Origin of the sequence: Moraxella catarrhalis, from assembly GCF_001632285.1 — a bacterium.
GTDB lineage: Bacteria > Pseudomonadota > Gammaproteobacteria > Pseudomonadales > Moraxellaceae > Moraxella > Moraxella catarrhalis.
Genome location: NZ_LWAH01000017.1, coordinates 1 through 50900, shown reverse-complemented (window position 1 = coordinate 50900; position 50900 = coordinate 1). Strand labels below are relative to the sequence as shown.

Here is a 50900-nt window from a genome sequence, read left to right as displayed (position 1 = left end):
AGGGTTTGGTTTTTTGTTGGGTATTGCTTGAATTTTTTAGATAAAATACTTGCAAAAAATAAAAAGTTTGCTATAATAGCAATCCTTAATACCCTAGGCGATTGGCTCAATTGGTAGAGCATCGGACTCCAAATCCGAGGGTTGGGGGTTCGAGTCCCTCATCGCCTGCCATCTTATTATTCATACCATTCTTTTAACTTCATAAAAATTGGTCATTCCAAGGCAAGTCCCTGCATGAGCGATAATAAAGACAATTTGGATATCCAATCTGGAACTTCAGCATCTGGCTCACAACATACAAAAGACCCTATCACGGTTGCAAAAGAGAGTGTGGTAGAGGTTGCTAAAAAACATTCAGCAAAAGATTTTTTGTTGTGGTTAATTGCCATCATTGCTATGATCTCAGCAACTTTGGTATCCCAATATTTGCCAAGGTATTGGGCACCTGCCAATAATGTTTGGACACAGATTGCTATTACGGTAAGCTTGGTTGTATTTGGTTTTATATGTTTGGCGTTTACCAATCAAGGATCAGCTTTCAAAACATTGTTAAAAGATGCAGGTATTGAGCTGCGTCGTGTGACATGGCCAACCAAAGATGAGACTGCTCGTTATACTTGGCAAGTAATTTTGATAATGATTATTTTTGGAATTATCATTTGGTTGCTAGATATGTTTTTTAGCTACATTGTTGGCTTGATTATTTAAATAACTAAAAAGGGTTGATAAATGCGTTGGTATATCATTCAAGCGTTCTCTGGTTACGAAAATCAAGTACAGCGTTCTTTGGTTGAACGCATTAAACGTAGTGAATTTGCTGATAAATTTGGTGAAGTGCTTGTACCGACTGAAGAAGTTGTTGAAATGCGTGAAGGTAAAAAATACACCATGCAGCAAAAACTTTTCCCAGGCTATGTCCTGATTAATATGGAAATGAATGAAGATACTTGGCATATTGTCAGATCTTGCCCAAATATCACAGGATTTATCGGTGGCACGCCAGAGAATCCTGCACCAATTACTCAGATTGAAGCAGATCGTATCCTAAATCGTATTAATAAAACTGGTGATGCACCGCGTCCAAAAACCATGTTCGAGCCTGGTGAAGAAGTGTTGGTTATTGATGGTCCGTTTACGGACTTTAAAGGCCTTGTCAAAAAAGTGGATTATGATAAGTCAAAATTACATTTGACTGTTAGCGTATTTAATCGCCCAACTGAAGTTGAGCTTGAATTTAATAAAGTTGAAAAGATTAATTAATTGCCGTATAATATACGGTTTTGGCTCTGGTCAATAGCTAGAGTTTGTTATTAACTTGGGGAGCTGTTTAGCGTTATTACCCATTATTGGAGAGATTCTCATGGCAAAGAAGATTGATGGCTACATCAAGCTACAAGTGCCTGCCGGAAAGGCAAATCCATCGCCACCAATTGGTCCAGCGTTGGGTCAAAAAGGCGTAAATATCATGGCATTTTGTAAAGAGTTCAATGCTGCTTCTGCAAATATTGAGCCAGGCTTGCCTATTCCTGTTGTAATTACCGTTTTTAATGACAAGTCATTCACTTTTGTGATGAAATCACCTCCTGCAGCAGTTTTATTGCGTAAAGCAGCAGGTATTTCAAAAGGTTCAAGTACGCCTAACACTTCAAAAGTTGGTACTGTAAACCGTGATCAGCTTGAAGAAATCGTAAAAACCAAGCAAGCGGATTTAACCGCTGCTGAACTTGAAGCGGCAATTCGTACCATTGCAGGTACTGCTCGTTCAATGGGTATCACTGTGGAGGGTGTGTAATGGCTAAGCTAACTAAGCGTCAACAATTAATCAAAGATCGTGTCGATAGCAACAAGCTATACACGATCGAAGAAGCCGTTGCAATTTTGAATGATTTGCCAGCAGTAAAATTCAAAGAGTCAATTGATATTGCGATTAATTTGGGTGTAGATCCACGCAAATCTGATCAAGTTGTTCGTGGTGCAACCAATCTACCTGCAGGTACTGGTAAAACTAAGCGTGTTGCAGTATTTGCACAAGGTGCTGTTGCTGATGCTGCCAAAGAAGCGGGTGCAGATGTCGTTGGTTTTGAAGACTTAGCAGAAAGCATCAAAGCTGGTAATATGGATTTTGATGTTGTTATCGCATCACCTGATGCTATGCGTGTTGTCGGTCAGCTTGGTACCATTCTTGGTCCACGCGGCTTGATGCCAAACCCAAAAGTTGGCACAGTAACTGCTGATGTCGCTACTGCCGTAAAAAATACTAAAGCAGGTCAGGCACAGTATCGTGTTGATAAAGCAGGTATTATCCATGCTTCTATCGGTCAAGTGGGCTTCACTGCTGATCAAATTGAGCAAAATGCAACAGCTTTATTAAATGATCTTAAACGTGCTAAACCAGCAACTTCTAAAGGTATTTATATTAAGAAGATTACATTATCTAGTACTATGGGTCCTGGCATCACAATTGATCCAGTGCCACACCGTGTTAATAAGTAATCAATACATTGAGTTAAATTCTTATAATTTAACTTGATTTAAAAATTTTATTGATTATAATAATACAATTTTGATGGCTAAAGTTTACTTTGGTCATCAACAGAATTTTGACAAATTAATATTTATTAGTTCAGCACAACGGGTTGTGCTGTCTAAGACCGTAGGTATTGCTAAGCAATCTAATAGGAGAAACCTGCCTACGCAGACGGTGAGACTATATTGTCGCCGTAATGGTGCAAACATCCTTTGGTGTTTGTGAATTTGACTTATTGCTTTTGTGGTATTTTAAGCAATAATTTTGGAGACAACCCATGGCACTAAATCTTCAAGACAAACAAGCAATTGTTGCTGAAGTAAATGAAACTGCCAAAGGTGCGCTCTCTGCTGTAGTTGCCGACTCGCGCGGAGTTACAGTAGCAAAGATGACCGAACTTCGTAAAGCTGCTCGTGAGGCAGGTGTTGATATGCGCATTGTACGTAACACTTTGTTGCGCCGTGCCTTAGCTGATACCTCTTTTGAGTGCATGAACGATGTATTCGTTGGTCCTACATTAATCGCATTTTCAAATGAGCATCCTGGTGCAGCAGCCCGTTTGTTCAAAGAATTTGCAAAGGCCAACGATAAGTTCGAAATCAAAGGCGCAGCTTTTGAAGGTGAATTTATTGACGCAAAATCTATCGATCGCCTAGCTACCCTACCAACTTACGACGAAGCTATTGCGCGTCTAATGGGTACGATGAAAGAAGCAGCAGCAGGCAAACTTGCACGCACTTTGGCTGCACTTCGTGATAAGATGGAATCAGAAGCGGCTTAATTTACTGTCATATTTTAAATTTATTTACTCTCATACCTTTATTTAGGAATAATTGCTATGTCACTAACTAATGAACAAATCTTAGACGCAATCGCAGAAAAATCAGTTATGGAAATCGTTGAACTTATCTCTGCGATGGAAGAAAAATTCGGTGTATCTGCAGCAGCTCTAGCAGCAGCACCAGCAGCTGGCGGTGATGCTGGCGGTGCAGCTGAAGAAAAAGATGAGTTTGATGTTGTTCTAACCAGCGCAGGCGATAAAAAAGTTGCTGTAATTAAAGTTGTGCGTGAAGTTACCGGTCTAGGTCTAAAAGAAGCTAAAGACCTAGTTGAAGGTGCGCCACAAACTGTTAAAGAAGCTGCATCTAAAGCTGAAGCTGAAGAGCTTAAGAAGAAGCTTGAAGAAGCTGGCGCAAGCGTCGAACTTAAATAATTTTTCTAAATTGCTGTTCATTAATCAACCAGCAATTTAAAAATTATTTTTTAAAAAGCCAATAATATATTGCATTATTGGCTTTTTTTTATTATAATTAAGTATTTGACCTTTTGTGTATCTATTTTTATGGTGGGATAGAAACACATCCCAAAAGGACAAACGCACCCATGCAAGCTGAACGACTTACCTATTATTAACAGTGATTTGCTAGATACTGGATGGTATTTGGTGATTTTTTGTGTCTATCTGTCTTTATTTCGTGTAATTTTCCTTTGTCGAGTTCAAAAAATGGGTGCTTATTCTCAAGAATCGCAATGATTCTTTCATATTTTGATTTTAGCTATTAAAATAGACAAAATCTTTGGCAGTGTTTGCCTCTTTGGCAACATATTTTTAAGTTAATCTAAGGAATCTTAATGGCATATTCTTATACCGAAAAGAAACGTATTCGCAAAAGTTTTTCAAAGCTTCCAGATGTCATGGATGTGCCTTATCTGCTTGCCATCCAAGTGGATTCTTATGAGCAATTCTTACAAGAGCATAAAAAACCAAAAGCTCGTGCCAACATTGGTTTACAAGCGGCTTTTTCATCAATTTTTCCGATCGAAAGCCACTCTGGTAATGCTCAATTGCAATTCGTTGAGTATTACTTGGGTGAGCCTGAATTTGATGAGCGTGAATGTATTATGCGCGGTTCAACTTTTGCGGCACCTTTGCGTGTAAAAATTCGCCTTATTATTAAGGATAAAGAAAATAAAACTGCCATTAAAGATGTTCGTGAACAAAGCGTTTATATGGGCGAAATTCCATTGATGACAGATAATGGTACTTTTATTATTAATGGTACTGAGCGCGTCATCGTTTCTCAATTGCATCGCTCACCTGGTGTTTTCTTTGACCATGATAAAGGTAAGTCGCATTCAAGCGGTAAAGTGCTTTATAACGCACGCATTATCCCTTACCGTGGTTCTTGGCTTGATTTTGAATTTGATGCTAAAGATTTGGTGTACGCGCGTATTGACCGCCGTCGTAAGTTGTTGGCAACGATTATTTTGCGTGCCATTGGTATGGATACCGCTCAAATTTTAGATCAATTTTTTGAAAAAGTTGAAGTATTTAAAGGTGATGAATCCTTTGAAATTGAACTGGTTGCTGATCGTTTAAAAGGTGAGATGGCTCAGTTTGATATTGTCGGTCCTGATGGTAATGTGATTGTTGAACAAGGTCAACGCATTAACGCACTTCGTGTAAAACGAATTTTAAACTCAGGTATGACCAAGCTTGCGGTACCTGATGAATATTTGTATGAGCGTATCATTGGCGAGGATATTGTGGTTGGGGATGAGGTTTTGGTTCGTGCCAATACCTTGATCGACCATGAGATTCTGGTAAAACTTGCTGAAAAAAATGTTCAATCATTTAAGATTTTATTCACGAATGATATCGATCATGGTGCATATATTGCTGACACGCTACGCGCCGATACAATTGTGACTCGTGAAGAGGCATTGATTGAGATTTATAAAGTGATGCGTCCAGGTGAACCACCAACACTTGAGACTGCTGAAAAACTTTTTGAATCAATGTTCTTTAGCCAAGAGCGTTACGACTTGTCTAATGTGGGTCGTATGAAGTTTAACCGTCGATTGGGTCGTGAGTTCATTGATACCGATGATATGGATGTGCAACGCGAACAAGGTGTTTTATCCAATCAAGATATCGTTGATGTCTTAAAAGAGTTGATCGAGATCCGTAATGGTCGTGGCGAGGTGGATGATATTGACCACTTGGGTAATCGCCGTATTCGCTCTGTGGGTGAAATGACTGAAAACCAGTTCCGTATCGGTTTGGCACGCGTTGAGCGTGCTGTTAAAGAACGCTTAACCACAGCCGATTCTGATAATTTGTCTCCTCAGGACTTGATTAACTCAAAACCTGTGGCAGCATCTATTAAAGAATTTTTTGGCTCAAGTCAGCTATCGCAGTTTATGGATCAAAATAACCCATTATCTGAGATTACCCATAAACGCCGTGTATCAGCATTGGGTCCAGGTGGTTTGACGCGTGAGCGTGCAGGCTTTGAGGTTCGTGATGTCCATACGACCCACTATGGCCGTGTGTGTCCAATTGAAACCCCTGAAGGTCCAAACATTGGTTTGATTAACTCTTTAGCGACTTTTGCCAAAACAAATAATTTTGGCTTCTTGGAGACACCGTACAGACGCGTCGTTGATGGGCGTGTGACTGACGAAATTGAATATGTTTCTGCCATCGAAGAAGTAGGCATGGTAATCGCACAAGCCGACTCACCAATGAATGACAAGGGTGAGCTGACCGAAGAGATGGTTAGTGTTCGTCACGATGGTGAATTTGTGCGTATGAGCGCCGATAAAGTTACTCATATGGATGTTTCACCGCGTCAGGTGGTATCGGTAGCAGCAGGTCTAATTCCATTCTTGGAGCATGATGATGCAAACCGTGCCTTGATGGGTTCAAACATGCAGCGTCAGGCAGTTCCAACACTGCGTAGTGATAAGCCACTTGTAGGTACGGGTATGGAACGCCATGTGGCGCGTGACTCGGGCGTGTGTGTGGTCGCTAAGCGTGGTGGTGTGATTGAAGAGGTTGATGCCAGTCGTATCATTGTGCGTGTCAATGAGGATGAAATGACTGCAGGTGAAGCGGGTATTGATATTTATAATTTGATTAAATACACCCGTTCCAACCAGAATACCTGTATTAACCAGCGTGTTATCGTCAATGAAGGCGATGAAATTGAGCGTGGCGATATCTTGGCAGATGGCCCATCGACTGATCTTGGCGAGCTTGCACTTGGTCAAAATATGCGCGTGGCATTCATGCCTTGGAATGGCTATAACTTTGAAGACTCAATTTTACTTTCTGAGCGAGTGGTTCAAGAAGACCGTTTCACCACGATTCACATTCAAGAGTTAACTTGTGTGGCTCGTGATACCAAGCTTGGACCAGAAGAAATTACAGGCGATATTCCAAATGTCGGTGAGGCTGCATTGGCAAATCTTGATGAAGCGGGTATTGTGTATATCGGTGCTGAGGTCGATGCTGGTGATATTTTGGTTGGTAAAGTAACACCAAAAGGTGAAAGTCAGCTGACCCCAGAAGAAAAACTACTTCGTGCGATTTTTGGCGAAAAAGCGGCGGATGTTAAAGATACCTCTTTGCGTGTACCATCATCAACCAAAGGCACGGTCATTGATGTGCAAGTCTTTACCCGTGATGGTCTTGAAAAAGACAGCCGTGCCAAATCTATTGAAAAAGCCATGCTTGATGATTACCGTAAAGATTTAAAAGAAGAACTGGTGATTTTTGAAGCAGCTGCAAAAGGTCGTATTTTAAGCTTACTTGATGGTAAAAAAGTCAGCGGTGGTGCAGGCTTTAAAGCAGGTACGATTCTAAGCACTAAAGACATCGAAAATTTGCCACTAGAAAGCTTGCTAGATATCCAGCCTGCTGAAGAGGAAGTTTCAGAGCGTTTGGGTCAGATTGCTGAATTCTTAAGTGATAAGCAAAAAGATATCGATAATAAATTTACCGAGAAAAAACGCAAATTAACTCAAGGTGATGACTTAGCACATGGCGTTCAGAAGATTGTTAAGGTGTATTTGGCGGTTAAGCGTCGTATCCAGCCAGGTGACAAGATGGCAGGTCGTCATGGTAACAAAGGGGTTGTATCACGCATCATGCCAGTTGAGGATATGCCATATGATGAAAATGGTAATCCTGTAGATATCGTACTAAACCCATTGGGCGTACCATCTCGTATGAATATCGGTCAGGTGCTAGAGACCCATTTGGGTATGGCAGCCAAAGGTTTGGGTGATAAGATTAATGCCATGTTGCGTTCGCAAGTTGCTGTGAGTGAGCTTCGTGAATTCTTAGATAAGATTTATAACCAAGTCGGTGGTGAGCAAGTAGATTTAGACAGCTTGTCTGATGAAGATTTATTGGCACTGTGTCAGAACCTAAAAGATGGTGTCCCAATGGGTACGGCCGTTTTTGATGGTGCCAAAGAAACTCAAATCAAAGAGCTGTTAAGTTTGGCCGACCTATCAACCACAGGTCAGCAAACACTTTATGATGGCAGAACAGGTAAGAAATTTGATCGTCCTGTTACGGTTGGCTACATGTATATGCTTAAGCTAAACCACTTAGTCGATGATAAAATGCACGCCCGTTCAACTGGCTCTTATTCACTGGTAACACAGCAACCTCTTGGCGGTAAAGCACAATTTGGTGGTCAGCGTTTTGGTGAGATGGAGGTTTGGGCGCTAGAAGCTTATGGTGCAACTTACACTCTACAAGAGATGCTGACGGTGAAGTCGGACGATGTTGAGGGTCGTACACGCATGTATAAGAATATTGTCGATGGCGAGCAGTATATGAATCCTGGCATGCCAGAGTCGTTCAATGTCTTAACCAAAGAGATTCGCTCGCTGGGTATTAATATTGACTTAAAAGAAAAGAAGTAACTTAGCCTAAGACCAACATACCCAGTGATGAAATCGTCGCTGGGCGTAAAGATTACGACGAATACAACGGAGAAACCTTTTGAAAGATTTATTAGATATCATGAAAGGCCCTGCTGACAATGGCGTCAAAGAATTTGATAGCATTCAAATTTCTTTAGCGTCACCTGAGGCAATCAAATCTTGGTCGCATGGTGAGGTCAAAAAGCCAGAAACCATTAACTACCGCACCTTTAAACCTGAGCGTGATGGTCTATTCTGTGCCAAAATTTTTGGTCCTGTCAAAGACTTTGAGTGTTTGTGCGGCAAATATAAACGCCGTAAATTTCAAGGCATCATTTGTGAGCGTTGCGGTGTTGAAGTGACTGCGGCTAAGGTTCGCCGTGAGCGTATGGGTCATATTGAGCTTGCCTCTCCAGTTGCGCATATTTGGTTTTTAAAATCGCTACCTAGCCGTATCGGTCTTCTTTTGGATATCACTTTGCGTGATATTGAGCGTGTGCTTTATTTTGAAAGCTATATCGTGACCGATCCTGGTATGACCAGTCTTGAAAAATATCAGCTGTTGGATGATGAAGAGTATTTTAATGCACTTGAACAATATGGCGATGAGTTCATTGCCAAGATGGGTGCTGAAGCTGTTCAAGATTTACTGCGTGATATTGATGTGGATGGCGAAATTGATGAGCTTCGTACTGCAATTCCACAAACTGGCTCTGAAACCAAACTGAAAAAAATGTCCAAGCGCTTGCAGTTACTTGAGTCTTTCCGTGACTCAAATAACAAGCCTGAGTGGATGGTGATGACTGTGTTGCCTGTGTTGCCACCAGATTTACGCCCTTTGGTACCGCTTGAAGGTGGTCGTTTTGCCACATCAGACTTGAACGATTTGTATCGCCGTGTGATTAACCGTAATAATCGTTTAAAACGCCTGCTTGAGCTGAATGCACCTGATATCATTGTGCGTAACGAAAAGCGTATGCTACAAGAAGCAGTTGATGCACTACTGGATAATGGTCGCCGTGGCCGTGCTATTACAGGGTCTAACAAGCGTCCATTAAAATCGCTTGCTGATATGATTAAAGGCAAGCAAGGTCGTTTCCGTCAAAACCTACTTGGTAAGCGTGTGGACTATTCTGGACGCTCGGTGATTGTGGTTGGTCCTACTTTGCGTCTGCATCAGTGTGGTTTACCAAAGAAAATGGCACTTGAGCTGTTCAAGCCGTTTACCTATGCCAAATTGCTGCAAAATGGCATTGCAAGTACCATTAAAGCCGCCAAAAAAATGGTTGAGCGTGAAGAGCCAGCCGTTTGGGATATGCTTGCGATGGTCATTCGTGAACATCCTGTCCTACTAAACCGTGCACCAACACTTCACCGCTTGGGTCTGCAAGCGTTTGAGCCTGTGTTAATTGAGGGTAAAGCAATTCAGTTGCACCCACTGGTGTGTGCTGCGTTTAACGCCGACTTTGACGGTGACCAAATGGCAGTTCATGTACCGCTGACTTTAGAAGCTCAGCTTGAGGCTCGTGCTTTGATGATGTCAACCAACAACATCTTGTCGCCTGCAAATGGTGAGCCGATCATCGTGCCTTCTCAAGATGTTGTGCTTGGTTTGTATTATATTAGCCGTGGCGGTGTGAATGCCAAAGGCGAAGGCATGGTATTTAGTACGGTGAATGAAGCTCTAAGAGCAATTGGTTCAGATGATTTATCTGTGAATGCCAAGATTAAAGTTCGTGTCGCTGAGACAATTTTGGATGAAAAAACAGGTGAAAAAATCAGTCATACCAGTATCCAAGATACCGTAGCTGGTCGTTTGCTAATTTGGAATATCATGCCAGAAGGCATGGCGTTTAGTGAGTGTAACACGGAGATGACCAAGAAAAATATCTCTAAGCTGTTAAACTCATGCTATCGTAAGCTGGGTGTTAAAGAATCGGTAATGTTTGCTGACCATCTGATGTATTTGGGTTTTGCACAAGCGACTTTATCGGGCATTTCGATTGGTATGGAAGATATGGTTATTCCACCAACCAAAAAGCAGATCGTGGATACAGCTGATGCTGAAGTGCGAGATATTGAACAACAATTTGAGCAAGGCTTTGTCACTGCAGGTGAGCGTTATAACAAAGTTGTTGATATTTGGGCGCGTACTTCAGATAAAATTGCAAATGCGATGATGGATAACTTGTCTAAAGACGATGTGATCAACGCAGACGGTGAGACCGAAACGCAAAAGTCATTCAACTCAATTTATATGATGGCCGACTCAGGTGCTCGTGGTAGTGCCACGCAGATTCGTCAGCTTGCAGGTATGCGTGGTCTGATGGCTAAGCCAGATGGCTCAATTATTGAAACACCAATTAAAGCCAATTTCCGTGAAGGCTTGACGGTACTTCAATACTTTATCTCAACGCACGGTGCCCGTAAAGGCTTGGCAGATACCGCCTTAAAAACAGCAAACTCAGGTTATCTAACACGCCGTTTGGTTGATGTCGCACAAGACTTGGTCATCACCCAAGATGATTGTGGTACAGATGCAGGTCAGCGAATGACACCTGTGATTGTTGGTGGTGAAATTGTTGAACGCTTGGGTGATCGTGTGCTTGGTCGTGTTGCTGCCAAAGATGTCGTGAATGCAGATGGCGATGTGGTTGTACCATCGGGCGCTTTGATTGATGAAAGATTGGTTGAAAAGTTAGATGCCAATGCGATTGATGAAGTGTATGTACGCTCAGTCATTACTTGTGAAGCCACCCAAGGCGTCTGTGCTAAGTGTTATGGTCGTGATTTGGCTCGTGGCCATTTGGTCAATATTGGCGAATCTGTTGGGGTGATGGCGGCACAGTCGATTGGTGAGCCAGGTACTCAGCTGACCATGCGTACTTTCCATGTCGGTGGTGCTGCTTCTGCTGCTTCTGTTGATAACAGTGTCTCAGTTGGTAATGCAGGTTCGGTTCGTTTTCACAATATGAAAACTGTTCAGCATGCCGATGGTCATTTGGTTGTTGTCTCTCGTTCGGCAGAGATTGGCGTGGCTGATGATCAAGGTCGTGAGCGTGAGCGTTATAAAGTGCCTTATGGCTCAAGCGTCTTGGTGCGTGATGCAGATGCTGTTGAAGCAGGGCAGGTAATCGCCAAATGGGATCCACATACCCATCCAATTATTACAGAATTCTCAGGTACCGCACGCTTTAGTGACATTACCGATGGCATGACAGCAACGGTTAAGGTAGATGAGATGACGGGGGTGAGATCATTTGAAATCTTGACCAGCAAAGACCGTCCAAGTATTGCTAAGGATTTGCGTCCTGCGATTATTCTTGATACCGATGAAGGTAAAGAAGTGGTTTATTTCCTACCGAACGAAACCATCATTCGTGTATCTGAAGGCGAGCATGTCACGGCAGGTTCGGTGCTTGGTCGTGTACCACAAGCAACCTCAGGTACTAAAGATATTACCGGTGGTCTGCCACGAGTTGCCGACTTGTTTGAGGCACGCCGTCCAAAAGATCATGCCATTATGGCTGAGATGAGCGGTGTGGTCAGTTTTGGTAAAGAAACCAAAGGCAAAAACCGCTTTATCATCACCAATGAAGATGGTGATGTGCATGAAGAGCTGATTCCGAAATGGCGTCAAATCAATGTCTTTGAAGGAGAGACCGTTGAGCGTGGTGAGGTGGTTTCTGATGGACCTCAAAATCCGCATGATATTTTACGCCTAAAAGGTGAGACCGCATTGGCAAATTATATTGTCAATGAAGTGCAAGAAGTTTATCGCCTACAAGGGGTAAAAATCAACGACAAGCACATTGAAGTCATCGTTCGTCAGATGTTGCGTAAAGTTGAGGTTGTCGATGGTGGTGATTCAAGCTACTTTAAAGGCGACCAAGCAGAATACTCAAAAATTCGTACGCTCAATGCTGAATTGATCGCTAATAATAAGTTTCCTGTTCAATACGAGCGTCAGCTTTTGGGTATTACTAAAGCAAGTTTGGCAACCGAAAGCTTTATTTCAGCAGCGTCCTTCCAAGAAACGACCCGTGTCTTGACCGCCGCTGCAGTGATGGGTAAGGTGGATGATTTGTCTGGCTTGAAAGAAAATGTGGTTGTGGGTCGCTTAATTCCAGCAGGTACGGGTTTGGCATATCATCAATCTCGCCAAAGAAAAGCTCAAAATGCTGGTAACCAAACTGCCCAAGTGGATGAGTTATTATCAGTCATAACAGCTGAACCGCCTACAACTTCAGAAGATAATTTGAGTATTGAAGACAACTTTGCCAAAGCATTCGCTGATGAGCTGGGTTCTCAAGAGTAAGTGTGTATTTTCAAAGGCTCGTTTCTAGGAACGGGCTTTTGTTTTTAGGCTAAAATAAGAGGTCTACTCCAACCAAAGCTCTGATTATTATTTTAAGTCATGACAGTTTAAAATTTGCCTGATAAGTTACATTCACACATTCGTGAATATATTGCAAATTTACATCAATGCGTGTATAACTATAGTTTTGATTGTCACCTAAAAGGATATTCTTATGACTTTATCATTAAATAAAGAAAAAATCCGCTTTTTGTTACTTGAGGGTGTTCATGAAAATGCACTAAAAGTACTCAATGAAGCAGGCTATACCAATATTGAATACATCAGTTCAGCACTTGATGAGGCTGAGTTGATAGAAAAAATTAAAGATGCACATTTTATTGGCATCCGCTCACGCACTCAGCTGACACGCAAGGTGCTTGAAGCCGCCGAAAAGCTGATCTGTATCGGCTGTTATTGTATTGGAACCAATCAAGTGGATTTAGATGCAGCGCTTGAATTGGGTGTTCCTGTTTTTAATGCACCTTATTCAAATACGCGTTCTGTGGCAGAACTTGTACTTGCTGAGACGATTATGCTCATGCGTGGTATTCCTGAAAAAAATGCAGTGGTTCATCGTGGTGGCTGGAATAAGTCTGCCAAAGACAGCTATGAGGTACGAGGCAAAACCATGGGCATTGTTGGCTATGGCTCCATCGGTTCGCAGTTATCTGTACTGGCTGAAAGTTTGGGTATGAAAGTAATCTATCATGATGCGATGACCAAGCTTCCCTTGGGCAATGCCACACAAGTAGGTAGTTTGGAGGAATTGTTGTCAAAAGCGGATGTTGTTACCTTGCATGTACCCGATTCAAGCAGTACACGCAATATCATGACTGCCAAAGCATTTGAACAGATGAAAGATGGGTCTTTTTTCATCAACGCTTCTCGTGGCAGCTGTGTGGACATTGATGCATTGGCGGCAGCACTTGAGAGCAAAAAAATTCTTGGTGCAGCAATTGATGTTTTTCCAAAAGAGCCAAAATCAGCAGATGAAGAGTTTGAATCACCATTGCGTGCCTTTGATAATGTGATTTTGACACCACATGTTGGCGGTTCAACGCAAGAAGCTCAAGCGAATATCGGCTTGGAAGTGGCTGAAAAATTTGTACGCTATTCTGATCAAGGCGATACAACCAGTGCTGTCAACTTTCCAAATGTCTCTATTCCGTTTACTGATGGCACGCATCGCTTATTGCACATTCACCGCAATGTCCCAGGCGTATTGTCACAAATCAATGCATCATTTGCCGATGCAGGCATCAATATTATTGCACAGTCTTTAATGACCAAGGGCGATGTTGGTTATTTGGTTATGGATGTGGATGATAATGATTCTGACCGAGCATTAAAGCGTTTGCGTGCTGTACCAGAAACCATCCGAGTCAGAGTATTGTTTTAATTGATTTTATCAAATTCAATCATGATGATAAAACCGCTTTTAATCAGGCGGTTTTTGTGATTTTATGGTACAATAGATTAATAATAACATAATAATTTTGTGCAAGTCGTACTTGACTGTTTGACTGTTTGACTGTTTGACTGTTTGACTGTTTGACTGTTTGACTGTTTGACTGTTTGACTGTTTGACTGTTTGACTGTTTGACTGTTTGACTGTTTGACTGTTTGACTGTTTGACTGTTTGACTGTTTGCACATGATAAAAATGAGGAAAACAATGACCAAACATTATGACTATCTTGCCATTGGTGGCGGTTCAGGTGGTATTGCATCGATTAATCGTGCTGCCCAATATGGCAAAAAATGTGCCATTATTGAAGCCAATTTGATTGGTGGTACTTGTGTTAATGTTGGATGTGTACCCAAAAAAGTCATGTGGTATGCTGCCCAAATCGCCGATGCCATTCATAAATATGCACCAGACTATGGATTTAAAGGCAATATTGATGAGTTTAATTTTGGTCAATTAATTCAATCACGCCAAGCGTATATTGAGCGTATTCACCGATCTTATCGTATGGTATTTGAAAGAAATGGCGTTGAATTGATTCAAGGATTTGCCCGTTTTATTGATAAAAATACCGTTGAGGTGGCTTATGATGATGGCACAACCGAGCAAATCAGTGCTGACCACATCGTCATCGCAACGGGCGGGCAAACAGTCAGACCTGATATTATCGGTCAGGAGTTGGGTATTGACTCAGACGGATTTTTTGCACTCGATGAGATGCCAAAGCGTGTGGCTATCATTGGTGCAGGTTATGTCGCAGTTGAGGTGGCAGGTGTCATGAACAGTTTGGGTGCTCAAACGCATCTGATGATTCGTGGCAATCAGCCACTGCGTTCATTTGATGATGATATCGTTGAGGTGTTGGTTAATGTCATGCAAAATGATGGCATTCAAATACACACAGGCGTCAATACACAACAAATTATCCAAAATGAGGATAAAACGCTGACGGTTGAATTTAATGATGGACAAAACCTCACCGTTGACTGTGTGATTTGGGCGGTAGGTCGCAAGCCTGCAACAGATCAGCTTAATCTTGATGCCGTTGGTATTAAAACCAATACCAAAGGCCAAATCATCACTGATAAATTTCAAAATACCAATATTGAAGGCATTTATGCTGTTGGGGATATCGTTGCAAATGGTGTTGAGCTGACGCCTGTAGCGGTGGCATCAGGACGACGATTATCTGAAAGACTGTTTAACAACAAGCCAGACGAGCATTTGGAGTTAAACTTGGTGCCGACGGTAATTTTCAGCCATCCACCGATTGGGACTGTGGGCTTAAGTGAAGCGTCAGCAATTGCACAATATGGTGCTGATAATATCAAAGTTTATACCTCGAACTTTACGCCGATGTACAGTGCGGTAACATCACATCGTGAGCCATGTCGAATGAAGCTTGTCTGCTTAGGAGAGGAGCAAAAAATCATTGGACTACACGGTATTGGTTTTGGCATGGATGAGATGATTCAAGGGTTTGCGGTTGCGATGAAAATGGGTGCAACTAAGCAAGATTTTGATGATACCATTGCCATTCATCCAACGGCTGCCGAAGAATTTGTCACGATGCGTTAATCGTCAAAAATCATCAAATTTATTATCAAAAAACCCATGAGTATCACTGATGGGTTTTTTGATGGTAGGTTTGTGTGTGCGTTAAACAGTTGGTAAAAATAAAATGATTATTTTTGCATAAAAATTGACCAAATTTTTTCTTTTGGTTTAATCGCAGAAATTTGTTTGATAAAAAACTTGCAAACTTGACTTTTTTCAAAAAAATGGATAATTGCTCATTTTGTGTGACAAATACAAAAGTTCAACATACGCTATAAACTGTTGGGTCTTTGGCTAAGGTTTCATGATTTTCTTGAAAAAATGCGGCTTGTATACGATGTTTAGCCGCCTGCCATAAAGGAAATTGATGACAGGTTGCTTCTAGGCTACCTTGCCATGTTGGAATGTTGCCCGCCATCTTTATCAAGCGATGCTGGGGCGTATCTTTCAGCTTTTTGGCAGTTTCAATGGCAAGTAATGCATTTTGACGATGATTGCAAACCAGTGCCATATCACAGCCAGCTTCAATGGCAGCAACCACACGCGCATCTATACCGCCTACAATGTGTGCCGCTTGCATGCATAAATCATCTGAAAAAATCACGCCATCAAATCCAAGCTGATTGCGGACAATATCTTGAATCCAGATTTTAGAAAATCCTGCAGGTTTGTCATCAACTTGGCTAAAAACCACATGGGCAGGCATGAGTGCATCAAGTTTATCTAAAGTTTTGATAAAGGTTTGGGTATCATAATCCATTATCTCATCAAATGAGCGTTCATCAATGGCATCAGCAATGTGCGAGTCAGGGGCAATAGAGCCATGACCTGGGAAATGCTTGCCTGTGGTTGCCATACCAGCATTTTTCATACCGTCCATGAATTGCCTTGATAATGTTATGATGGCATCTGGATTTGCATGAAAAGCACGATCGCCAATGACAAGGCTTTTGCCATCAATATCAAGCACTGGTGCAAAGCTAAAATCAACACCGACCGCCAAAACCTCGCAGGCCATCAGATAGCCACAATCATAAGCTAAAGATAACGCATCTTTGGGCGATTTATCGTATAATTGACCCAGTTTACCCATGGCAGGCAACGATGAAAATCCTTCTTTAAAGCGAGCAACCCTTCCGCCTTCTTGGTCAACACCGATCAGTAGTTGGGGGTTGATTTGGCGTATTGAATCGGTCAGTGTTCGCACTTGAGCGGGTGATTTGACATTGCGTGCAAATAAAATAATGCCACCGATTTCTGGATTGGATAATAATTCAATATCGCTGCCATCTAATGATTGACCTGCAATATCTGCCATGATAATACCTTTTGCCACAAAATCCTCCAACACATTCAAATAAGACCAAACATAATATTTATGGGCATATTATGCCATGAAAATCAAAATAAAACTTTGGTGAATGTTGATTTTGTGGTTAAACAATAACCTTGTAACGATTGCTTAAGACAGGTGTACAAAAATACGCACTTGGGTAAAAAAAACTTTGTGATTTTTGTGCTAAGATAGCGAATATTTTAAGATTTTATTTGCTAACTGTTAGGATACAGACATGTCAAAACAACAATATCTTTTATCGGGCGTGGCAAGTGCCATGGCTTTTGCATTATTTGCAAGCAGTGTGGCATCATTTGCTCAAGCATCTGACCGCACTGCATTTATACAAAAGCCAGAGCAAAGGGTGACCGCACGACAAGTGGCGATATTGCTTGATCGAGCACATTATAACGACCAAAGACTTGATGAAAGCATGAGCCAAGTTATTTTGCAGCAATATTTTGATAAGCTTGACCCTAACCGTACGCTATTGTTACAATCCGATGTGGATGAATTTATTAGCAAATATGGTAAAACTTATGCAGCTTATTTAATACGTGGTGATTTGACGCCTGGTATTGAGATTTTTGAGCGTTTTCGTACGCGTTCTTTTGAGTATTTTAAAGCTGCCAAAGCACACTTAGCAACAGATATTGATTTATATACCAATAAAAGCATTATATTAGATCGTGAAAAAGCACCACGGTTTCGGAGCAAAAAGGAGCAACTTGAGTATTGGAAAAACCAAACGACATTGTCATTAATTACCATTATGATTAATCAAGACAGCGACAAAGCAAAAGATCAGGTTTATTTACAAAATCCTGAGTTGGCTCGAGGTCAAGATTTGGTCAAGGCTGAAAGTCGCACCCCTAAAGAGATTTTATTAAATCGTATCAAACGCCAAGAAGAACAGCTTGAACGACTGAAAAATGATGAGGTGATGGAGTCGATACTTGATGCGGCAGCCATCGCATATGATCCACACAGTAATTATTACGCTCCCATTCAAGCACAGGATATACAAATCCAAAATAGTCTACAGCTTGAGGGCATTGGTGTTTCTATTCGACCCGATCGCAAAAATCCTGATTACACACGCATTATCAGTTTGGTTGATGGCGGTCCTGCTGCCAAATCAGGTCAGATATTGGCAAATGATTTGATTATCGGTATAGCCCAATCTGATGGTGAAATGGTGGATACGATAGGCTATAGCACCAGAGAAATTGTTGCTTTAATCCGTGGTACTCGTGGTACTGAGGTAACCGTCAAGGTCAAGCAGCCAAATACACCAGATTCGCAGGCCAGAACGGTTACTTTGGTGCGTGATATCATTCGACAAGAAGAATCAGGCGTGCAGTATCGAGTGATTGACATGCCTTATGATGGTAGTATAAAAAAAGTTGGTGTGATTGAGATTCCAAGCTTTTATCTGAATTTTAAAGCACGCCGTGAGGGTATTGATGCCAGTCAGTACCGCAGTGTCAGCCATGATACCCAAAAAGCTTTACAAGCGTTAACCGACCAAGGTATCGATGGCTTGGTGGTTGATTTGCGAAATAATCCCGGTGGTTCACTTGATGAAGTTGCCAAAATGCTTGCCATGTTCATCAAGGAAGGTCCTTTGGTGCAAATTCGTGATAATCGTGGTAATGTGCAAGTTTTTGAAGATACAGACGGTGGGCATCAATTCTATGATGGAAAATTGTCTGTACTCATTAATCTTGGTTCGGCATCAGCCAGCGAGATTTTTGCAGCCGCCATTCAAGATTATGGGCTAGGTTTGGTGGTAGGTAGCACAACCACTGGCAAAGGCACGGCTCAGACTCAGCGAGATGATTTGGCATTAGGTTCGATGACTTTGACGCAGCGTAAATTTTATCGTGTGAATGGTGGCAGTACCCAAACCAAGGGTGTTGTACCAGATGTTGAATTGGTAAATATTTATGAAGGCATTGAATTTGGTGAGCGTGAATATAAAAATCCATTGCCTTGGGATACCATTAACTCAACCAATTATCACGCTGAAGGTAAATATTCGCCAAGCCTGTTAAGCTCACTCAATAAGCAATCCAAAGCCCGCCAAGCAAGTGACCCACAGTTTAGGTATTTATCTGAACTAAATGCCATTCGCACGCTTGATGATGATAAAAAACCGACTGAGATTAATTTACAAAAACGCCGTGCCAGACTTGATATGATTGAAAAACGCACCTTGGCTGCTGAAAATGCACGCAGGCAAGCCACAGGCGAGGCACCATTTGTAGATTGGTCAACTTATCAGGCCAATTTGGAGGCATTGGCTGAAGAGCGGAGCGCTATGAAAGAAAATGAGCGTCCAAAGTTGCCCGAAAGCGAGGTTTATGTGTTTGAGGCAGCACGCTTGATGTTTGATGCTGAGCGATAATTTGTTGGCATAAATCTGCTAATTGCGATGAATTAAGCAAACCAAATTGAGTAAAATAAAACAGTCTGTTGTCATAACAGACTGTTTATGTTTTAATCATCTTTGAGGCAATGAGCTATGGAATAATTATCTACGGCGACCACCCACAAAGCCGATCACAAATAAGACAACAGCGATAATTAAGAAAATATAAGCAAACTCTTTGCTTAACCCTGCAATATTACCAAATCCTAAAAAGCTTGCGATAATGGCGATAATTGCAAAAATAATTGCCCAGCGAAACATAGGATTCTCCTGATAATGACTGGCATGTGTCCAATAAATTTGTATTAACCAGTTTGGGTGAAAAAACACGGTATTTTCTTGTATTCTTAGAAGTTATTTTAGAGAAATAATTTTATTAAACATATTGATGAATTGTAAGCTTTATGAAACTACATTAAATATTATGTAATCTCTTGTTTGTATCAGCGCATAAACCTGATAATTTGATACAAAATGCAATTTTGGAAATATTTTTCTTGACAAGTTGATGAAATTTTGTTTTAATACGCATCAATTCGGCGTGATAGCTCAGTCGGTAGAGCAACGGATTGAAAATCCGTGTGTCGGCAGTTCGATCCTGCCTCTCGCCACCATATTAAACCCCAAGCAGCTGCTTGGGGTTTTTGGTTATTTACCGTTTAAAAAAGCACCTGTCATAGACCGATGCTTTTTATAATGAAGTCTTAAATTCCGCTAATAATTAGCCGTACGCCTACAATCATCAACAGTACGCCAAAAGCACGCTTAAGAGTTTGAGCGGGTAGAGCGTGAGCCAACTTGGCACCAACTTTTGCCATGATAAAACTTAAAATACTGATTGTAATAAATGCTCCAATATGCACAAATCCGATCAAACCATCAATATTGGCAGTACCAACTTGATGCCCAAACCAAATAAAACCAAATGCTCCTGCCAAAGCAATGGGCAAGCCACAGGCGGCTGATGTACCGACGGCTTGTCGCATGGGAACACCATTTTGGCTTAAATAAGGCACAGTTAAGCTACCGCCGCCGATACCAAAGATGGCGGATAAAATACCGATGACAACGCCAGCAAACCCTTGTTTATAAGCAGGCGGTGGTGGTATGTCTAGTCTTTCTTGATTGGGGAAAAACAGCATTTTGATCGCCACTAAGATAGCCCCAGCCCCTAAAATTGCTTGTAATGCCGCACCGCTAATCAGCGTTGCAACCCAAGCACCAAATAAGCTGCCAAGTACTAAGCCTTTTGACATATTCTTAAAAATCTCCCAGCGTACACCGCCACGCTTATGGTGTGCAGTCATCGAGCTGATAGAAGTTAAGATGATGGTTGCTAATGCTGTACCAACAGCAACATGAGGTACGATATCAGTTGGCATACCATATGCTGCCAAAATCCAAATCAGTGCAGGCACAATCACCATGCCACCACCCACACCAAATAGCCCTGCACACAGCCCAGCAATGATACCAGCTGCTGCAAACCAGATATAAATCATCGACATTCATCCATTATTTCTTTAAATTTGTGCTATTATAACGCACTTTTATTATCTTTGTCGTAAATTGTCATCTGATGAATGTTAACCAAAGCAACTTTGACCAACTGTGGCAAACCATCCAAAACCATCATGAACATCATGCCAGCATCTTAAGCACAAATACTGAGCTAAAAAATACTGTGATACGGGGCGAAAAATCGCACAGCCTGTTACATCTGATGACAGCTGACCACCAAAGTTTGGGTCGTGGACAACATGGTCGTTCTTGGGTGAGTAGTCAAGGCGCGGTTTTTTTATCGTTATATGTACCAATGCAAAGTCAAACGCAGGATTTTGGTATCAATCAATTATCTGGTTTAATCTCTTTGCTGGTGGGTTTTTATTTGATAAAAATGCCAATCATAACACAGATGAATCAAATCCGACAGACGATGAATTTGCCGAAAATTGGGGTTAAATGGGCAAATGACTTGGGGGTTTTTGATGAAGATTCCCAAAGATTTTGGAAATTGGCAGGGGTTTTGATAGAGCCGATTTTTGTTGCTAAAAATGACCATCGCAGCTTGGTAGGATTGGTTTTTGGTGTGGGCATGAATGTTCAACACGCACCAATCATTCAAAGCGGTACTTATCAAGCGACCAGTCTAAATATGCTTTGGTATCCATCATTGGGGGCATTGCCATCAGCTCAAGATTTATATCAACCCATTTGCCAAGCCATTTGTCGGGCAATTTTTCATCATCATCAATTGATGACATCTCAAAAAACAGCAACTGGTTTTATCAATCAATTCAATCAGATGCATCTATTAACAGATCGACAGGTAGAAATATTTACCCAAAATGATGATACGGGTAATCGTTTATCAGGAAAGTGCCTTGGTGTTGATGAACGAGGGGCGTTATTGGTACAAAATGAGCAAGGCATACAAACAATCTTTGCTGGTACGGCCAAGATGATGACTTGAAAATTTTTTAAATCAATCTTTTTAAATAGAAAAAATAATCAGAGGCAAAATGAGATGGTGCTGTGGCTTGATTTGGGCAATACTCGGTTAAAATATTGGCTGATTAACAATGGTCAAATTATCTTATCAGATGCTAAAGAACATCTAAAAGCCCCCAATGAACTTTTATTGGGTTTGCTTGGTGTGTTTACACAATTTGAGCCAAATTTTGTAGGAATATCCAGTGTATTGGGCGAAAAAATTAACCATGCCATCACCAAAACTTTAAAAGAGCTTGGTGTGCCTTTTGAATTTGCCAAGGTGAATCATCGCCACCCAATGCTTTGTAGTCGCTATGAGCCATCACAATTGGGTGTGGATAGATGGTTACAGATGCTTGGTGCAGTAAATGGTCATAAACAATGTGTGGTTGGTTGTGGTACGGCATTAACGATTGATATGATTGATGAAGGTGAACATTTGGGTGGTTATATTTTGCCCAATGTTTATATGCAGCGTCATGCGTTATATGCAGGAACACAGCAAATTGATGTTAAACAAGGGCGATTTGATGGGTTAAGTCTTGGTACGACCACCGATGACGCTGTAAATCATGGGGTCTTATTTGGGGTGGTGGGCGCTGTCGCCAGTGTGCAAGCCAATTATCCAAATTTTGAGATGATATTGACAGGTGGCGGTGCACAAATGCTAAGACCACATCTAAAACATATTCAGGTAGACGAAGAGCTGTTATTAAAGGGACTGCAAAGATATTTTTGTTAATTGTTATCTTGTCAATCTTAAATACCCATTTGATATGCCAAAATAAAAAGCATGATACAACAGCTCAATGAAAACATCCATGTCACTGAACGCAAGATGGATAAATTGGTTGCATAGCTCATAATAAAACAGATGCGAAAGATAAGATAACCTGTTGCCAGTATATTGATGATACTAACAGGCACAAAAGTATAAAGTGCAATGAGTACAGAGGCTAAGAAAATTGGCAGACTTTCAAAGCTATTGGTCTGAGCGTGATTGAGTCTTGCGGCGGCTCCGTGAGTATTTGCCAAAAACTCACGAGGTGTTTGATTGTCTTTTATGTTATAACCACCCAAATATTTGGCAAGAGCGGCACACACAAAAGGTAATAGACAGGCGATGACCATCAAGATGATGGTAAGCTTGATATTGGTATCAGCAAACAGTGCAGCGATCATTTCTCAATAATCTCATAATCATGAGTGATATTCACCCCACCTGATGATAACATGCGTGAGGCTGAACAGTATTTTTCGGCAGACAGCTCAATGGCTTTGGCAAGCTGCGATTCTTTGATATCGCTGCCAGTTACCACAAAATGCAAGTGAATATCGGTAAATACTGCAGGGATAGTATCGGCTCTGTGGGCATGCATTTGGCAACGGACATCCGTGATGTCTTGACGAGATTTTTTCATGATGGTGACAACATCATAACTGGCACAACCACCAAGCCCTAATAAAATCAGCTCCATCGGACTTGCACCAGCGGTTTTATTACCGTCAAGATGTATGGTATGCCCTGATGGTGAAGTACCAATAAAATGTACGCCATCTTCCCAAATCAGTTCTGCGTCTAATTGTGCCATATCAAACTCTTTTTATGTTAAATTTTACTTTTTATAGCATTCATTTTACTTGGTTTGGCAGCGTTTGGCAAACCATTTACCAAATTATTGATTTTAGTTTCGCCAATCGATTTTTGGACGAGTTAAAATCTTATCATTATCAAAAATCACGACCCAAATGAGGCAACTGATAGGTTGGTTAAACCAAAATCCGATGTCAGGGTGCTTGGATAAAACCCTATACTTTTGTACTGTTTTTTGGTTTAATAGACAACAAGTCATTCATCAAAAGTTTTTGATGAAATTTAAATGAATTTGGAGCTATCTGATTTTGGTACTTATCATGAAAATCCCTGTTTAAACATCAGGATAATCGTCAGTCTTCAAGCAAAAAGGTCAAGTTTGATGGTTTTTTATCAAGCAAGCTTTTGCCATTAAGCCATAAGATGTCGCCATTTGTCATGTAACCATGAATGAAAATTGTCAATTGTTATCAATTTTCAATAACAAGGTATCAATGCTGGGTATCTCCTATATATTAAGAGTTTGATTATGATTGATGCAGACGGATTTCGTCCAAATGTCGGCATCATCTTGGTAAATGCACACGGGCAACTTTTGTGGGCAAAGCGTATCGGTCATGACAGTTGGCAGTTTCCTCAAGGCGGTATCAGTCATGGCGAAACACCACTAGATGCGATGTATCGTGAACTGTATGAAGAAGTGGGGCTGCATCCTGAGCATGTCAAAGTGCTGGCAGTCACCCGTGATTGGTTGCGTTATCGCTTGCCTAAGCGTTATTTGCGTACAGGGCAGGAGCCTTTGTGCATTGGACAAAAACAAAAATGGTTTTTGTTATATCTGGATGAAGCTAATACCAAATACATTCGTTTTGATGTGGGCGTACCTGAATTTGACGACTGGCAATGGGTGAGTTATTGGTTTCCTTTGACGGGTGTTGTACCGTTTAAAAGAAATGTATATCAGCGGGCATTGCTTGAGCTGATTGATGCTGTACCCAAACGAAAGTCTTTGGTGGCAAATATGTAATAAATATGTAATAAGCGTTAAAACCATCACCAAAATTGGTGATGGTTTTTTGCTATGATTTGAGTTTTGCGATTAGCATACTTAGGCAAAATTTGCTAAAATACGACTCTTTTTTATCATCTGTCTTGGTTTTTCATGCGCCTAAAATCTTTAAAACTGGCTGGGTTTAAATCCTTTGCCAATCCTACGACATTTACTTTTCGACACGATATTACTGCGATTGTTGGACCAAATGGTTGTGGCAAATCCAATGTCATCGATGCAATTCGTTGGGTGCTTGGTGAGACCTCTGCCAAACAGCTGCGTGGCGGGGCGATGAGCGATGTTATTTTTGCAGGTGTTGAAGGGCGAGCTGCGAAGAGTTTGGCAAGTGTTGAGCTGATTTTTGAACATACGCAAGACGAAACCCACGGCATTCGCCATGAATTAAATCTATATCAAGAGCTGTCACTACGCCGTCAAGTCACTAAAGAAGGTAAATCGGATTATTTTATCAATGGTCAGCGAGTGCGTCGCCGTGATGTGGTGGATGTATTTTTGGGAACTGGGCTTGGTGCACGTAGCTATGCGGTGATTGAGCAGGGTATGATTGGGCGGATTGTTGAGTCAAGCCCCATGCAGCTTCGAGAATTTATTGAAGAAGGTGCGGGCGTATCTCGCTATCAGGCACGCCGTGCTGAGACCGAAAAAAAACTTGGCGAAACCCAAGATAATCTTAAAAGGCTTTCAGATTTACAAGGTGAGCTAAAAAAACAGCACAAAACGCTCATTCGTCAAGCACAGTCTGCCAAACAGTACCAAGCCTTAAATGATGAATTAAAAACGCTTCAAAAAGAAGAGTTAATCAGACGCTTATTTGAAGCGTGGCATCATCACGAACAAAAAAAGATTGAGCAGGGTAAATCAGGTGAGGTGCTTGCCAAGCTAGACGCTAAAGCCAATCAAGTACGCCGTGAGCTTGACCTACTGTCTGCGCGTGTTGCCGAGGCTCAGTGGCTAAAAGATGACGCCAAAGACAACTATCACAATGCACAGATGGCAGAGCAGACCGCACAGCATAATTTTTATACAGTCAATAGCCAAATTACCCAAAATGATGAAAAAATTGCTCGCCTACAGGCTCAGCATCAAGAAGCTTTGACCAAGATAAATCAGGCACAAGACGAGCTTTTACAAATTAACCAATCGCTAGATGTCATTACGCCTAAAGCAGAAGCGATGACGCATGAGATTACCCATGCCAAGCAAGCTCAAAGTGAGGTGCAGTTGACTTGGCAGTCGCACCGAGATGAGCTAAGTAGCCTAATGCAAGAAAAAAATAATCTTGAAAATCTCAAGAAATTGGCACAATCTCAGCGTCAGCGTTTGGAGATTGGATTAAATAAATGGCAAGTTCGTTATGATGAGCTTATCACTGCCAAAAATCTATTTAGCGATACTATTGAAGTGCAAAATCAGCTGTCTGCTGATACCTTAAAAGCTGTGGCACTCAGACAAAAGCTTGAACATCTTAATGATGATGAGATGCTAAAATCACTTGTAGACGAGCTGACTCAAGCAGTGCAAACATCCCAAATCCATGTACAAAGCCAAGAAAAACGCCATGCCAGTTTGATGGGTGAATATGAAATTTTGCACAAACTGGTACACACTAAAATACCGTCTAATAAAATTACGACGCCGCCTGATGCTGATACATCAATAGCCTTAAATGCACTGCCAAGTCTAAAAGAAAGTTTGGTACTAACAGAAATGGGTTTGGACTATGCAGATGTTTTGGATCAGTTTTTGGGATTTTGGTTGAATGCCCGTCTAAGCGATGAACTGCCAACGGCTGTTTTAGGTCATGTGATGGATGATAATGATTATATGATCTTAAAATCAGGCAAAACAAGAAACACAACCTATACCGATGAGATGTTGTCTCAACTACCAACATCAATACAACAGCAACTGGTGCGTTTTGATCGACTGTTTAGCATGCCTACGCTTGAGTTATTTGGTCGCTGTTATTTATATGTGGGCGATGAGCCGCTCACAGACTTGGACACAACCATACCATTTGGTATGATAATTATGACAAAAGCTGGTTGGCTGGTGGGCAGTTTTGGTATGTTACACCTTTCAAAACTTGGTGATACCAGCAGTCAGTTTTTAAGTGATCGGAAAAAACACCTTGAGCGACTAGAGGTGCTAGAAGATGAACTAAACACACTTGAAGATTCGCTTGAAAAAGACCAAAAGCAGCTCAAGCAAGTACTGACAAGGCTTCAAAGCAGTAAAATTGAGCTTGAAGAAATCACTGCCCAAAAAAATGTGGTCACCCAGCAGCTGCACCAGTTAGAACAAGGCTTGACCATACTAACCACCAAACTTGATTCTGAAAAAGCACGCCGTGAGAGTATTGACAGTCAGCTCAAGCGACTGGATGATGAAAATAGCAGTATTAAAAATGAGCTACAAGAGCTTAATATGCAGATTGAGACCTGTGATTTTGGCTTAAGGGAGCTTGAGCCAAAAGTTGAGCAAGCAAATCAAGCCATGGCGGTGCAGACGGTGCGTATCGACGAAGCTGTTGCTAAGCTTAAAACCCAAAATGATACATATCAGGCTTTACAAATCAAACTTGGCACACTGACGCAAGCAAAAACCCATGCCGAGCGTTTGCTTGAGATGGCAAAACATAGTGCATCACAAACTCAAGCGGACATTGAGACAACCAAAAGCACGCAGCAGGAACTCAGTCAAAAGCTACCAGTGCTTGAAGAGGCGTTTAAAGCTGCCAAAGCGGTAAGTCATGAGCTTAAGATTGCTAGTGATGAATATGAGTTGGCAGCCAAAGCACAGCAAATTGCCCAAAGTCAATTGCAAGAAACGCTGACTGAGGCACATACCAAATTTGCCACCGCTCAAGCAACTTTGGCACAGATCAGTGCAGATACAGCGGTTGGTGAAAGCCGTGTTCAAGACATTGGCGGTGAGCTTATGCGTCTGGATGAATCGTTTAATTTAGCGTCTAAACTGGCAGATTTTCGGACAAATCCTAATCAAAATTTCACCGATAATTCAGCAAGGCAAAATCAAATCAAAAGTAAAATTGCTGAGCTTGGTGCGGTGAATTTGGCAGCTGCAGCTGAGCTTGCCGAGCTTGAGGCGCGTGTTTCGCCCATGGATGAGCAAATCAATGACATCACCCAAAGCATGAAAAAGCTTCAAGATGCCATTCGTGCGATTGACGAAAAAACTAAAACACTGTTTTTGACAGCACTTGAGGCGGTAAATAAAGAGCTAAATGCACTATTTTCAAAGGTTTTTGGTGGTGGTCAAGCAAGCTTAACTTTGATGGCAGATGATGACTTGCCCAAATCGGACAAATGGCGAGCAGGGCTTGTGCTGATGGCTCAACCAAAGGGTAAGAAAAACTCAAGACTTGCTGTGCTTTCAGGTGGCGAAAAAACCTTGACAGCATTGAGTTTGATTTTTGCTATTTTTAAGCAGCACCCTGCGCCTTTTTGTGTACTTGATGAGGTTGATGCACCGCTTGATGATGCCAATGTCGCCAGATTTACAGGGTTGATTAGAGAATTGGCTGATGATGTTCAGTTTATTTTTATTAGTCATAATAAGCTTGCCATGCAAATCGCTGATGAGTTAAAAGGCATTACCATGCCAACCGCTGGTATCTCAAGTTTGGTGACAGTTGATTTACAAGAAGCCCAAAAATATTTAGAAGTCAATGACTGAATAAAAACTGTCCATTATCTAACATTTACTTGGACTTTTTGATAAGAATTTGCTATAATAATACGTCCATTTTTTAAATGGGCGTATTTTTTAAACTTACACTACACACACGAAATTATTTGAAATATTGGGGTGTCTGTTGGTTTGAATAATTCGTCATCGTGACGGATGCGTGCTAATGGATTCGGTATTTTGGTTTCGTGGAGGCGTAACCCAAACTTTTAGGATTTTTTATGTCAGATAAAAACCCAACTCAAATCTCAATGCGTGACTTGTTAGAAGCAGGTGCTCACTTCGGTCACCAAACTCGTTTTTGGAATCCAAAAATGAGCCAGTACATCTTTGGTGCTCGTAATCGCATTCATATTATTAACCTTGAGCATACCGTTAAGCAATTTAACGAAGCACTAACTTTCGTGAATAAACAAGCAGCGGCTCGCAACAAGATTTTATTTGTTGGTACTAAGCGTGCAGCGGGTGCGGTAATCCGTGAACAAGCACAGCGTGCAGGCATGCCTTATGTTGACCATCGTTGGTTGGGCGGTATGCTAACAAACTGGAAAACACTTCGCCAGTCAATCACTCGTCTAAAAGAGCTAGAAAAGCAAGCTGAAGATGGTACATTTGCAAAATTGACTAAGCGTGAAGCACTTGAGCGTACCCGCCAAATGGAAAAGCTAGAGCGTGCTTTGGGTGGTATCAAAGAGATGGGCGGTTTGCCTGATGCGTTGTTTGTTGTTGATGTTGACCACGAAGCCATCGCCATCAAAGAAGCCAAAAACCTTGGTATTCCTGTGATTGGTATTGTAGATACCAACTCAAACCCAGACAATGTTGACTATGTCATTGCCGCCAATGACGATGCAATTCGTGCCATTAGCTTATATGTAACAGCGATGGCTGATGCGATCATTGCAGGTAAAGAGTACGCTAAAACCCAAGGTCATGCTGATGCAGCTGATGCTGATAAGCAAGCCAACCGTGAAAATGCAACCGCACCTGTTGAAGATAAAGTTGACCAAGCTGGTCAAGTGGTTAACAACTACTAATTTATTAAGCTTGGTTTGGCGTGGTCATACCAAGCTTATCCTAAATTTTTGTTCAATTAAAACTTAAGGTAATTGACATGACTCAAGTTTCTGCAAAGCTAGTAAAAGAGCTGCGTGACCGTACTGGTCTTGGCATGATGGAGTGCAAAAAAGCACTTGAAGAAGCAGGCGGTGATATCGAACTTGCGATTGATAATCTGCGTAAATCAGGTCAAGCAAAAGCTGCCAAAAAAGCAGGTAATATCGCTGCTGATGGTGCGATTATCATTGCCCAAGGTGAAGGTAAAGCGTTGCTACTAGAAGTAAACTGCCAAACTGATTTCGTTGCTAAAGATGAAAACTTCACTGCATTTGCCAATAAAGTTGCCAAGCTTGCACTTGAAAACAACACCACAGATGTGGCAGCGATTGCCCAGCTACCATACGGTGATGGCTCAACAGTTGAAGAAGCGCGTGTGGCATTGGTTCAAAAAATCGGTGAGAATATTCAAGTTCGCCGTGCTGAAGTGATTGAAGGTGCTAACCTTGCCGCTTATCGCCACGGTCTGCGTATTGGTGTTGTTGTCTCAATTGAAGGCGGTTCTGAAGAAGTGGGTAAAGCGGTTGCCATGCAAGTGGCAGCATTCAATCCGTTGGCTGTGAATGAAGCTGATGTACCAGTAGATATCCTAGCCCGTGAAAAAGACATTATCGAAGCTAAAGCCAAAGAATCTGGCAAGCCAGAGGCAGTGATTGAGAAGATGATCACTGGTGGTCTACAAAAGTATCTCAATGAAGTGACTTTGGTTAACCAACCTTATGTCATGGATAACGATAAAAAAGTTGGTGATGTTCTAAAATCAGAAAATGCCACTGTGGTTAGCTTCAAGCGCCTAGAAGTTGGTGAAGGCATTGAGAAAAAGCAAGAGGACTTCGCTGCTGAAGTTGCTGCTGCTCAAGCCGCTGCCAAAGCTTAATTTTAAGCTTTTTGACAAAAACCCAATATGCTTGCCTATTGGGTTTTTATTTTGCCCGAAATGATCCTTCGTTTAATTGTAAAAATCGATCATACAGAGTAAAATAGTTTAATGTATGAATTTTATCAGATTAAGGAATTTTTATGTCATTTCATCCTGAGCGGTTTATTGAGGTTGCCTTAAAAAACCATGTGTTGTGTTTTGGTGAGTTTACCCTAAAGTCAGGGCGTAAAAGTCCTTATTTCTTTAATGCAGGTTTGCTATCAACAGGTGAATTATTGAGCGTGCTTGCAGAAGGTTATGCAGATACACTTGCCAAACACGCCAATCAAGATGATCTGGTCATCTTTGGTGCCGCTTATAAGGGCATTCCTTTTGTGGCAGCGACCGCTCAAGTGTTGTGGCGTGAGCATCAGATTAATGCTGAGTGGGGTTATAATCGCAAAGAAGCTAAAAATCATGGTGAAGGCGGTATGCTGGTTGGTGCTGATTTAAACGGTAAATCTGTTTGGGTGGTCGACGATGTCATGACCGCAGGTACCGCCATGCGTGAAGTTATTACTTTGCTGGGTAAAGCTGGGGCAAGCGTTGCAGGTATTATTGTTGCTCTTGATCGTAAAGAAAAAGGTCAAAGTGATCGATCAGCCATTCAAGAGCTTGCTGAGAGCCTGCAAGTGCCAGTGCTTGCTTTGGTGACGATGGATGATATTATTGATTATGTTGCCAAACATGGATCTCAAGATGAGCTGGCTCAGATGCAGGCTTATCGTGCAGAATATGGCATCAACTAAAGGCTGATACTATAAAATACTTTAGTCATATTTAATATATTACTTTAATAATTATATTTAATAAGTTAAATAATTAAGATATTGGGATAATGAGATGAAAAAGCTTCGATTTTTGATCGTCATGGACGATATTACTACAGTAAGTTATAAAAAAGATACCACGCTTGCGATGATGTGGGCGGCTGATGAGCGTGGGCATGAGCTGTATTATTGTCAAATTCATGATCTTTGGCTTAGTCAGGGTACATTGAATGTGGATGCTCAGCCATTACAAGTTTTTAAAAATCCTGAAAATTTTTATGAGCTTGGTGAGATGGCAACTTATTGCGCGACGGATTTTGATGTGATTTTGATGCGTAAAGATCCACCATTTGATATGAAATTTTTGTATGCCTTGCATTTGCTGGATTATGCCAAGCAGGCGGGCGTTTGGGTGATCAATGATCCTTTGGCTGTCAAAGATTGTAATGAAAAGCTGTTTGCCACACAGTTTAGTGAACTGATGTCGCCGACCATCGTCACCAACAAGCAGATGCATATTCAAGCCTTCATCACTGAGCATCAAGATGTCATCGTCAAACCCTTAGATGGTATGGGAGGTATGGGTATTTTTCGCTTGACAGCAGACAGCCCTAATATCGGCGCCACCCTTGAGATGCTGACACAGATGGGTGAGTTACCCATCATGGCACAAAAATACATTCCTGCGATTGTAGAAGGAGATAAGCGGGTGCTGATTGTGGGTGGTAAACCTGTTGATTATTGTCTGGCACGAATTCCTTCCCAAGGCGAAACACGGGGGAACTTAGCGGCAGGTGGTAGGGGTGTGGCAATGCCACTGACGGAGCGTGAACGCCAATTGGCTAATGCAGTGGCGCCAACTTTATTGGAAAAAGGCTTGTATTTTGTCGGACTCGATGTCATTGGCGGGTATATTACCGAGATTAATGTTACTAGTCCAACCTGCGTGCGTGAGATTGATGACCAATGTGGTACAAGTATTGCGGTGGATTTTATTAAATTTATTGAAAACAATATTGACAGCCATCCAAAGACAGATATTTAGTATGGATTTGCTTGACAAAATGTCGCAAAAAACTACTTGAGTTCATGTAAAAAGTCATCCAAAATAACTACCTTTATTACTGTAAATGTTTGGTTGGATAAGTTTATGTCAAAAAAAATCAATGTACTCATGATGGCAGCAGGCACAGGGGGGCATGTGTTTCCTGCCTTGGCGGTGGCAGATGAAATGGTGGCTCGTGGGGCTGTCATTCATTGGCTTGGCACGCCAAAGGGCATGGAAAATGAGCTTGTTGCCAAACACGGTCATACCATGCACCACATTGACATGCAAGGGCTTCGTGGTAAGGGGCTGGTGCGTGCCATTAAGTTGCCTTTTATGCTGTTCAAAGCGGTCATGGCAAGTAAAAATATCATCAAAAACAATAACATAGATGTGGTTATCGGCTTTGGCGGTTATGTAACCGCACCGGGTGGCTTAGCAGCTAAGCTGTGCAAAATTCCACTCATCATTCATGAACAAAACGCCATTGCAGGCATGAGTAATAAAAATTTGGCGCGTCATGCTGATAAAGTATTACAAGCCTTTGATGGGGCGTTTGACAGCGATGGCAAAAAGGTGCTAACCGTAGGTAATCCAGTACGCCAGTCCATCGCCAATATTGCACCGCCAAAAGAGCGTTATTTGAATGATGATTCACCGCTTAAAGTGCTGGTGGTGGGCGGTTCGCTTGGGGCAAAAGCCATCAATGAAGCGGTGGTTGAACTGTTAAAGCTGTCGGATAAGCCCCTAACCGTGCGACATCAATGCGGTAAAGATAACCACAACACCATGTTGGTCGCCTATTCACAAGCACAGATTGACACAAGCCGTCATGTCTTTGAGGTTATGCCATTTATTGATGACATGGCACAGGCATACAGTTGGGCAGATGTGGTTATTTGCCGTGCTGGGGCATTGACCGTAACCGAGATAGCCAGCGTAGGTGTTGCAGCGATTTTTGTGCCGCTACCACACGCTGTGGACGACCATCAAACCGCCAATGCCAAGAGCTTAACTGACAAAGGGGCAGGGATTTTGTTGCCTCAACATGAGCTGTCGGGTGAGACATTGGCACAGATTTTAACTGGTCTTGACCGCCAAAAATGCTTAGACATGGCAAAAAAAGCACAAGAGAGTGCCAAACATCATGTCGCAAAGACAGTGGCAGAGCTGGTTTTGGCGTATGGTGATGATAAAGGCAGTCAGTAAGATGATATTAATAAAGCTAAAATATATTATTATCACAAATTGATGAAAATGAGTGAATTAAAAAATTGACCCAGTTAATCATATGTAAAACCATAAACATTAAAATATTTCTTGAAATGGCGGCGGTATAGAGCATATTAAATGATATTTTTTAGGTGACTAAAAAATCATACCACATTGGGTAGATAAAATAATATGGTAAGTTCAAATGATTTGATTGCCACTGCCTTTGCCGAAGTACTTGCCAGCCATAAAAGTATGTAATTTGGCTAATTGGATTTTAAAATTTGGGTATTTAAAATGTTTCAATATAAAATCAATGACGCATTAAGCCTAACCTTAGTACATTCATCATTTGCCAGTCAAATGAATGATATTGTTAATGCCCAAAAAGACGATTTGGGTAAATGGCTACCGTGGGCGAATGATTTTAGTGAAAATAGTTATCGTGAATTTGTCAAATTTGCCCTACATCAATATGCCGATGACAAAGCCATTCATACCCATATTATTTATGATGATAAAATTATCGGAGCGGTGAGTTTAAATAACATTTATCATCAGCTTAAAAAGGCAGAAATTGGCTACTGGTTACACCAAGACCATCGGGGGCGTGGTGTCATGACCTGTGCGGTGCGTGCAATCATGGACATTGCCAAAAACATCTATGGCATGAATGTGGTGGAGATTAAGGCGGGTGAGCATAATATTCCAAGCCAACAAGTTGCTAAGCGATTGGGATTTGAATTTTGTGGTATCATTGCCAATCATGAAAACATCAATGGTGAAATTATTAATCATGCGGTTTATATGTATCGGTTTTAATTTAAAAAATTGATGGGGTAAATTCTTTGCCTTGATTTGTAAAATTAAAATTGATTGATGTGATTGCCATTGTTTAAAAAATATCATGGCATATTTATCCACAAAACCAGTTTAATATTCAACATTTAATATTTAAAATATAACACCCAAACAGAGAAACAGTCATGCCAAATTCAACCAAAGTCAAAACGCTCCCAAAACGCCTAATAGAAATCCCAGAGATGCGACGCATTCAAAACATTCATTTTGTTGGCATTGGTGGGGCTGGCATGTGTGGCATTGCCGAAGTGCTTGCCAATCAAGGCTATGTGGTTACTGGCTCAGACATTAAGGCAAATGCGATGACCGAGCGTCTGGAAAACTTAGGTGTAACGGTACATGTTGGTCATGATGCCAGCAACATCAAAATGGCCGATGTGGTGGTGGTGTCATCTGCCATTGACCGACAAAACCCTGAGATTAGGGCCGCCTTAAAAGCACACATTCCTGTGGTACGCCGTGCCGACATGTTGGGTGAGCTGATGCGATACCGTCATGGCATTGCGGTGGCAGGGGCTCATGGCAAGACCACAACCACAAGTTTATTAACCATGATGCTCACCGAAGCGGGGCTTGACCCAACTTATGTGATTGGCGGTAAATTAAACGCCTCAGGCAAAAATGCCGCCTTGGGTGCCAGCCGTTATTTGGTGGCAGAAGCTGATGAATCTGATGCGTCTTTTTTATCTTTGCGACCCATGGCGTGTGTTGTTACCAACATTGATGAAGACCACATGGAGACCTATGAAGGCAGCTTTGATAAACTAAAACAAGCCTATGTGCAGTTTTTGCACAACATGCCTTTTTATGGGCTGGCGGTGTTGTGTGGCGATGACAAAGAGCTGTATGCCATGATTGATGACATTGCAAGACCTGTCATCACATATGGCCTTGAAAAACACAACGATGTGCAGGCGGTAGATGTGATTGCAGACGGCACAAAAACCCATTTCACCGTACTAAGAAAAGACAAAAAACCCTTACCCATCACCTTAAATATCCCTGGCATTCACAATGTCTATAATGCCCTTGGGGCAATTACCATGGCAACCGATGAAGGCGTGAGTGATAAAGCCATTTGCCAAGCGGTAGAAAAATTTGCAGGCGTGGGCAGACGCTTTGAAAACAATGGCAGCTATCCCCTAACAGATGGCAGCGGTGATGTGGTATTGATTGATGATTATGGGCATCACCCCACCGAAATCGCCATGACCATCAAAGCGGCACGCCAAAGTTATCCAGACCGCCGTTTGGTGATGATGTTTCAACCACACCGTTACAGTCGCACAAGGGATTGTTTTAGCGAGTTTGTCAATGTGTTATCGCAGGTGGATAAGCTGATTTTGCTTGATGTGTACAGTGCTGGCGAGGAGCTGATTAAGGGGGCAACAAGCAATGATTTGGCGCGTTCATTGCGTGAGCGTGGGCAGGTTGAACCGATTGTGTTAAATGTCAATGACAAAGAACAAATCACCCAAGTGCTTAAAATCACCCTAAACGCCAATGATTTGCTGATGACCCAAGGGGCGGGCAATGTGGGACAACTGTGTCAAGAATTGGTCAAAAATGGGTTGTTTTTGGGGTGATTTTAAAAGGGCTTAAAAACTTAAAAATTAAAAAAAGGCAAAAACATGAGCAAACTTAATACAAAAGATGGGCAAAACTTTGGCAAAGTGGCGGTTATCTGTGGCGGAACAAGCACAGAGCGTGAAGTGTCGCTAAATAGTGGCATGGCAGTGCTAAATGCCTTATTATCAAAAGGGGTGGACGCCCATCATTTTGACCCTGCTGATACCGACATATCTCATTTGCGTGCCTATGACCGTGTGTTTAATGTGTTGCATGGCACTTTTGGTGAAGATGGCAGCTTGCAAGGCGTGCTTGATGGCTTTAATCTGCCTTATACAGGGTGTGGTGTTTTGGCATCTGCCATCGCCATGGATAAATTTCGCTGTCGTTTGCTGTGGCAGTCGCTCGGGCTACCAAATGTGCCTTATGTGGTTTTGCATGATGACAGCGATTTTTCTGCCGTAGAGCGTGAATTTGGTTTACCGCTATTTGTCAAACCTGCTGCCGAAGGGTCTAGCGTGGGTGTGTTTATGGTTGAGCAAGCAGGTGATTTGGCAAAAATTTATCCCAAATTAAAGCAATACCATGGCGAGATTTTGGCAGAAAAAGCGATGATGGGCGGCGAATATGCCATACCACTGCTTGGTGAGCAAGTTTTGCCCAGCATCCGTATTATCCCTAAGGGTAAATTTTATGATTATGAAGCCAAATATTTGCGTGATGACACCATTTATCAATGCCCATCTGATTTGACGCCAGAGCAAGAGAGGCAAATGGGTGAATTGGCATTAAAAGCGTTTCGTGCGATTGGGGGGCGTGGTTGGTCTCGTGTGGATTTTTTAAAGGGGCATGATGGCAAGCTATATGTCCTAGAAATCAACACCGTCCCTGGCATGACCGACCACAGTCTTGTGCCGATGGCTGCCAAAGAAGCAGGGATTGGGTTTGATGAGCTGTGCTTACAAATTCTACGCCAAACGCTATGATGTAGTTGTTTATCCATCAAGCAATACTCCAAAAACTGTGGCTGAGCTGATTGCATATTTTGCCAGCCATGGTATTACTTTGTGTATTCAAAGAAAATCTGTCAAGCATCTTAATTTTCGACTGACTCAATCAACACTGAAGGTGAGTGTACCTAGCGATATTGATGAGCAAGTGTTAGTAGATGGTATTTATGCCAAAATACCGTGGGCAATACGCTCTTATCACGCATTAATGATAGAAAAACCGTACTATGATACGCTTTGGGGTGAGAGATTGGATGTGGCAAATTGGCTAAACATTCATCAAGCCAATTTGCCCTGCCGTACCTTGGAGTACCTAAAAAAATTACCAAAACAGGCATTAATTACTTGGATTTATCGGTATAAAATCAAGCAACAGTTGCCAAGTTTATTATCCCAATGGCAACCAAAAGTGGGTAAAAAAGCCGCCGCCATCCGCCTAAGACAGATGTCCAGTCGTTGGGGGAGCTGCAATACTTTGTCTGCAAAAATCACTTTAAATACCCATCTTGCGTCTTATCCTTTGGGGTGTTTGGCGTATGTGCTTGTTCATGAACTGTGTCATCTGTATCATGCCAATCACAGTGCCAATTTTTGGAAAAGCGTTGAAAATGCCATGCCAGATTATAAATATTGGCATGACTTATTAAAATAATCAAAACGATGAATTATGCTTCATTTTCTGAGGATGCAAGTGCTTGACCAAAAATCTCACTGAGTAGACGCACATCATTGACACGCGCATAATTGAGACGAGTAATAAAAGCCAATCGGCGATGAGGTCCAGGTTCCGCCAAAGGTATGGCATGAACGGTTTTTTCACCGATTTGTTCTAGTGCCATCTTGGGTACTAAAGTTGTTCCCATGCCTGCCAAACTCATTTGAATCAATGTATTTAAGCTGGCATCAGAAAAACTAGACTGAATCTCACTTTTACTGAGCGCACAGACAGAAAGCACTTGATCAGTCAGGCAGTGACCTTCACCAAGCAGTAATAAATTTGTCTTAGATAAATCGTCGCTGTTGATTTTATCGGTGTGGATATGTTCATCATTTTCAGATAAGATTGCAAAAAAATCTTCCGCCCAAAACTCAAACGCATGCAGACCATCAAGCGGATAAGGTAGGGCAATGATTGCTGTATCAATATGACCGTAGCGAACTTGTTCAATTAATCGTTCAGTTTGTTTTTCGACCACAGACAGTTCAAAATGTGGGTGTAATCGCTTAAGTGTCGGCAATACTTTTGGCAGTAAGTACGGAGCAATGGTCGGAATGATACCAATGGTCATCGGATAGGCAAGGGGGATTTGGTGGCTGTGTGCTCGAGTCATTAAATCATTGATTTCGCTAGAGATTCTTTGGGCACGCTCTAAAATCTCTTCGCCGATGGGCGTGATGAGTACTTGCTTATTATTTCGCTCAAAAATCTGTGTATCAAGCTGTTTTTCAAGTTCAGCGATACCCAAACTTAAGGCTGACTGAGAAATGTTACATTCTTCAGCGGCACGCTTAAAATGACGGTGTTTGGCAACTGCAAGCGCAAATTCTAATTGGCGTAGTGTGATCATAACAGTCCTTAAAAATGTAATTTTATCATCACTTAATGATGGTTCTATTGTACCTAAGTTTGATAAAATAAAACAATATCTTTGGAAGTTTTAACTGTAGAAAACGGATGATTTTGTTGTATTATAATTAAGACATCAAAAAGCTTAGCACGATACAATCGTATTTTTGCTTATATTTATGGTGTATAATCAAATAAATCAACCAAAAAAGGTGAATATTATGGCAGCAATTATTAATCAAACCATTCCAGAATTTTCAACCCAAGCCTATGTGAATGGTGAGTTTAAAACCATCACTTCTGATGATGTTAAAGGCAGCTGGGCGATTTTCATGTTTTATCCACATGATTTTACTTTTGTTTGCCCAACAGAGCTAGAGGATATGGCAGCACATTATGAAGAGCTAAAAGGCTTGGGCGTTGAAGTGTATGCAGTATCAACCGATACACATTTTGTACACAAAGCATGGCATGATGCGTCACCAGCCATTGGTAAAGTACAATACCCAATGCTTGGCGATGGCACTGGCAAAATCACTCGTGGCTTTAATGTGATGATTGAAGAAGACAATGCAGCACTACGAGGCACTTTCTTGGTAGATCCAGATGGTGTTATTAAAGTTGCTGAAATCCACGATTTGGGCATTGGCCGCTCTGCTAAAGACATGGTTCGTAAAGTAAAAGCAGCTCAGTATGTGCGTGATAATGACGGTGAGGTTTGCCCAGCTGCTTGGGAAGCAGGTCAAGAAACCTTGAAGCCAAGCTTGGATTTGGTTGGTAAAATCTAATCGCTGATCATCATATTAAGCCAACTGGTATTAAGCGATTTAGCATTAAGCCAGTTGGCTGATTTAAAGCGAAAAATAAACATCCTCAAAGTATGACGCCTTGGGGATGTTTGTTCATTTAGAATCTTAAAAGTTATCAATAAAAATCAGCCATTGACTGGCTGATTTTTGGCTTAAAACTTTGTGCTTGCTTGTCTTTATTATCCACGCTCAGCGGATACTTTATCTAAATAAGTTTTAAGCTGATCTTTTAGATGTAGCTTTTTGTGTTTCATCTCATCAATTTCTTGAGCACGGCTGGCTGAGGTGACGGGATCTTTTTCAAAATTATCAATTTGCGTATCTAGATTATTATGCTCATCAAATAGCTTCAAAAAGTGCTTATCGCCTTCGGCTTTGAGTTTGGTCATAAGTTCACGATATTCTGATAGCATGGTATTCTCCTTTTAGATGCGTGGGCTGATTTTAGTATCAATTGCCCAATTGTAATCTTGAGATTGTATGATAGATTATATTATCAAGAATACAGCCGATTATCAAGTCATTATCAAGCCTTAAATCATCAAGGTTTGGTAACGATTAAATGGAGTAATCACAGTATTTAATATTCTTAATTTTTTGGATATGCTGCAGTAAGCTATAATAGCCAAAGTATTAAGTGAGCAATTAAGCTTGGCTTGGTAGCGTGATTTTATATTTATTTTTTATCGTATCAATCGATGTCTTTATTTTATTTTTCATCCCTTTTTCATTGATATTCTCGGGAGTATATGATGTTAGACCAAAATTTATTAGATGCCGTTAAATCCTACAGTGCCAATATGACTCGTCCAATTCAATTGGTCATTGGTGCAGGCGAGCATGAAAAGCGTGCCGAATTGATTGATTTTTTAACTAAAATTGCTGGTACAACTGATAAAATCCAATTTGACGCTCAAGTGATCGATAATCGTTTATCACCGATGAGCTTTAAAATTACCACACAAAATCGTGATACAGGTATTGTATTTAGTGGTATTCCAGGCGGTCATGAATTTACTTCATTGATTTTGGCCATCTTGCAGGCAGGTGGGCATGCATTGAAGCTGGATGAAGATATCCAGCAGCTGGTTAAGCACATTCAAGAGCCACTAAAATTTCAAACTTTTGTTTCCTTATCTTGCCATAATTGCCCTGATGTGGTTCAAGCACTCAATCAGTTTGCGATTTTAAATGACCATATTGAAAATGAGATGATTGATGGTGGTGTATTTCCAGAATTGGTTGCTGAGAAAAAAATCCAAGGCGTACCATCGGTGTTTTTAAACGGTAAACCTTTTGCTAATGGTAAGGTTGATACTGCCAAACTGATTGAAAAACTTCAAGAGCAGTATCCAAATTTATTAGCATCAGCAAATGAAGTCCAGCTTGAAACACAAGATGTTACAGTCATCGGTGGCGGTCCAGCAGGCACAGCGGCAGCAATCTATACTGCTCGTAAAGGATTGCGTGTTGCAATCGTGGCAGATCGTATCGGTGGTCAGGTTAAAGATACGCAAGATATCGAAAACTTAATTTCTATTCCTTTGACCAATGGTAATACATTGGCTGCGAATTTGGCAACACACATAAAAGAGTACAATATTACCGTCAAAGAGCATGTCAGCGTAAGCAAGCTTGAGGAGGTTGATGGCGGCTATCAGGTGACTTTAAGCACGGGTGCCAGCTGGCTTTCTCGTACTGTGATTTTGGCAACTGGTGCCAAATGGCGTAAGCTTGGTGTTAAGGGTGAGGATGAAAATATTGGTAATGGAGTCGCCTATTGCCCACACTGCGATGGCCCATTTTTTAAAGGTAAAGATGTTGCGGTGATTGGCGGTGGTAACTCAGGTGTTGAGGCGGCGTTGGATTTGGCGGGGATTGTCAATCATGTGACTGTCTTGGAGTTTGGTGACTCATTGCGCGCCGATCAAGTGTTAATTGACAAAGCTGAAGCACGAGAGAATATCACAATTATAAAATCAGCAGCAACGACCGAAATCACTACTGATGGTAGTAAAGTGAATGCGTTGATTTATCAAGATAGAGTGAGTGGCAATAGCCAAACATTGCCATTATCTGCTGTTTTTGTCCAAATTGGCTTGGTGCCAAATTCAGAGATTGCCAAAGGCTTGGTAACAATGACGCCGCAAGGTGAGATTGAAATTGACGCCAAATGTCGCACAAGTAAGGTTGGTATTTTTGCTTGTGGTGATGTGACAACAGTGCCATATAAGCAGATTAATATTGCCATGGGTGAGGGTTCTAAAGCAGGATTAGCGGCTTTTGAGTATCTGATGATGAATGGCTGATTTTATAAATATTGAATAATAAAAATGTAATCATGCACTGATATATCGTGCATGATTTTTTATCCAATCATTTTAACTCAATTGATTAATGGCAGTGGTTTTTGATATAAACTAATTTATTAAAATTGTAAATTTTATCAATCCTTAGTGAATTCGTTAATTGGTTTCAAGGTAAGTATCACGGTAAACATACGCCATATGCACCAATCAATATCGGTACTTTTGTTTTATTGATGGAAGCTGTGGCGTGAAGGCTTGGTACTTAGGTATGATAGGATTAAAAATTGAATGATTGGCTGATCAAGGCGTGTATGATACAATAAACGATTGGGGCATGCTGGCTCTGAGTAACTATAAAATCATCTAAATGGGCTTGGGAGATTATGATGAAACTAACTTGGCAAGATACTTTAGATATCGCCATCGCCTTGAGCGAAAAATATCCAAATGAAGATGTGCAATACATTCGTTTCACCGATTTACATCAATATGTGTGTGAACTTGAAGATTTTGATGATAATCCTGATGGCTCTAATGAGCGAATTTTAGAAGCCATTCAGATGGCGTGGCTAGATGAGCTATAACAATAAACCCGAGTGTTTGCTTGGGTTTTTTATTGCACTTGATGAGTTATGGCTTGGTTTAAATACCAAACGCTCTATGTATCATCACGCCAATTTTATCACCGACATGGTGGGTGCGATGACTTGTTGCCATTGAGATTTGCATGAGCAGTATTTGTTCGTCATGAGTTTGTAGGGTATATAGCCAGTAACCGCCATGAAAATCTCTATCAATCACGGTAACAGCGATGGCATTAGGGTCTTGGCTTGGCTTGACATCATGGGGACGAATCAGGGCTTTTTGACTGCCCAAAGGTAAACCAACGGCAATACGCCCAAATGAGGCATCAAAATTTGACTCTGTTACCTTTGTGGCATCAATGAGTACCCCTTCACCGATAAATCTTGCCACCGACTCATTGACAGGCTGATGATACAATGCATCTGGCGTACCCCATTGTTGCAATCTGCCATGAGTGATTAACCCAACCACATCTGCCATTGCAAAGGCTTCTGCTTGGTCGTGGGTTACCAAAATGGCAGAAACATTTTGGGAGATAAGCAGGCGACGCACTTCTTTGGAGAGGTTGGTGCGAAGCTCAACATCCAAATTTGAAAATGGTTCATCAAGCAAAATCAAACTCGGGCGTGGGGCAAGTGCACGCACCAGTGCAACCCGTTGCTGTTGTCCCCCTGACAGCTCATGTGGATAGTAATTGGCATACTCACTCATCCCAATGAGTACCAGCATTTCAGCCACACGCTCGGATTTGGCAGTTTTATCCATGGCAGAGAGTCCAAAAGCAATATTATCCGCCACGGTCAAATGTGGAAATAAAGCATAATCTTGAAATACCATGCCAATTTGTCTTTTATGGGCGGGGAGATGGATATTTTTGGCATACAGTGGCTTGTCTTGAATATAAATCTCACCACTATCTGGCGTCTCAAAACCAGCAATACACCGCAGTAGTGTCGTTTTACCACAGCCAGAGGCACCCAGCAGGCAGGCGATTTGACCTGATTTGAGATGAAGGCTGATGTCAGTTAAGATGGGTTTGTGGTCAAAACTGATACAAAGATTGTCAATACGCAACATGGTTTTCTCAGAGTGTTAAATGGATGAGTGATTATTTTTGATTCATTTTAGAAAATAAGATGACAGGAATCAATCCAGTTAAAATGATAGCAAGTGCTGGAAAAGATGCCTTGTCATACAAGCCTTCACTGGTAAAGGCAAATATCCTAACCGCCAATGTATCCCAATTAAACGGACGCATCATGAGCGTGATGGGCATCTCTTTCATGGTGTCCACAAAGACCATCAACATGCTGACGCCAAGGGCGCTTTTGATGAGTGGCAAATAGACACGATACACCGTACCAAAAGGTGTTGCTCCCAGTGAAGCCGCTGCTTCTATGTGTGTGTTACGAATGCGTTTCATGCCAGCATCCACCGATTGGACACCCAAAGCCAAAAAGCGAATCAATAAAGCGATGAGCATGGCAAAGATGGTTCCCTTAAAAATTGCATCGCTGTCTGAAAATACAGCCATATTGGTAATGAGCCAATTATCAAGCCATGCAACAGGCACAAAGACACCAACAGCCAATACCGTACCTGGGATGGCATAGCCCAGTGTGGATATTTTGGTGGCAATCAAAGCATAGCGACTTTTATCCAAGCCAGATGCGATGGCGATAAATAATGCAACCACAGCAACCGCCACAGCACTCATTAGGCTGATGCTGACAGAGTGCCAAATTTGCATCAGTAATTCACCAAGCACAATTTGTTGCCAACTTGACATCGCCCATGCGGTCAGCTGAATGATTGGAATGACAAAAGACAAACATAAAATCAGCCCACAGTACAAAGTGGCGAACCATTTTTTATGACCAGTTAAGACAATATTTCGGTGATGACTGGCGCGCCCTGTGGTCTCAAAACGGCGACGACCACGGCTTAGCTGTTCAAGCAGCAAAAAAACAAACACAAGGCCAATTAATAAACTTGCCAACTGTTTGGCGGTATCAAGCGAATAAAACCCAAACCATGCTTGATAAATTGCCGTTGTAAAAGTGTCATAGCCAAAGACGCTGACCGCACCAAAGTCTGCCAATACTTCCATCAAGGCTAATATGCTGCCGCCAGCAATCCAAGGCCTTGCCATGGGCAATGCCAGCTTCAAAAATGACTGCACGGATGACAGCCCCAATGATGCCCCCGCTTCAAGAGCTCGGTTGCCCATGCTGCCAAAGGCATTTTTGGCCAACAAATAAACATAAGGATATAAAGTTAGGCTCATGACCATCGTTAAGCCAAAGCCATTTCTAATATCTGGCAGACCATTTTCAAAGCCCCACGCTTGCCTTAAATAAGTACTAATGGTACCTGTATAGTCAAAAATACCCAACTGCACAAAAGCAAGCACATAAGCGGGCATGGCAAGTGGCAACATCATCGCCCAACCAAAAAAGCGTCTCAACGGAAAATCGGTCATGGCAGTCAGCCAAGCGGTTGTTGTGCCAAGTACTGTTACCCCAATGCCCACCCCCAGTACCAGTAATGTGGTATTTTTAAGCAGCAGTGGCAACTCATAATCCAGCAAAAACTGCCAAATTTCAGTATCAAAACTGTTAAGTGCAAAGACAATGACGGATAATGGCACCAAAACCAACAAGGCACACAGACCAAGCCACAAGCGGGGCAAAATGGAAGATGAATTCATGGGCATTTATGATAAATCAAAGGGCGGTATCATATTTTACCAAAAAATGATAGATAATGATAATTCTTCTTGTTTCTATTTAGAAAGTATTATAGTATAATAGCATAAAATTTGACAGCTTTATTAACCAAACTGTCACATTGATGCACTTTTTTCTGTATAAATCACGGTGGTTTTAAGACAGATAAGTTGCAGTTACTGTTGTTTATTGTTTCATCACATTGCTCATAGAAGGATCGATTATGAAAAAACTAGTTATGGCTGCATTGGTGATGGCAACTGCCGCACCAGCGTTTGCCAATGAAATTGTCGTATATTCAGCGCGTGCTGATGAGCTATTAAAGCCCATCGCAGAAGCCTATCAACAAAAAACTGGCACAAAAGTGACCGTTGTCAGTGATAAAGCAGGCCCTTTGATGGAAAGACTAAAAGCTGAGGGCAAAAATACCCAAGCCGATGTGCTTATCACGGTTGATGGCGGTAATCTTTGGCAGGCAACACAAGCTGGTGTCTTACGCCCCATTAACTCTTCTGTATTAAAAAGCAACATTCCATCGCATTTGCGTGACCCAAAAAACCATTGGTTTGGATTATCAGTACGGGCTCGTACCATTTTTTATAACCCAAATAAGGTCAATCCAAGCGAACTTTCAACTTATGCCGATTTGGCAGACCCAAAATGGAAAGGCAGATTATGCTTGCGTACCTCTAATAATGTGTACAACCAGTCTTTGGTGGCAACGATGATTGCAAACCATGGACAAGCCGCCACCGACAGAGTGGTCAAAGGCTGGGTAGCAAATTTGGCAGCCGCACCATTTGCAAATGACACAGCACTGTTAGAAGCCATTGATGCAGGTCGCTGTGATGTGGGTATTGCCAATACTTATTATTATGGACGCTTGCTAAATTCTAAGCCTCAGGTTGCTAATAATGTTAAAGTATTTTTTGCCAACCAAGCAGGTAAAGGCACGCATGTCAATGTTTCAGGTGCAGGCGTGGTAAAACATTCAGACAACCCTGCCGAAGCCCAAAAATTTATCGAATGGCTATCTAGCAATGAAGCACAGCGTTTGTATGCTGACCGTAATTTTGAATATCCAGCCAATATACAGGTAACGCCAACGCCTGCTGTAGCTCGCTGGGGCAGATTTAAACAAGATTTCATCAATGTATCGGTAGCGGGTCAAAACCAACAAAAAGCCATCATGACAATGAAACGGGCAGGTTATAAATAATTAGATTAAATGAATAATTCTGCCAACATCTAAACATCAAAAAGCACTTTGGTCAAATCAAAGTGCTTTTTATTGAGCATCACTATTATTAAGATTATTCAATTAATCTTATCAAAATTTCTTCATAAATTTGAGTTAATTGTTCTAAGTCTTCAATATCAACAGATTCATCCACTTGGTGAATGGTGGTATTTAATACGCCCAATTCAACCACTTGTGCGTTCATTATGGGTGCAATAAATCGCCCATCTGAAGTGCCGCCTGAGGTTGATAGTTGGGCATTGGTGCCAGTGACTGTTTTGATGGCATCGATGCACGCTGAAACAAATTCTCCTTTTTCGGTCAAAAAAGGCACACCTGAAAGCGTCCACTCAATTTGATAGGTTGCATCGGTATGTCTAAAATGCTTATCAAAAATGGCGTGCGTTTTTGCCATCAAGTTTTCAGCAGTATTTTCCGTACAATAACGAAAATTAAACAAAATCTCACAAGTGCCACCAATAACATTGGTCGCACCCGTACCAGAGCGGATATTAGAAATCTGCAAGGAGGTTTTGGGGAAATATTCATTACCATCATCCCAATGCGTCTTGATGAGCTCATCAAGTGCAGGACAGGCTGCATGAATGGGATTGATTGCCAAATGGGGGTAGGCGATATGTCCTTGCCTGCCTGTGACAGTCAGTTTGGCATTTAAAGAGCCACGCCGACCATTTTTGATGACATCGCCCAACGACTGCGTACTTGATGGCTCACCGACCAAGCAAAAGTCTATCTTTTGTCCGCGCTCTTTTAAGGTTTGGGCGACTTTGATTGTACCATTAATGGCAGGACCTTCCTCATCAGCCGTGATAAGCATGGCGATACTACCAGTATGATTAGGATGGTTTTTTATAAAATTTTCAGCAGCAATCACAAAACTTGCAATCCCTGTTTTCATATCTGATGCACCTCGCCCATATAATTTGCCTTCATGGACGGTGGCAGAAAATGGTGGAAATTTCCAAGCTGATTCATCACCTATTGGTACCACATCGGTATGACCTGCAAAACACAAGACTGGTGCGTTTAGATCTCTTCCTTTTTTAATTGCCCATAAGTTTTTGATTTCGGCATGATCTCCAGAGTCATTTGGATCACCAAAATACATAAACTCACAGTCAAAACCCATCTTGGATAAATGCTTGGCGATGATATTTTGGCAATTTTTATCATCAGGGGTGACAGATGCCTGCTGGATAAGTTCAATGGATAGGGCAAGTTCTGGAGAGTTAGTCATAGCATTTCCTAAATGGTGATTTCTTCAGTTGGATTGTGTGCAGGTTGTTGATTGGCAACAAATACAGTCGACCTAGATCGATGATGTGATTATGGTCATGAAGTTTGTCAAGCCAGTGCATGGGTATGTTATCAATGCCATGATAAGCACCAGCGATTTTCCTGCAGATGGCGGTGATGGTATCTGTATCATCACGCTGCATCCAAGTGGCGATCGAAAAGCAGGCACAATGAGTGCTTTCACTTGATACAACAGATTGCTGTCAAAAATAACAGATTAATTTAATTTAGGCAATAGGGCGATAGGTGGGATAAAGGTCATGGAATTGACTTGTATTTATTAAAAAACGCTTTGCCCAATAACCATAAGTATCTATCCAAATCCTTTAGGGTACAATTTATCTTATAATAATGTTGAAATTCTATCAGTGTTCGCTTAAATTGACAGTAATCTTTTAAATCTTCATTTTTAAAAGAGTAAAATTTGTCTTTGTGGCGAAAGTGTCTTAGTACTTTATCTACATATGCATCGTAAATGGGGTGATTCATAGCATCATGATGGCTATAATATTTTGTGGCAAATGAATAAAAGTTTTTATTTTTACCATTAATGGTAACATTTTTTATGTCCATAACTAAATCTGCATCACCTTCTTTTAAGTACTTATCAATATCTAATGACTGAATTTTTTTTTGCAACTGGATAAATAGTAAAAATATTTGTGCTATAAAAATCATTAAGTACTGAAGATTTGATCAAGATTTCTGATATGTCGTTATTTAATGGCAACAACTCATGGAATAATTTATTTAGGGATTGTTCTTGCATGCGGTAATTTTCAAGTTTTTTATCATTTTTCCATTTTTTGCAGTAATGATTAAGTTGTTGTTGACACGGTGTCGGAATGGTGACTTTTTCCATGAAAAATCCAATAATTAAATATAAGATTGTATGATTTGATTGAAAAGTTTGGTTTTAAAGATGGCTATCCCGTCTCATCCATGTGGCAATCGAAAAGCGGTAGCGATGAGTGATATTGACTTGATGTTTAAGATTGCTGTCAAAGATTACCAAGCGGTTGGCTTTGGGCTGTAGTGTTTGTTGTTTACCCGTCTTGTCAATAACCAAAATCTCTCCGCCATCAGTTGTTTGCCAATCATCGTTCAGATAAAATACGGCAGAAATAACACGATCATCACGACCTTTGGGATTATCGACATGCCACTGATAGCCAAATCCGACAGGGTAGCATGCATAATGTGCTTCGCTACGGCGAATCCCTGCATACAAAGTTTGATTAAAATATTTAGCCAGTAACATGATGCTGCGTAAATAGTCCATACCAATGGGGCAGTCTTCATCAATCCAGCGAATACGATCACCACGAATACTTTGCTGTCTCTCACCGTGGGCTAGCGTTGCTACTTTATAGTCAATAAAACCACTTTCTTTTTGAAGTGATAAAACATCTTGTTGGTCAAATACCTCATCTAATACCAAAATACCCGTTTGCAAAAAAGTCTCCAACCGATTATCGATTAACCTTGACCAATCAACACAAAACCCTTTTTTGGGCATATTCAAAGTATTCACCATCATCACCTTTGTTATAACTTTATTAAAATTAAACGCTGCTATATACTCAGATTTACTTATCAAGCCTTTATAAATAGGCATAGCGAAATATAGCTATTTATGATACCATAAATAATTAACCATCTAATAATTTTCACTTATGAACTACAAACATGCCTATCATGCAGGTAACTTTGCTGATGTTGTCAAGCACATTTTATTGTTACAATTATTAAGCCAATTTAGTGCTAAAGCCAAGCCATTTTATGTGCTTGATGCCTATGGCGGTCGTGGCTTGTATTCATTGGCAAGCAGCGAAACCCAAAAAACCCAAGAAGCACAGCGAGGTGTTGTTGTGCTTGAGCAAGCCGTTAAGGCAGGCTTGGACGGACTGCCAAACGCTGTCAGCCGATATTTATCAGACTTAGCGTTTGCCCGCCAAAAATACGACCAATATGTCTATCCTGGTTCACCCTGGTGGATTGCCCATCATGGCGAATATCACTCTACAAATGCACCACTACGAGCAGAGGCATTTGAAACGGTGGCAGATGAGTATGATGCACTCAATTATCAGCTTTATCAGTTGCCAATCGGCATTCATCATCGAGATGCCTTTGAGGGCGTGCGTGCTGTTATACCACCCAAAGAAAAGCGTGGCATCATTTTATTAGATCCGCCATTTGAACAAGAACATAAAGACTTTAGCCGCTTGGTAGATTTATTGGTTAGCAGCCATAAAAAGTTTGCGACAGGGACTTTTGTTTTGTGGTATCCCATTAAAAATATTGAGGCAGTTGAATTATTTTATAAAAAAATGAAACGCACTGGTATCAAAAAACAACTGGTCTGCGAGTTAAATTTATATCCTAATGATGTCGCTGTTGGGCTAAATGGAACGGGTCTATTGGTCATCAATCCACCGTGGCAATTTGCCGATAATGCCCAAGAAGTCATTGAGTTTTTGGCACCCATTTTAAAGCCCAAAGATGCACCCCAAATGACTCTTGGTGAGATGGCAGTGGTTAAGTGGTTGGTTGCAGAATAATTTATCACAAAGTCAAGTTAAGATAGCTTTGGATGTCTAATAAATAAAAAAGGGCAATTATGTCAGAAATTCAAAAGCCTGAAACGCATACTGCATCAAACGAGCATGAGCATGATGGCATCACCTTTGAGGTGATTGAGCCTGAGCATTCAGGTGATAAACGCATTATGACTTCAGGAGTCTATTTGATTCCAAATTTAATTACCACTTTATCACTATTTTCAGGATTTTATTCCATTATTTTAAGCACCAGTGCAGATTATCAGCGTGCAGGGCTTGCAATTTTTGTTTCTGCTTTCTTGGACGGCATGGACGGTCGAGCAGCGCGTATGTTTAATGCCCAAAGCCCCTTTGGCGAACAATACGACTCATTGGCAGATTGCATTGCATTTGGTTTAGCACCAGCAATTTTAATCTACAGTTTTGCTTTGGCACCATTGGGTCGATTTGGCATGGCGTGTGCATTTGTTTATGCAGCTTGTGCAGCATTTCGTTTAGCAAGATTTAATGTCCAAATCGATGTTGTGGATAAAAAATATTTTATTGGACTGGCAAGCCCATTGGCAGCTTTATTAATTGCGTGTTCTGTCTTAGTTGCAGCTAAATATGCCAGTCTTATGACGGCAATACCCACCGCATTAACTTGGTTTTTTGCTCTTTGGACAATTGTCTGTGGGATTTTGATGGTCAGCAATATAAAGTATTATTCTTTTAAAGAATTTGATAAACAAAAAGTTCCATTTATTGTGCTGTTATTGGCTGTTTTGGTATTTGGTGTTGTGTTGTATGATATTCCAGTTGGCTTATTGGCGATAGGGATTGCTTATGTATTATCAGGTTTTGTGACCACATTAAATAAAAAATTTTAACAATACAAAAAAATTTTCAGAATTTTTAAAAAAGTGCTTGACGCCAATAAAATTTAGCGTATAATAGCTGTTGTTGATTGCAACGATGGTTTTTAATTAATCAAATTATCATGCAAAACAAACAAAAAAACCGC

At 41.3% G+C, this 50900-nt stretch carries 44 protein-coding genes and 2 tRNA genes; 33 read left to right on the top strand and 13 right to left on the bottom strand.

What is annotated here, in order from left to right; genetic code table 11:
• The first annotated feature begins 95 nt into the window (after nt 1-95).
• The 10 genes from A4U55_RS08665 to serA all read left to right on the top strand — a co-directional run bounded on the left by A4U55_RS08665 (nt 96) and on the right by serA (nt 14010).
• Nucleotides 96-171 (top strand) — tRNA-Trp (locus A4U55_RS08665).
• 63 nt (nt 172-234) lie between these two features.
• A complete protein-coding gene (gene secE / locus A4U55_RS08660; RefSeq protein WP_003656505.1) occupies nt 235-708 on the top strand; it encodes a preprotein translocase subunit SecE in 474 nt (157 codons plus the stop codon).
• A 21-nt stretch (nt 709-729) separates the two neighbouring features.
• On the top strand, nt 730-1260 hold the full coding sequence (gene nusG, locus A4U55_RS08655; protein ID WP_003656503.1) for a transcription termination/antitermination protein NusG: 531 nt from the start codon (nt 730-732) through the stop codon (nt 1258-1260).
• 100 nt (nt 1261-1360) lie between these two features.
• Nucleotides 1361-1792 carry a 50S ribosomal protein L11 gene (rplK, locus tag A4U55_RS08650; protein ID WP_003658756.1) on the top strand — a complete coding sequence of 144 codons (432 nt, stop codon included), beginning with the start codon at nt 1361-1363 and terminating at the stop codon, nt 1790-1792.
• The gene (rplA, locus tag A4U55_RS08645) at nt 1792-2493 is read left to right on the top strand and encodes a 50S ribosomal protein L1 (RefSeq protein ID WP_003656500.1); all 702 of its coding nucleotides are present in this window, start codon (nt 1792-1794) and stop codon (nt 2491-2493) included. The genes rplK and rplA overlap by 1 nt, the downstream gene beginning before the upstream one ends.
• 311 nt (nt 2494-2804) lie before the next feature.
• Nucleotides 2805-3308: a 50S ribosomal protein L10 gene (gene rplJ, locus A4U55_RS08640; RefSeq protein WP_003656498.1), complete on the top strand. Its 504-nt coding sequence runs from the start codon at nt 2805-2807 to the stop codon at nt 3306-3308.
• 57 nt (nt 3309-3365) lie between these two features.
• A complete protein-coding gene (gene rplL, locus A4U55_RS08635; protein ID WP_003656495.1) occupies nt 3366-3740 on the top strand; it encodes a 50S ribosomal protein L7/L12 in 375 nt (124 codons plus the stop codon).
• A gap of 419 nt (nt 3741-4159) precedes the next feature.
• A complete protein-coding gene (gene rpoB / locus A4U55_RS08630) occupies nt 4160-8251 on the top strand; it encodes a DNA-directed RNA polymerase subunit beta (RefSeq protein ID WP_003656492.1) in 4092 nt (1363 codons plus the stop codon).
• A 79-nt stretch (nt 8252-8330) separates the two neighbouring features.
• On the top strand, nt 8331-12569 hold the full coding sequence (gene rpoC, locus A4U55_RS08625) for a DNA-directed RNA polymerase subunit beta' (protein ID WP_003670911.1): 4239 nt from the start codon (nt 8331-8333) through the stop codon (nt 12567-12569).
• Between the two features lie 208 nt (nt 12570-12777).
• Nucleotides 12778-14010: a phosphoglycerate dehydrogenase gene (gene serA / locus A4U55_RS08620; protein ID WP_226889978.1), complete on the top strand. Its 1233-nt coding sequence runs from the start codon at nt 12778-12780 to the stop codon at nt 14008-14010.
• Between the two features lie 43 nt (nt 14011-14053).
• Here the strand turns inward: serA and A4U55_RS08615 are convergent, their stop codons facing one another.
• Nucleotides 14054-14266 carry a hypothetical protein gene (locus A4U55_RS08615; RefSeq protein WP_172953023.1) on the bottom strand — a complete coding sequence of 71 codons (213 nt, stop codon included), beginning with the start codon at nt 14264-14266 and terminating at the stop codon, nt 14054-14056.
• Nucleotides 14267-14285: 19 nt separating this feature from the next.
• Between A4U55_RS08615 and gorA the strand changes: the two genes are divergently transcribed.
• Entirely contained in the window at nt 14286-15656 is a 1371-nt protein-coding gene (gorA, locus tag A4U55_RS08610; RefSeq protein ID WP_003672530.1) for a glutathione-disulfide reductase, read from the top strand.
• A 241-nt stretch (nt 15657-15897) separates the two neighbouring features.
• Here gorA and nagZ read toward each other — a convergent pair whose 3' ends face one another.
• The gene (gene nagZ, locus A4U55_RS08605) at nt 15898-16971 is read right to left on the bottom strand and encodes a beta-N-acetylhexosaminidase (protein WP_003656484.1); all 1074 of its coding nucleotides are present in this window, start codon (nt 16969-16971) and stop codon (nt 15898-15900) included.
• A 235-nt stretch (nt 16972-17206) separates the two neighbouring features.
• Here nagZ and A4U55_RS08600 point away from each other — a divergent pair, with 235 nt between their 5' ends.
• Complete coding sequence (locus tag A4U55_RS08600; protein WP_003656482.1) at nt 17207-19381, top strand: carboxy terminal-processing peptidase; 2175 nt, start codon at nt 17207-17209, stop codon at nt 19379-19381.
• Between the two features lie 126 nt (nt 19382-19507).
• Here the strand turns inward: A4U55_RS08600 and A4U55_RS08695 are convergent, their stop codons facing one another.
• A complete protein-coding gene (locus A4U55_RS08695) occupies nt 19508-19666 on the bottom strand; it encodes a DUF1328 family protein (RefSeq protein WP_003656479.1) in 159 nt (52 codons plus the stop codon).
• Between the two features lie 277 nt (nt 19667-19943).
• Between A4U55_RS08695 and A4U55_RS08595 the strand changes: the two genes are divergently transcribed.
• A tRNA-Phe gene (locus tag A4U55_RS08595) sits at nt 19944-20019 on the top strand.
• 90 nt (nt 20020-20109) lie between these two features.
• Here A4U55_RS08595 and A4U55_RS08590 read toward each other — a convergent pair.
• Complete coding sequence (locus tag A4U55_RS08590; RefSeq protein ID WP_063454264.1) at nt 20110-20907, bottom strand: sulfite exporter TauE/SafE family protein; 798 nt, start codon at nt 20905-20907, stop codon at nt 20110-20112.
• A 77-nt stretch (nt 20908-20984) separates the two neighbouring features.
• Here A4U55_RS08590 and A4U55_RS08585 point away from each other — a divergent pair, with 77 nt between their 5' ends.
• The gene (locus A4U55_RS08585) at nt 20985-21878 is read left to right on the top strand and encodes a biotin--[acetyl-CoA-carboxylase] ligase (protein WP_003656475.1); all 894 of its coding nucleotides are present in this window, start codon (nt 20985-20987) and stop codon (nt 21876-21878) included.
• Between the two features lie 54 nt (nt 21879-21932).
• Entirely contained in the window at nt 21933-22640 is a 708-nt protein-coding gene (locus tag A4U55_RS08580) for a pantothenate kinase (protein ID WP_003656473.1), read from the top strand.
• A gap of 17 nt (nt 22641-22657) precedes the next feature.
• On the opposite strand, the gene A4U55_RS08575 is transcribed toward A4U55_RS08580, so the two are convergent.
• Together A4U55_RS08575 and A4U55_RS08570 are read right to left on the bottom strand one after the other, a co-directional pair.
• A complete protein-coding gene (locus A4U55_RS08575) occupies nt 22658-23080 on the bottom strand; it encodes an MAPEG family protein (protein WP_003658768.1) in 423 nt (140 codons plus the stop codon).
• On the bottom strand, nt 23077-23490 hold the full coding sequence (locus tag A4U55_RS08570) for an OsmC family protein (protein ID WP_003656469.1): 414 nt from the start codon (nt 23488-23490) through the stop codon (nt 23077-23079). Before A4U55_RS08570 ends, A4U55_RS08575 begins: the two co-directional genes overlap by 4 nt.
• 531 nt (nt 23491-24021) lie before the next feature.
• On the opposite strand from A4U55_RS08570, the gene A4U55_RS08565 reads away from it, so the two are divergent.
• The 11 genes from A4U55_RS08565 to A4U55_RS08515 all read left to right on the top strand — a co-directional run bounded on the left by A4U55_RS08565 (nt 24022) and on the right by A4U55_RS08515 (nt 37429).
• Nucleotides 24022-24519, top strand: coding sequence for an RNA pyrophosphohydrolase (locus tag A4U55_RS08565; protein ID WP_003656465.1), 498 nt, complete (start codon nt 24022-24024; stop codon nt 24517-24519).
• A 135-nt stretch (nt 24520-24654) separates the two neighbouring features.
• Nucleotides 24655-28263: a chromosome segregation protein SMC gene (smc, locus tag A4U55_RS08560; RefSeq protein ID WP_063454263.1), complete on the top strand. Its 3609-nt coding sequence runs from the start codon at nt 24655-24657 to the stop codon at nt 28261-28263.
• Nucleotides 28264-28496: 233 nt separating this feature from the next.
• Complete coding sequence (gene rpsB / locus A4U55_RS08555; RefSeq protein ID WP_003656460.1) at nt 28497-29312, top strand: 30S ribosomal protein S2; 816 nt, start codon at nt 28497-28499, stop codon at nt 29310-29312.
• Between the two features lie 77 nt (nt 29313-29389).
• Nucleotides 29390-30268 (top strand): translation elongation factor Ts, encoded by an 879-nt coding sequence (gene tsf / locus A4U55_RS08550; protein WP_003656458.1) that lies wholly within the window; start codon nt 29390-29392, stop codon nt 30266-30268.
• A gap of 143 nt (nt 30269-30411) precedes the next feature.
• Nucleotides 30412-31059 carry an orotate phosphoribosyltransferase gene (pyrE, locus tag A4U55_RS08545; RefSeq protein ID WP_003665971.1) on the top strand — a complete coding sequence of 216 codons (648 nt, stop codon included), beginning with the start codon at nt 30412-30414 and terminating at the stop codon, nt 31057-31059.
• Nucleotides 31060-31153: 94 nt separating this feature from the next.
• Entirely contained in the window at nt 31154-32125 is a 972-nt protein-coding gene (gene gshB, locus A4U55_RS08540) for a glutathione synthase (RefSeq protein WP_003673553.1), read from the top strand.
• Between the two features lie 105 nt (nt 32126-32230).
• Nucleotides 32231-33334, top strand: a complete 1104-nt coding sequence (gene murG, locus A4U55_RS08535) for an undecaprenyldiphospho-muramoylpentapeptide beta-N-acetylglucosaminyltransferase (protein ID WP_004463261.1) — start codon at nt 32231-32233, stop codon at nt 33332-33334.
• 300 nt (nt 33335-33634) lie between these two features.
• Nucleotides 33635-34159, top strand: a complete 525-nt coding sequence (locus A4U55_RS08530; protein ID WP_003656450.1) for a GNAT family N-acetyltransferase — start codon at nt 33635-33637, stop codon at nt 34157-34159.
• Nucleotides 34160-34323: 164 nt separating this feature from the next.
• Nucleotides 34324-35784: a UDP-N-acetylmuramate--L-alanine ligase gene (murC, locus tag A4U55_RS08525; protein WP_003656448.1), complete on the top strand. Its 1461-nt coding sequence runs from the start codon at nt 34324-34326 to the stop codon at nt 35782-35784.
• Nucleotides 35785-35829: 45 nt separating this feature from the next.
• Nucleotides 35830-36753 carry a D-alanine--D-alanine ligase gene (locus A4U55_RS08520; protein WP_003656446.1) on the top strand — a complete coding sequence of 308 codons (924 nt, stop codon included), beginning with the start codon at nt 35830-35832 and terminating at the stop codon, nt 36751-36753.
• Nucleotides 36716-37429 (top strand): M48 family metallopeptidase, encoded by a 714-nt coding sequence (locus tag A4U55_RS08515; RefSeq protein ID WP_063454262.1) that lies wholly within the window; start codon nt 36716-36718, stop codon nt 37427-37429. Before A4U55_RS08520 ends, A4U55_RS08515 begins: the two co-directional genes overlap by 38 nt.
• Before the next feature lie 13 nt (nt 37430-37442).
• Here A4U55_RS08515 and A4U55_RS08510 read toward each other — a convergent pair whose 3' ends face one another.
• Nucleotides 37443-38345 carry a hydrogen peroxide-inducible genes activator gene (locus tag A4U55_RS08510; protein WP_003656443.1) on the bottom strand — a complete coding sequence of 301 codons (903 nt, stop codon included), beginning with the start codon at nt 38343-38345 and terminating at the stop codon, nt 37443-37445.
• Nucleotides 38346-38565: 220 nt separating this feature from the next.
• Between A4U55_RS08510 and ahpC the strand changes: the two genes are divergently transcribed.
• Nucleotides 38566-39132, top strand: coding sequence for an alkyl hydroperoxide reductase subunit C (ahpC, locus tag A4U55_RS08505; protein WP_003656441.1), 567 nt, complete (start codon nt 38566-38568; stop codon nt 39130-39132).
• Between the two features lie 200 nt (nt 39133-39332).
• Here the strand turns inward: ahpC and A4U55_RS08495 are convergent, their stop codons facing one another.
• On the bottom strand, nt 39333-39566 hold the full coding sequence (locus tag A4U55_RS08495) for a YdcH family protein (RefSeq protein WP_003656436.1): 234 nt from the start codon (nt 39564-39566) through the stop codon (nt 39333-39335).
• A gap of 339 nt (nt 39567-39905) precedes the next feature.
• Here A4U55_RS08495 and ahpF point away from each other — a divergent pair, with 339 nt between their 5' ends.
• The gene (gene ahpF, locus A4U55_RS08490; RefSeq protein ID WP_063454261.1) at nt 39906-41462 is read left to right on the top strand and encodes an alkyl hydroperoxide reductase subunit F; all 1557 of its coding nucleotides are present in this window, start codon (nt 39906-39908) and stop codon (nt 41460-41462) included.
• A 386-nt stretch (nt 41463-41848) separates the two neighbouring features.
• Nucleotides 41849-42046 carry a Fe-S cluster assembly protein IscX gene (gene iscX, locus A4U55_RS08485; protein WP_003656432.1) on the top strand — a complete coding sequence of 66 codons (198 nt, stop codon included), beginning with the start codon at nt 41849-41851 and terminating at the stop codon, nt 42044-42046.
• Nucleotides 42047-42104: 58 nt separating this feature from the next.
• On the opposite strand, the gene A4U55_RS08480 is transcribed toward iscX, so the two are convergent.
• Together A4U55_RS08480 and A4U55_RS08475 are read right to left on the bottom strand one after the other, a co-directional pair.
• Nucleotides 42105-43124, bottom strand: a complete 1020-nt coding sequence (locus A4U55_RS08480; protein ID WP_003660923.1) for an ABC transporter ATP-binding protein — start codon at nt 43122-43124, stop codon at nt 42105-42107.
• Nucleotides 43125-43155: 31 nt separating this feature from the next.
• Nucleotides 43156-44763: an ABC transporter permease gene (locus A4U55_RS08475; RefSeq protein ID WP_063454260.1), complete on the bottom strand. Its 1608-nt coding sequence runs from the start codon at nt 44761-44763 to the stop codon at nt 43156-43158.
• A gap of 236 nt (nt 44764-44999) precedes the next feature.
• On the opposite strand from A4U55_RS08475, the gene A4U55_RS08470 reads away from it, so the two are divergent.
• Nucleotides 45000-45995, top strand: a complete 996-nt coding sequence (locus tag A4U55_RS08470) for a Fe(3+) ABC transporter substrate-binding protein (RefSeq protein WP_004463270.1) — start codon at nt 45000-45002, stop codon at nt 45993-45995.
• Between the two features lie 94 nt (nt 45996-46089).
• Here A4U55_RS08470 and dapE read toward each other — a convergent pair whose 3' ends face one another.
• Nucleotides 46090-47274 carry a succinyl-diaminopimelate desuccinylase gene (gene dapE, locus A4U55_RS08465; protein WP_049148529.1) on the bottom strand — a complete coding sequence of 395 codons (1185 nt, stop codon included), beginning with the start codon at nt 47272-47274 and terminating at the stop codon, nt 46090-46092.
• Nucleotides 47275-47371: 97 nt separating this feature from the next.
• Between dapE and A4U55_RS09020 the strand changes: the two genes are divergently transcribed.
• Nucleotides 47372-47521, top strand: a complete 150-nt coding sequence (locus A4U55_RS09020) for a hypothetical protein (RefSeq protein ID WP_003658797.1) — start codon at nt 47372-47374, stop codon at nt 47519-47521.
• Nucleotides 47522-47940: 419 nt separating this feature from the next.
• Here the strand turns inward: A4U55_RS09020 and A4U55_RS09225 are convergent, their stop codons facing one another.
• Nucleotides 47941-48195, bottom strand: a complete 255-nt coding sequence (locus tag A4U55_RS09225) for a hypothetical protein (RefSeq protein ID WP_227497456.1) — start codon at nt 48193-48195, stop codon at nt 47941-47943.
• Nucleotides 48196-48249: 54 nt separating this feature from the next.
• Nucleotides 48250-48951 carry a 2OG-Fe(II) oxygenase gene (locus A4U55_RS08455; RefSeq protein ID WP_003658799.1) on the bottom strand — a complete coding sequence of 234 codons (702 nt, stop codon included), beginning with the start codon at nt 48949-48951 and terminating at the stop codon, nt 48250-48252.
• 58 nt (nt 48952-49009) lie between these two features.
• On the opposite strand from A4U55_RS08455, the gene A4U55_RS08450 reads away from it, so the two are divergent.
• The gene (locus A4U55_RS08450) at nt 49010-49897 is read left to right on the top strand and encodes a 23S rRNA (adenine(2030)-N(6))-methyltransferase RlmJ (protein ID WP_003656408.1); all 888 of its coding nucleotides are present in this window, start codon (nt 49010-49012) and stop codon (nt 49895-49897) included.
• Nucleotides 49898-49956: 59 nt separating this feature from the next.
• Nucleotides 49957-50766: a CDP-diacylglycerol--serine O-phosphatidyltransferase gene (pssA, locus tag A4U55_RS08445; protein WP_003656403.1), complete on the top strand. Its 810-nt coding sequence runs from the start codon at nt 49957-49959 to the stop codon at nt 50764-50766.
• Nucleotides 50767-50900 lie beyond the last annotated feature (134 nt).

Bases quoted from the DNA above. Each gene is read 5' to 3' on its own strand.
- secE (WP_003656505.1), top strand. From the start codon at position 235: ATGAGCGATAATAAAGACAATTTGGATATCCAATCTGGAACTTCAGCA.
- nusG (WP_003656503.1), top strand. From the start codon at position 730: ATGCGTTGGTATATCATTCAAGCGTTCTCTGGTTACGAAAATCAAGTA.
- rplK (WP_003658756.1), top strand. From the start codon at position 1,361: ATGGCAAAGAAGATTGATGGCTACATCAAGCTACAAGTGCCTGCCGGA.
- rplA (WP_003656500.1), top strand. From the start codon at position 1,792: ATGGCTAAGCTAACTAAGCGTCAACAATTAATCAAAGATCGTGTCGAT.
- rplJ (WP_003656498.1), top strand. From the start codon at position 2,805: ATGGCACTAAATCTTCAAGACAAACAAGCAATTGTTGCTGAAGTAAAT.
- rplL (WP_003656495.1), top strand. From the start codon at position 3,366: ATGTCACTAACTAATGAACAAATCTTAGACGCAATCGCAGAAAAATCA.
- rpoB (WP_003656492.1), top strand. From the start codon at position 4,160: ATGGCATATTCTTATACCGAAAAGAAACGTATTCGCAAAAGTTTTTCA.
- A4U55_RS08615 (WP_172953023.1), bottom strand. From the start codon at position 14,266: ATGTGCAAACAGTCAAACAGTCAAACAGTCAAACAGTCAAACAGTCAA.
- gorA (WP_003672530.1), top strand. From the start codon at position 14,286: ATGACCAAACATTATGACTATCTTGCCATTGGTGGCGGTTCAGGTGGT.
- A4U55_RS08600 (WP_003656482.1), top strand. From the start codon at position 17,207: ATGTCAAAACAACAATATCTTTTATCGGGCGTGGCAAGTGCCATGGCT.
- A4U55_RS08695 (WP_003656479.1), bottom strand. From the start codon at position 19,666: ATGTTTCGCTGGGCAATTATTTTTGCAATTATCGCCATTATCGCAAGC.
- A4U55_RS08590 (WP_063454264.1), bottom strand. From the start codon at position 20,907: ATGATTTATATCTGGTTTGCAGCAGCTGGTATCATTGCTGGGCTGTGT.
- A4U55_RS08585 (WP_003656475.1), top strand. From the start codon at position 20,985: ATGAATGTTAACCAAAGCAACTTTGACCAACTGTGGCAAACCATCCAA.
- A4U55_RS08580 (WP_003656473.1), top strand. From the start codon at position 21,933: ATGGTGCTGTGGCTTGATTTGGGCAATACTCGGTTAAAATATTGGCTG.
- A4U55_RS08575 (WP_003658768.1), bottom strand. From the start codon at position 23,080: ATGATCGCTGCACTGTTTGCTGATACCAATATCAAGCTTACCATCATC.
- A4U55_RS08570 (WP_003656469.1), bottom strand. From the start codon at position 23,490: ATGGCACAATTAGACGCAGAACTGATTTGGGAAGATGGCGTACATTTT.
- A4U55_RS08565 (WP_003656465.1), top strand. From the start codon at position 24,022: ATGATTGATGCAGACGGATTTCGTCCAAATGTCGGCATCATCTTGGTA.
- smc (WP_063454263.1), top strand. From the start codon at position 24,655: ATGCGCCTAAAATCTTTAAAACTGGCTGGGTTTAAATCCTTTGCCAAT.
- rpsB (WP_003656460.1), top strand. From the start codon at position 28,497: ATGTCAGATAAAAACCCAACTCAAATCTCAATGCGTGACTTGTTAGAA.
- tsf (WP_003656458.1), top strand. From the start codon at position 29,390: ATGACTCAAGTTTCTGCAAAGCTAGTAAAAGAGCTGCGTGACCGTACT.
- pyrE (WP_003665971.1), top strand. From the start codon at position 30,412: ATGTCATTTCATCCTGAGCGGTTTATTGAGGTTGCCTTAAAAAACCAT.
- gshB (WP_003673553.1), top strand. From the start codon at position 31,154: ATGAAAAAGCTTCGATTTTTGATCGTCATGGACGATATTACTACAGTA.
- murG (WP_004463261.1), top strand. From the start codon at position 32,231: ATGTCAAAAAAAATCAATGTACTCATGATGGCAGCAGGCACAGGGGGG.
- A4U55_RS08530 (WP_003656450.1), top strand. From the start codon at position 33,635: ATGTTTCAATATAAAATCAATGACGCATTAAGCCTAACCTTAGTACAT.
- murC (WP_003656448.1), top strand. From the start codon at position 34,324: ATGCCAAATTCAACCAAAGTCAAAACGCTCCCAAAACGCCTAATAGAA.
- A4U55_RS08520 (WP_003656446.1), top strand. From the start codon at position 35,830: ATGAGCAAACTTAATACAAAAGATGGGCAAAACTTTGGCAAAGTGGCG.
- A4U55_RS08515 (WP_063454262.1), top strand. From the start codon at position 36,716: ATGAGCTGTGCTTACAAATTCTACGCCAAACGCTATGATGTAGTTGTT.
- A4U55_RS08510 (WP_003656443.1), bottom strand. From the start codon at position 38,345: ATGATCACACTACGCCAATTAGAATTTGCGCTTGCAGTTGCCAAACAC.
- ahpC (WP_003656441.1), top strand. From the start codon at position 38,566: ATGGCAGCAATTATTAATCAAACCATTCCAGAATTTTCAACCCAAGCC.
- A4U55_RS08495 (WP_003656436.1), bottom strand. From the start codon at position 39,566: ATGCTATCAGAATATCGTGAACTTATGACCAAACTCAAAGCCGAAGGC.
- ahpF (WP_063454261.1), top strand. From the start codon at position 39,906: ATGTTAGACCAAAATTTATTAGATGCCGTTAAATCCTACAGTGCCAAT.
- iscX (WP_003656432.1), top strand. From the start codon at position 41,849: ATGAAACTAACTTGGCAAGATACTTTAGATATCGCCATCGCCTTGAGC.
- A4U55_RS08480 (WP_003660923.1), bottom strand. From the start codon at position 43,124: ATGTTGCGTATTGACAATCTTTGTATCAGTTTTGACCACAAACCCATC.
- A4U55_RS08475 (WP_063454260.1), bottom strand. From the start codon at position 44,763: ATGCCCATGAATTCATCTTCCATTTTGCCCCGCTTGTGGCTTGGTCTG.
- A4U55_RS08470 (WP_004463270.1), top strand. From the start codon at position 45,000: ATGAAAAAACTAGTTATGGCTGCATTGGTGATGGCAACTGCCGCACCA.
- dapE (WP_049148529.1), bottom strand. From the start codon at position 47,274: ATGACTAACTCTCCAGAACTTGCCCTATCCATTGAACTTATCCAGCAG.
- A4U55_RS09020 (WP_003658797.1), top strand. From the start codon at position 47,372: ATGAAGTTTGTCAAGCCAGTGCATGGGTATGTTATCAATGCCATGATA.
- A4U55_RS09225 (WP_227497456.1), bottom strand. From the start codon at position 48,195: ATGGAAAAAGTCACCATTCCGACACCGTGTCAACAACAACTTAATCAT.
- A4U55_RS08455 (WP_003658799.1), bottom strand. From the start codon at position 48,951: ATGCCTATTTATAAAGGCTTGATAAGTAAATCTGAGTATATAGCAGCG.
- A4U55_RS08450 (WP_003656408.1), top strand. From the start codon at position 49,010: ATGAACTACAAACATGCCTATCATGCAGGTAACTTTGCTGATGTTGTC.
- pssA (WP_003656403.1), top strand. From the start codon at position 49,957: ATGTCAGAAATTCAAAAGCCTGAAACGCATACTGCATCAAACGAGCAT.